56 protein-coding genes and 1 tRNA gene (2 of these 57 running past the window's edge) are annotated in these 57,671 nt (G+C 33.1%); 18 read left to right on the top strand and 39 right to left on the bottom strand.

Features of this window, described 5'->3' with window-relative positions; translation table 11 throughout:
* The 8 genes from ABD730_RS15915 to ABD730_RS15950 form a co-directional block, all read right to left on the bottom strand.
* Nucleotides 1–144 carry the 5' portion of an MmcQ/YjbR family DNA-binding protein gene (locus ABD730_RS15915; RefSeq protein ID WP_344715921.1) on the bottom strand. The gene continues 216 nt to the left of window position 1, outside the view, so the window shows 144 of its 360 coding nt (coding positions 1–144); its start codon is at nt 142–144; its stop codon lies off the left edge, out of view.
* A gap of 64 nt (nt 145–208) precedes the next feature.
* On the bottom strand, nt 209–904 hold the full coding sequence (locus ABD730_RS15920) for a hypothetical protein (protein ID WP_344715922.1): 696 nt from the start codon (nt 902–904) through the stop codon (nt 209–211).
* 5 nt (nt 905–909) lie between these two features.
* Entirely contained in the window at nt 910–2,388 is a 1,479-nt protein-coding gene (locus tag ABD730_RS15925; RefSeq protein ID WP_344715923.1) for a T9SS type A sorting domain-containing protein, read from the bottom strand.
* Nucleotides 2,389–2,399: 11 nt separating this feature from the next.
* Nucleotides 2,400–5,246: a T9SS type A sorting domain-containing protein gene (locus ABD730_RS15930; RefSeq protein WP_344715925.1), complete on the bottom strand. Its 2,847-nt coding sequence runs from the start codon at nt 5,244–5,246 to the stop codon at nt 2,400–2,402.
* Nucleotides 5,247–5,330: 84 nt separating this feature from the next.
* Nucleotides 5,331–5,684, bottom strand: a complete 354-nt coding sequence (locus tag ABD730_RS15935; protein ID WP_344715926.1) for a hypothetical protein — start codon at nt 5,682–5,684, stop codon at nt 5,331–5,333.
* Between the two features lie 79 nt (nt 5,685–5,763).
* Complete coding sequence (locus ABD730_RS15940) at nt 5,764–6,360, bottom strand: hypothetical protein (RefSeq protein ID WP_344715927.1); 597 nt, start codon at nt 6,358–6,360, stop codon at nt 5,764–5,766.
* A gap of 105 nt (nt 6,361–6,465) precedes the next feature.
* Complete coding sequence (locus tag ABD730_RS15945; protein ID WP_344715928.1) at nt 6,466–7,116, bottom strand: hypothetical protein; 651 nt, start codon at nt 7,114–7,116, stop codon at nt 6,466–6,468.
* 27 nt (nt 7,117–7,143) lie between these two features.
* Nucleotides 7,144–7,953 carry a DUF4412 domain-containing protein gene (locus ABD730_RS15950; RefSeq protein ID WP_344715929.1) on the bottom strand — a complete coding sequence of 270 codons (810 nt, stop codon included), beginning with the start codon at nt 7,951–7,953 and terminating at the stop codon, nt 7,144–7,146.
* Nucleotides 7,954–8,037: 84 nt separating this feature from the next.
* On the opposite strand from ABD730_RS15950, the gene ABD730_RS15955 reads away from it, so the two are divergent.
* Both ABD730_RS15955 and ABD730_RS15960 read left to right on the top strand, forming a co-directional pair.
* Nucleotides 8,038–8,595: an RNA polymerase sigma factor gene (locus tag ABD730_RS15955; protein WP_334465486.1), complete on the top strand. Its 558-nt coding sequence runs from the start codon at nt 8,038–8,040 to the stop codon at nt 8,593–8,595.
* Nucleotides 8,588–9,316, top strand: a complete 729-nt coding sequence (locus ABD730_RS15960) for a tetratricopeptide repeat protein (protein ID WP_344715930.1) — start codon at nt 8,588–8,590, stop codon at nt 9,314–9,316. Before ABD730_RS15955 ends, ABD730_RS15960 begins: the two co-directional genes overlap by 8 nt.
* Here the strand turns inward: ABD730_RS15960 and ABD730_RS15965 are convergent.
* From ABD730_RS15965 to ABD730_RS16000, 8 genes are all read right to left on the bottom strand, one after another.
* Entirely contained in the window at nt 9,293–12,352 is a 3,060-nt protein-coding gene (locus ABD730_RS15965) for a CHAT domain-containing protein (RefSeq protein ID WP_344715931.1), read from the bottom strand. The genes ABD730_RS15960 and ABD730_RS15965 overlap by 24 nt on opposite strands.
* 102 nt (nt 12,353–12,454) lie before the next feature.
* Nucleotides 12,455–13,066, bottom strand: coding sequence for a DUF4230 domain-containing protein (locus ABD730_RS15970; protein ID WP_344715932.1), 612 nt, complete (start codon nt 13,064–13,066; stop codon nt 12,455–12,457).
* Nucleotide 13,067: 1 nt separating this feature from the next.
* Entirely contained in the window at nt 13,068–13,418 is a 351-nt protein-coding gene (locus ABD730_RS15975; protein WP_334465494.1) for a DUF4260 domain-containing protein, read from the bottom strand.
* Nucleotides 13,419–13,420: 2 nt separating this feature from the next.
* Nucleotides 13,421–14,170: a cyclase family protein gene (locus tag ABD730_RS15980; protein ID WP_334465496.1), complete on the bottom strand. Its 750-nt coding sequence runs from the start codon at nt 14,168–14,170 to the stop codon at nt 13,421–13,423.
* A 2-nt stretch (nt 14,171–14,172) separates the two neighbouring features.
* Nucleotides 14,173–15,300, bottom strand: coding sequence for a radical SAM family heme chaperone HemW (gene hemW, locus ABD730_RS15985; RefSeq protein WP_344715933.1), 1,128 nt, complete (start codon nt 15,298–15,300; stop codon nt 14,173–14,175).
* Between the two features lie 61 nt (nt 15,301–15,361).
* A complete protein-coding gene (locus ABD730_RS15990) occupies nt 15,362–15,727 on the bottom strand; it encodes a hypothetical protein (protein WP_334465501.1) in 366 nt (121 codons plus the stop codon).
* A gap of 37 nt (nt 15,728–15,764) precedes the next feature.
* On the bottom strand, nt 15,765–16,319 hold the full coding sequence (gene ruvC / locus ABD730_RS15995) for a crossover junction endodeoxyribonuclease RuvC (RefSeq protein WP_115808405.1): 555 nt from the start codon (nt 16,317–16,319) through the stop codon (nt 15,765–15,767).
* A gap of 4 nt (nt 16,320–16,323) precedes the next feature.
* Nucleotides 16,324–16,962: an outer membrane beta-barrel protein gene (locus tag ABD730_RS16000; protein WP_215926983.1), complete on the bottom strand. Its 639-nt coding sequence runs from the start codon at nt 16,960–16,962 to the stop codon at nt 16,324–16,326.
* 63 nt (nt 16,963–17,025) lie between these two features.
* On the opposite strand from ABD730_RS16000, the gene ABD730_RS16005 reads away from it, so the two are divergent.
* The 3 genes from ABD730_RS16005 to ABD730_RS16015 are packed head-to-tail and all read left to right on the top strand — an operon-like array spanning nt 17,026 to nt 20,023.
* Complete coding sequence (locus tag ABD730_RS16005; RefSeq protein WP_344715934.1) at nt 17,026–17,958, top strand: lysylphosphatidylglycerol synthase domain-containing protein; 933 nt, start codon at nt 17,026–17,028, stop codon at nt 17,956–17,958.
* Nucleotides 17,958–19,106, top strand: a complete 1,149-nt coding sequence (locus ABD730_RS16010; protein WP_344715935.1) for a glycosyltransferase — start codon at nt 17,958–17,960, stop codon at nt 19,104–19,106. The genes ABD730_RS16005 and ABD730_RS16010 overlap by 1 nt, the downstream gene beginning before the upstream one ends.
* 53 nt (nt 19,107–19,159) lie before the next feature.
* A complete protein-coding gene (locus ABD730_RS16015) occupies nt 19,160–20,023 on the top strand; it encodes a hypothetical protein (RefSeq protein WP_344715936.1) in 864 nt (287 codons plus the stop codon).
* 91 nt (nt 20,024–20,114) lie between these two features.
* Here ABD730_RS16015 and ABD730_RS16020 read toward each other — a convergent pair whose 3' ends face one another.
* The 4 genes from ABD730_RS16020 to ABD730_RS16035 form a co-directional block, all read right to left on the bottom strand.
* Nucleotides 20,115–20,591, bottom strand: a complete 477-nt coding sequence (locus tag ABD730_RS16020; protein ID WP_334465515.1) for a hypothetical protein — start codon at nt 20,589–20,591, stop codon at nt 20,115–20,117.
* Between the two features lie 116 nt (nt 20,592–20,707).
* The gene (locus ABD730_RS16025) at nt 20,708–21,838 is read right to left on the bottom strand and encodes a tetratricopeptide repeat protein (RefSeq protein ID WP_344715939.1); all 1,131 of its coding nucleotides are present in this window, start codon (nt 21,836–21,838) and stop codon (nt 20,708–20,710) included.
* 15 nt (nt 21,839–21,853) lie between these two features.
* Nucleotides 21,854–24,136: a M56 family metallopeptidase gene (locus ABD730_RS16030; protein WP_344715941.1), complete on the bottom strand. Its 2,283-nt coding sequence runs from the start codon at nt 24,134–24,136 to the stop codon at nt 21,854–21,856.
* Nucleotides 24,137–24,223: 87 nt separating this feature from the next.
* The gene (locus ABD730_RS16035) at nt 24,224–24,589 is read right to left on the bottom strand and encodes a BlaI/MecI/CopY family transcriptional regulator (protein WP_334465522.1); all 366 of its coding nucleotides are present in this window, start codon (nt 24,587–24,589) and stop codon (nt 24,224–24,226) included.
* 216 nt (nt 24,590–24,805) lie between these two features.
* Here ABD730_RS16035 and ABD730_RS16040 point away from each other — a divergent pair, with 216 nt between their 5' ends.
* Nucleotides 24,806–25,303, top strand: a complete 498-nt coding sequence (locus tag ABD730_RS16040; protein ID WP_344715943.1) for a DUF456 domain-containing protein — start codon at nt 24,806–24,808, stop codon at nt 25,301–25,303.
* A gap of 254 nt (nt 25,304–25,557) precedes the next feature.
* Here the strand turns inward: ABD730_RS16040 and ABD730_RS16045 are convergent, their stop codons facing one another.
* The 3 genes from ABD730_RS16045 to ABD730_RS16055 all read right to left on the bottom strand — a co-directional run bounded on the left by ABD730_RS16045 (nt 25,558) and on the right by ABD730_RS16055 (nt 28,615).
* Nucleotides 25,558–26,226, bottom strand: a complete 669-nt coding sequence (locus ABD730_RS16045) for a response regulator (RefSeq protein ID WP_215926965.1) — start codon at nt 26,224–26,226, stop codon at nt 25,558–25,560.
* 79 nt (nt 26,227–26,305) lie between these two features.
* Nucleotides 26,306–28,336, bottom strand: coding sequence for a tetratricopeptide repeat-containing sensor histidine kinase (locus ABD730_RS16050; protein WP_334465529.1), 2,031 nt, complete (start codon nt 28,334–28,336; stop codon nt 26,306–26,308).
* A gap of 105 nt (nt 28,337–28,441) precedes the next feature.
* A complete protein-coding gene (locus ABD730_RS16055) occupies nt 28,442–28,615 on the bottom strand; it encodes a hypothetical protein (RefSeq protein ID WP_215926961.1) in 174 nt (57 codons plus the stop codon).
* A gap of 798 nt (nt 28,616–29,413) precedes the next feature.
* Between ABD730_RS16055 and ABD730_RS16060 the strand changes: the two genes are divergently transcribed.
* From ABD730_RS16060 to ABD730_RS16085, 7 genes are all read left to right on the top strand, one after another.
* On the top strand, nt 29,414–30,283 hold the full coding sequence (locus tag ABD730_RS16060; RefSeq protein ID WP_344715945.1) for a tetratricopeptide repeat protein: 870 nt from the start codon (nt 29,414–29,416) through the stop codon (nt 30,281–30,283).
* A gap of 161 nt (nt 30,284–30,444) precedes the next feature.
* Nucleotides 30,445–30,636 (top strand): response regulator transcription factor, encoded by a 192-nt coding sequence (locus tag ABD730_RS17485; protein ID WP_425583588.1) that lies wholly within the window; start codon nt 30,445–30,447, stop codon nt 30,634–30,636.
* Between the two features lie 750 nt (nt 30,637–31,386).
* Nucleotides 31,387–32,289, top strand: a complete 903-nt coding sequence (locus ABD730_RS16065) for a CsgG/HfaB family protein (protein WP_334465537.1) — start codon at nt 31,387–31,389, stop codon at nt 32,287–32,289.
* 53 nt (nt 32,290–32,342) lie between these two features.
* Nucleotides 32,343–32,834, top strand: coding sequence for a hypothetical protein (locus ABD730_RS16070; protein WP_334465540.1), 492 nt, complete (start codon nt 32,343–32,345; stop codon nt 32,832–32,834).
* Between the two features lie 2 nt (nt 32,835–32,836).
* A complete protein-coding gene (locus ABD730_RS16075) occupies nt 32,837–33,745 on the top strand; it encodes a DUF6175 family protein (protein ID WP_344715948.1) in 909 nt (302 codons plus the stop codon).
* Between the two features lie 5 nt (nt 33,746–33,750).
* A complete protein-coding gene (locus ABD730_RS16080) occupies nt 33,751–34,695 on the top strand; it encodes a hypothetical protein (RefSeq protein WP_344715950.1) in 945 nt (314 codons plus the stop codon).
* A gap of 218 nt (nt 34,696–34,913) precedes the next feature.
* Nucleotides 34,914–35,672 (top strand): hypothetical protein, encoded by a 759-nt coding sequence (locus tag ABD730_RS16085; RefSeq protein WP_344715951.1) that lies wholly within the window; start codon nt 34,914–34,916, stop codon nt 35,670–35,672.
* Between the two features lie 280 nt (nt 35,673–35,952).
* On the opposite strand, the gene ABD730_RS16090 is transcribed toward ABD730_RS16085, so the two are convergent.
* The 13 genes from ABD730_RS16090 to ABD730_RS16150 all read right to left on the bottom strand — a co-directional run bounded on the left by ABD730_RS16090 (nt 35,953) and on the right by ABD730_RS16150 (nt 51,291).
* A tRNA-Asp gene (locus ABD730_RS16090) sits at nt 35,953–36,026 on the bottom strand.
* Nucleotides 36,027–36,102: 76 nt separating this feature from the next.
* Nucleotides 36,103–37,032, bottom strand: coding sequence for a DUF58 domain-containing protein (locus ABD730_RS16095; RefSeq protein WP_334465551.1), 930 nt, complete (start codon nt 37,030–37,032; stop codon nt 36,103–36,105).
* A 36-nt stretch (nt 37,033–37,068) separates the two neighbouring features.
* Entirely contained in the window at nt 37,069–39,558 is a 2,490-nt protein-coding gene (locus tag ABD730_RS16100; protein ID WP_344715953.1) for a chondroitinase-B domain-containing protein, read from the bottom strand.
* 136 nt (nt 39,559–39,694) lie between these two features.
* Nucleotides 39,695–40,012: a thioredoxin gene (gene trxA, locus ABD730_RS16105; protein WP_020898224.1), complete on the bottom strand. Its 318-nt coding sequence runs from the start codon at nt 40,010–40,012 to the stop codon at nt 39,695–39,697.
* A 274-nt stretch (nt 40,013–40,286) separates the two neighbouring features.
* Nucleotides 40,287–41,255 (bottom strand): alpha/beta fold hydrolase, encoded by a 969-nt coding sequence (locus ABD730_RS16110; protein ID WP_344715956.1) that lies wholly within the window; start codon nt 41,253–41,255, stop codon nt 40,287–40,289.
* A 107-nt stretch (nt 41,256–41,362) separates the two neighbouring features.
* Complete coding sequence (locus ABD730_RS16115) at nt 41,363–42,109, bottom strand: SDR family NAD(P)-dependent oxidoreductase (protein WP_344715958.1); 747 nt, start codon at nt 42,107–42,109, stop codon at nt 41,363–41,365.
* A 62-nt stretch (nt 42,110–42,171) separates the two neighbouring features.
* The gene (locus tag ABD730_RS16120) at nt 42,172–42,735 is read right to left on the bottom strand and encodes a TetR/AcrR family transcriptional regulator (RefSeq protein WP_344715960.1); all 564 of its coding nucleotides are present in this window, start codon (nt 42,733–42,735) and stop codon (nt 42,172–42,174) included.
* A gap of 139 nt (nt 42,736–42,874) precedes the next feature.
* Nucleotides 42,875–43,228, bottom strand: a complete 354-nt coding sequence (locus ABD730_RS16125) for an SdpI family protein (protein ID WP_344715961.1) — start codon at nt 43,226–43,228, stop codon at nt 42,875–42,877.
* Between the two features lie 104 nt (nt 43,229–43,332).
* Nucleotides 43,333–43,686: a DoxX family protein gene (locus ABD730_RS16130; RefSeq protein WP_344715963.1), complete on the bottom strand. Its 354-nt coding sequence runs from the start codon at nt 43,684–43,686 to the stop codon at nt 43,333–43,335.
* A 9-nt stretch (nt 43,687–43,695) separates the two neighbouring features.
* Nucleotides 43,696–44,556: an SDR family oxidoreductase gene (locus ABD730_RS16135; protein WP_334465573.1), complete on the bottom strand. Its 861-nt coding sequence runs from the start codon at nt 44,554–44,556 to the stop codon at nt 43,696–43,698.
* A 52-nt stretch (nt 44,557–44,608) separates the two neighbouring features.
* The gene (locus ABD730_RS16140; protein WP_344715965.1) at nt 44,609–45,247 is read right to left on the bottom strand and encodes a TetR/AcrR family transcriptional regulator; all 639 of its coding nucleotides are present in this window, start codon (nt 45,245–45,247) and stop codon (nt 44,609–44,611) included.
* Between the two features lie 109 nt (nt 45,248–45,356).
* Nucleotides 45,357–49,736 (bottom strand): DNA polymerase III subunit alpha, encoded by a 4,380-nt coding sequence (gene dnaE / locus ABD730_RS16145; protein WP_334465579.1) that lies wholly within the window; start codon nt 49,734–49,736, stop codon nt 45,357–45,359.
* Nucleotides 49,737–49,962: 226 nt separating this feature from the next.
* Complete coding sequence (locus tag ABD730_RS16150) at nt 49,963–51,291, bottom strand: DUF6252 domain-containing protein (RefSeq protein WP_334465583.1); 1,329 nt, start codon at nt 51,289–51,291, stop codon at nt 49,963–49,965.
* 302 nt (nt 51,292–51,593) lie between these two features.
* Here ABD730_RS16150 and ABD730_RS16155 point away from each other — a divergent pair, with 302 nt between their 5' ends.
* From ABD730_RS16155 to ABD730_RS16175, 5 genes are all read left to right on the top strand, one after another.
* Nucleotides 51,594–52,106, top strand: a complete 513-nt coding sequence (locus ABD730_RS16155; protein WP_215926945.1) for a 30S ribosomal protein S16 — start codon at nt 51,594–51,596, stop codon at nt 52,104–52,106.
* A gap of 174 nt (nt 52,107–52,280) precedes the next feature.
* Entirely contained in the window at nt 52,281–52,811 is a 531-nt protein-coding gene (rimM, locus tag ABD730_RS16160; RefSeq protein ID WP_344715967.1) for a ribosome maturation factor RimM, read from the top strand.
* Complete coding sequence (locus ABD730_RS16165) at nt 52,811–53,527, top strand: tRNA1(Val) (adenine(37)-N6)-methyltransferase (protein ID WP_334465592.1); 717 nt, start codon at nt 52,811–52,813, stop codon at nt 53,525–53,527. Before rimM ends, ABD730_RS16165 begins: the two co-directional genes overlap by 1 nt.
* A 111-nt stretch (nt 53,528–53,638) precedes the next feature.
* Complete coding sequence (locus ABD730_RS16170) at nt 53,639–54,817, top strand: acyl-CoA dehydrogenase family protein (RefSeq protein ID WP_215926939.1); 1,179 nt, start codon at nt 53,639–53,641, stop codon at nt 54,815–54,817.
* 122 nt (nt 54,818–54,939) lie between these two features.
* The gene (locus tag ABD730_RS16175; protein ID WP_344715970.1) at nt 54,940–55,836 is read left to right on the top strand and encodes a metallophosphoesterase family protein; all 897 of its coding nucleotides are present in this window, start codon (nt 54,940–54,942) and stop codon (nt 55,834–55,836) included.
* 230 nt (nt 55,837–56,066) lie between these two features.
* On the opposite strand, the gene ABD730_RS16180 is transcribed toward ABD730_RS16175, so the two are convergent.
* From ABD730_RS16180 to ABD730_RS16190, 3 genes are all read right to left on the bottom strand, one after another.
* Nucleotides 56,067–56,402 carry a 2Fe-2S iron-sulfur cluster-binding family protein gene (locus tag ABD730_RS16180; protein WP_334465599.1) on the bottom strand — a complete coding sequence of 112 codons (336 nt, stop codon included), beginning with the start codon at nt 56,400–56,402 and terminating at the stop codon, nt 56,067–56,069.
* Nucleotides 56,402–57,457 carry an NAD(P)/FAD-dependent oxidoreductase gene (locus tag ABD730_RS16185; protein ID WP_334465601.1) on the bottom strand — a complete coding sequence of 352 codons (1,056 nt, stop codon included), beginning with the start codon at nt 57,455–57,457 and terminating at the stop codon, nt 56,402–56,404. Before ABD730_RS16185 ends, ABD730_RS16180 begins: the two co-directional genes overlap by 1 nt.
* Before the next feature lie 65 nt (nt 57,458–57,522).
* Nucleotides 57,523–57,671, bottom strand: partial view of a NifU family protein gene (locus ABD730_RS16190; protein WP_215926929.1) — the 3' portion only. Its footprint extends 91 nt past the window's final position; only the last 149 of its 240 coding nucleotides appear in the window; the start codon falls outside the window, past its right edge — the gene reads right to left on this strand; it ends in the stop codon at nt 57,523–57,525.

Here is a 57,671-nt window from a genome sequence, read left to right on the forward strand (position 1 = left end):
TTCTCCATTTTCCCAACGCTTTAGTGATGCTAAAGCAAACATCTTTCCTAAAACTTTAAACACTAGGGTATCTTCATCAAAAGGAAAATGTTCGGTGACTTCTTTTTTACTTAGACAATAATTTCTGTAATCCTCTATATTCATAACAAAAACACGTTCAAAAATTTAGCCTTTGAACGTGTTTAAAATTACTGAATTTTATAGCATCTTAAAAATACTTTCCTAACCATTTACAATTTGGAATGTCTTCGACGTTGCTTACCAAAATTTTATCTGGGAAAGAGGCCATGACGTTTGGGTCGGTTTTATAAATATGATTTATTTTATATTCAATGAAGTTAAAACCGGGTTTTAAATCGATATCATAGCTAAATCGTATTTCTGCATCACCATCGTCTAGCATTCGTGTTTGCGTACATTCTCCTTTGTACTTAAAGGAAGAGGCTACATAAATCAATTCGAAATACGATCCTAAAATAGGCTCATTATAACCTGGGTCTTCTATCCAAGGCAAAAGTTCCTCATCCGAAACTGTAAAAATAACACCGACATAACGCTTGTCGGTAGTCCAAAGTGAAAGCGCTCCGGTTTCAACCGATTTAATGTTTTCATTTCCAGCAACCATATTAGTATCACAAACATCAAAAAGCGTATAAGCCACATCGTTCATAAAATTGTCTTCCATTTCTTTTGATAGTTGAGGAAGCTCCTTGGGAATATCAAACTTTATGTCTCCAGATTTTGACATGTGTCCTATTTTTATAGGATGTTCCATACCAAAAGGCAGTACCATAACAGCAACATCTAAACTTCCAAAAGGATAGTCTTCAATTTTCGGCTGGTTTTGAGCTTGTGCAAAATTGCATACCAAAATGCTAATGATACATAAGAATGCGTTTTTCATGAGATTTAGTTTTTAATGAATTTGATGGTTTGTAGTCCACCTTTCTCTGAATTAATACTTAAAAAATAAAGTCCTTTAATTAACCCTGAAACGTCCAACGTGGTCAAAGGTGTATTATTAAATTTCTCAGATACTACTTGACCTAACTGATTGACTATTTTGAACTGATAATTATCTATAAGTTGAGTTTTAATAGTTAAACTGTTTGTTGCTGGGTTTGGGTATATTTCATAATTTTTATGGATAAAATGATTCATTCCCAAAACATCCGATAAATCAAAAATCCTGACATGACCAGCATCAGTCCCGTTTCCGCTATTATATTGAGCACCAATGGCAAGGGTACTTCCATCACCCGAAAGAGAGAGGCCTACGCCACTTTGATCATATATTGCTTCACCATTGATATTGACACCTATTTGTGTCCAAACATTTGAAACATTTTGATAAACTCGTACTTGACCAGAGTTTGCACCATTCACACTACCAAAAATACTACTAATAGCTACTATACTCCCGTCCGCTGAAATAGATAATCCATGACCAGTACCATTAGCATTGCCACTATTGATACTAGATCCTATCTGTTGCCACGTTCCAGCATTGTACTGAAAAATACGAACATGTGCATGACTTGGTCCAGAATAAGCAGGAGCGCTAACTGCCACGATATTACCATCGGCAGAAAGAGAAACATTTTTGCCACATTGTCCATCACCTATGCCTTTTATATTAGGTCCTAGTTGTTCCCAACCTCCTTCTATATATCTATATATTTTAACATAACCATGATAAATTCCATTAGTTGCTGCATATGGTGAGCCAATAGCTACAGTATTACCGTCCGCAGAAATAGAAACTTTAAATCCACTATAATGACCAGATCCAGTGCCATCAATGTCAATTCCCTTTTGCTGCCAAACTCCTGAAATATTTTCATATACTCTTACATGTCCTGCATTAGTTGCAAATCCGTCATTAAGATAAGCACCAATTGCAACGGTATTACCATCATCTGAAAGCGCTACACTATTTCCTGATCCATTGTGCAGTGCTTCTCCATCAATATCACTACCTACTTGTATCCAATCATCAGATATATACTTATATACTCGCACATGACCAGAACTTTCTCCATTGTCACTATTATTAGTAGCACCAATAGCAACGACACTGCCATCTGCAGAGAGAGAAACACTAGCTCCACTAAAGTCACCTATGGCTTCACCCAGTATATTATTACCCATTTGTGTCCTTACACCATCTACATTTTGAAACACCTGAACCACCCCTCTAAAATTAGAAGCTCCGCGAGAACTAATTGCAACAACACTGCCATCATTAGACAACGCTACACTATAACCACTTAAAAGATTACTTGTATATCCATCTATGTCATCTCCTATTTGAGTTTGCCCTAAACCGATTATGGGAATTAACCCAATTAGCAAAAAAATTCTAAAATTTGTAATTATTTTTTTCATGGCTAGTGTATTTATTTTTTAATAATTTTTATGGTTTCAGAATTGCCGCTTTCAGATGAAATATTTATAAAATAAAGTCCATTAGTTAAATTTGAAACCTCTAACTCTATTGAAGCATTATTATCTTTTTTACTTAAAACAACCTGACCTAAAGTGTTTACTATTTCTAAATGATAGGCTTCTGAACTTGGTGATTGAATAAACAACCTGTCAGATACTGGGTTTGGATATAGTTTGAATGTATCATTTACCAACTGCTCTATAGACAATGTAGAGTCTGTGGAAATTCCAAATTCTGACGTGTTTCCGTTCGCATCAGTAGCGGTTGCTACAATGGTGAGATAATCATCCACATCATATCCGGTAGGAAGGTTTAATGTAACGGTTTTATTTCCTGGTTCAAGATAGTTGTCTGCCTCAATGAAAAATTTCCCCTGACCATTTGTTGCTCCAAAAAATTCAATCACCATAGGATAAACAGAATTCGTTATAGAACTCGGAACTGAATAAGTCACCTCTAAAGCATCGTCACCTAAATCTACAATCGCACTGATTTCTGGTGTGTTTTGAAGATTGTTAACTCCGGTATCTGCATCCTCCACATCATTTTCTGTGGTGCCGATTAAATCAATTCCTAAAACCGAATTGTTAAAAATACTATTCTCAGAAATTGTTACTTGAGTAGAAACACCTAAATTAGGACTTAGCTCAACTCCTTTTTGGTTGTTTGTTATGATATTATTTGTAATTGTATTACCTGTATTTGCACCTGTAATTGAAATCCCATGAAGACCGTTTCCAATATTGGTAATTCCATCTAAACCTACACCAATATGATTATAACCAAAAGTGTTGTTGTTTGAGGCAAAGAATACATTTATTCCACTCAAATTATGACCTCCAATAGTATTCCCTTCATTAGATGTACTTCCTCCAATAATGTTGTTACTACTGTTATTCAATAAAATGCCAACCCCAATATTTGCGACTTCGGTATTTCCATCTGGTAAAGTCCCTACCTTATTACTCATAAAGTGAACGTCATTGGCTCCATGGAAGTTGACATTCTTAGATTGACTTGAAATTGTGCCATTACCAGAAATTGTGTTTTCTAATACTAGGGTTCCTGTTAAAGTCCCAGACAATCTTAATCCTTCCGTTGCATTTTTTATGACTCCATTTCCTGCAGGATTTAAGCTTATATAATTATTCTGAATGGTGTGTGATGTTCCTGAAAGAGACATTCCGATATTGCTGTTTCCTGAGATGATATTTCCATCTAAAAGGTCTGTTCCACCAATAACACTATTGGTTGATGACGTTGATAAAGATATCCCTGTAACATTGCCAATGGCATCATCACCTGAGGCGTTTAAACCTATATAATTCCCTTGCACTATAGACCCACTCGATGTGCTTTCAGAAATCTCTATTCCAATAGAGTTACCAGAAATGATATTTCGAGAACCCACTTCTGATCCACCAATGCTATTATTACTATCTTGTAGATAAACCCCTGCATAATTAGCTATTGCTGATGTGCCTGAAGCGTTTGTACCAATATAATTCCCAAGTATTTGATTGCCTTTACCGCTAATAATAGTAATTCCATCAACAGTATTTCCTGAGATAACATTTTTAGCATTGGCTGTTGTACCTCCAATAGTATTGTTGTTATTCTCACCTGTAAGCATCATAATGCCTATTTGATTTGGTATAGCAACATTACCTGTAACATCTACACCTATATAATTGCCTTTTACACTATTAGAAACCACAGGTCCCACTGTGTTTCCTTGAAAATAAATGCCGTATTGTCCATTGCCTGAGATTAAATTTCCCTCACCTACTTCGTCTGTTCCAATACTATTATTATTTGCTCCAAATAATACCATAACACCAGCTCTAACATTAGAAATAGTTTCCGTTCCTGTAATATCTGTACCTATATAATTTCCTATAATTAAATTACCATAAGACTCAGCCCCTGAAAGCGCTACTCCCGTTCCTACAGTATTATCATCAGATGCACTACTGCCAGAAATAATATTACGAGCTCCCGCAGAATTTCCTCCTAATATATTATTCGGTGCATCTAAAAACTGAACATTAAAACGATTTCCTTTATTTAAGGTTCCGGTGGCATCCGTACCTATTAAATTGCCTTGAACAAGATTATTTGTAGCAGCCGAATTTATTTCAGATCCTTCAAAAGTAAGTCCGCCTACTCCATTGCCTGAAATGACATTGCCTTGATTAGGCTGCGTGCCGCCAATCACATTTCCTCCCGTATTATTAAAATACAATCCACCCCCTGTATTAGAATTGATAGTGATGCCATCAGGTTTGATTCCTATATAATTAGATTGAAAAATATGATTTCCTGTATTTGAATAAACGCCAAAACCAAAACTATAAGGATAAGTATCCATTCGTTTAAAACCACCAATACTCAATCCATAAATTTCACTTCCTTCAGAACTCCCTATAAGTTGTATACCATTATGCGTACCTGCTAAAGCAGAGCCATCGATTTCTATTATTGGTGAGTTGATATAATCTAATTGTGTTCTACCGTCTATAATAAGCGGTTGTTCTATAGGAGGTAATACATCTGTAACCGTAATAACAAATGGTGCATTACCAGAGATATCAAATTCTATACTATCCTTATCACTTGTTTTATTAGCATTTTGAATAGCTGCACGTAATGTACAATTACCTTGTGCATCTCCACAAAAAGAATCGTTGAGATTAATATCTGGCAAATCTGCTGGACTGTTAACCGTATAAGTTGTTTGTGAAAAGGATATAAATGTAAGCTGAATAAAAGCCAGAATTAGTAGTTGTTTTTTCATGATAAAAGATTGTATTTGTTATGTAATTCTTTTTTTAAACTGTCTGGTTTATTTAGAAAAACCAGACAGTTGGAAAGCCTTTATTTAATTGCAGTCCGTTGCATTAATTTGTTCTTTATACTGATCTATATCATCTAAAAAACCTTGTTTATTTGCATTTGGAACACAATCGATAACATCTTCTAAGGCCTCTATAAAATTTAAGCCAGCCGTTTTATAATTTTGACAATTGGCTAAGGTTGGATCGGTAGCATAAGCGTTAGATGCTGCCGAATACGCATTGGCTTGAGCCAAATATTGTTCTGACCAATTATTACAATCTGTATTGTTAAAATCTCCATCATCGTCTGAGCCACCGCAACCCGTTACTCCCATAAAAGTTATGAGTAAACTGATTAATAAAGTAGTTGAGCGTGTCATGTGTTTTTGAGTTTTCATTTTGTTTATGGTTTTAATTGTTTTTCTAAAACTTGAAGGTGATATTGTTATTTTATAAATTGATTTCTATTATTTATTTCTAGATTTTTCCAATAATAAGTTGCGCAACCGCTATGGCTTTTTGTTTGTTATCATGGTCGTCATTAGATACTTTAACATGTACATGAAACATATAATTGCTTGATAGAAACGTCAACTGAGACATCCTAGAATCCCAAACAGCCACAGCTCCTAAATTGGAAATTTCTTGAGGCTGTTTGTAAACTGATGTGGATTGCTTAAACATGGCTTCGTTAGCTTTTTTTACCATCACAATTAAAACTTCACTAGGCTTCGCCGTTTTAAATTCCTGACCACCAAATGATCTTGATGTCGTCACCTTTCCGTCTTCCCATTTATAAATACAAGTTGGATAGGTATAAACTACATCCTTCAGTTCTATAGGATATTCTTCAACCACAAACATGTTTTTTATTTCATGTAACGAAACCAATTCACAAGGAGAATCAACAACAGACCTTTTTATCGGGTTTTCATTTTTTGCTGCTATCTTATCTTGAGAGCTATCCGCTTTGTTTCCCTGGTTATTACAGGCTAATACCATCATAGAAAACAATAGAATTAGTAAATTGATCTTTATAATTTTTATTTTAAGCTTCTTTAGAAATTTGACCATGAGATAATTTTAAAAGTTGTGTTTTTATTATTGACTGCATTCTATCCTTCTTTCTTCTATTTTTAAACCAACTGAATGACTATAAATAAAAGGTTTCACGTATTGCTATAAATTTTTAAACTTCTGTAGGTTTTCAATTCCCATGGCATCCCAAAGTGCGTTAGTATCCATTGCTTTACCTTCTACCGTTACATAAAACCGGTTGTTGTAGAGAAATCTCAATTCAGATTGAAAATCTGCTTTAGTATTTTCATCGCGATCAGTACCAAAAGTTAATAGGTCGTTTCGCTCTTTTTTTGAATACCTTATAGTATTGTTGCTCTCTGAAGTTATGGTATTAAGCTCTAACATTTTTAAAGGTATAATCGCACCAACAGCTTTCTGGCCAGCTGCGTCTAAAATTTCAATTCTTATAGTATCATTTCCAAAATGTCCTGCAACGTTTTGACTTCCAATAATTTTAGGTTCAAGCTTATGTTCTTCTGACTTATCTATACTTAGATTTTTTAATCGTTTGGGAAATGCTTCAATAAGTTGCTCATTAGTTAATGGTGTTTTTGTACCTAGTTCTTTACGTAGTTCTGCATATTTATCATTTATATTTTCATTTTTACCAGTCACTTCATTCAACACCTCCTCAACAACCTTAGATTTAGTCGTGCCAGAAGATTTTGAATCTTCCTTACAAGACGTCATAAAAACGATCATAAGCATAAGTGGCAATAATGTTTTCAATATATTAGGACTTGTTCTCATAGATGATGTTTTAAATTTTTCTCTTTTTTACATGAATTTATAATCCGATTTTTCTATGTTCCGTTTCACCTCCTCCAAGCCAATACACTCCATCGTTGCGCTTTCTTTTTTCTTTTTTAAATTTTGCATATCCATAGAAATCATGAGTGTTTTCTCATTAGGATCAAAATAATCTTTAAGCTGTGTTGGTATTTTAGTGGTTTTATTTTTGAAGATATCATCAAAACTCACTTCGGTTTCGTTAGTAAAATACATGACCATTTCATACTCCGCATTAGTGGCTTTAACTCCTTTGCAGTTAAAACCATTTATTGTTTTTTCTGGTAACACTTCAAATTTAAATTGGTCCGATTCGTTATTTGCCTCGTCAATATCTAACTCTGGCATTTGGTTTACCATACCTATATTATTACCTTCAGATTCCATAAACATTACAGTTACCTTGTTTTCATTATCCATAACCGTAAACATACTTTCCATGACAGCGGTAGTAAATCCAAAATAAGAAGCATCTGGTTTTAAATAATAATCAAAAACCATTTCGCCTTCTTTGGTGGTCATTTTTAAAGAATATTTCCAAGTAAAATCATAAGAATCGGCAACTAAAGAGGCTTCGGCTTTTTCTTTGCTACCCCCAAATGGATTAGTATCAAAAGCCTTATCCATGGATTTAGTAGCTTTTTCAGACGCTCTATCAGCGGCTTTTTCAATGACAGCGTTTTCCACCTTTTGCTCTACTCGTTTTTTAAGTTTATTTAAAAACTGAGCTTGAGATGTTGAGATAGAAAACAAGCAAAAAACAATAGATACAATAACACAAGTATTTTTACTTTTCATGTTGATTTGATTTAGAATGATTTATCTTTAGTGAAGGAAAAATCACAGATGTTAACATCTTCTAAAAAAAAATTCTAAATTTCTATGGAACAACATTTTGTTGATGCTCTAAAAAACGATGACACCAAGCTCATCAAAGTGATTTATGGCGATTATAGAAATGAATTTATTTTCTTTTCTAAAAAATATAATATTGCAGAAGCTGATAGCTTAGACATCTATCAAGAAGCGTTTTTAGCGATTAGAAAACACGCCATATCAGGAAAACTACAGGACGTCAATAGCAGCTTTAAAACCTATCTTTTTGGTATTGGAAAACATCTTATTTACAATAAATTAAAAGAGTATTCCTCCAAGCAATCTTATGATCTTATACTACATAAAGCAGATGCTGATTATGAAGAAATTACTATAGATACCTCAGAAAAGCTTACTAAAGAGCAAGAATTACTTCGTCATTATTTTAAGCAATTAGGAAAAAGTTGCCAGCAAATGTTAACATTGAGTTTTTACAGAGGACTAACTAATGATGAAATAGCAACTTTAGAAGGTTATGAAAATGAAGGCGTAGTGCGAAGTCAAAAATCGCGTTGCCTGAAAACATTGAAAAACCTGATAAAAAACCCCTTAAATAATGACTAACGAAACACTAATAGAAAAGTATTTTTCTAAGAGGTTGACAACAGACGAATCTCTAGAATTCCAAAAACTTTACGATACTAATCCAAATTTTAAACAAGAAGTAGATTTCCTTAAAACTGTGAGAACAGTTACTGAAACAGAAGATGACGCACAATTTAAAAAGCAATTAGAGTCTTATGAGTCTGAATATATTCCGGAAGAAAAAAGCACTACAAAAACATGGTTAAAGCCTCTAATAGCAGCTGCAGGACTTATATTGATAATGTTTAGTATTAATTTTTTTATGACTTCAAATAGTAATGAAGAAAAATTATTTTCAACCTATTTTGAACCTTCAAAAAATGTAACATCACCTATTGTACGATCAGCAGATCATGAAACCATTTTAAATAACGCATTTATAGCTTATGATGAACAAAATTATAAACAAGCTATAGCTTTATTTGAATCCTCCTATCAAACTTCAAAACAATCTGAGCTCTTATTTTATGAAGGCAATAGTCTTTTGGCTTTAGGAGACACCAATTTGGCTATTGAAAAATTCAAGGAACATTTAAAATATTCAGATATATTAACCCATCGCTCGCATTGGTATTTAGCCTTATCCTATTTAAAAATAAAACAAACAGACAAAGCGAAACACGAGCTAAACGCGTTACTAGATTCTGGTGAAACGTTCAAAAAAGCGGAAGCAACATCACTTCTTAAAAAACTGAATTAATCGTTTTCTAAAAAAGAGAACACCTACAAAAAGCCCAATAAGCACATATACCCAATAGTATTGCGTCTCTACAAGAGCATCGGTATTACCACTAATAACAAAACCAGACCAATAATAAGGATGTTTTAGCAAGTCGTCATCTGTGTGTTTTAAATAGTCTAATTTGGCATTTTTAAGTGCTTCATCTTTAAATTCACCTTGCTTTAAATGCGTATAGAAATACGACATTATTTTAGCAGTAGCTTCATCTTCTACTTTCCATAAACTCATCACTGTACTTGGAACTCCTGCATAATTAAAAGCGCGAGACAAACTAATAACACCTTCGCCATTTTCATAAAAACCATTTCCGGTATCACAGGCACTTAAAACCGCCATATTAGCCTTTAAAGTTTCGTTATACAATTCTGAAATGAACAGCAGATTATCTTCTTCACCATAAAAATTAAGTGATGAAAATTCAGGGTGAACCTCATCAATATTTGAATGCATGGCCAAATGCAACACATTAAAATTATTGGCCTGGTCCATAAAATTTAACTTAGAAGCATTCAAAAAGGCATCTCCATTAAAAATGTTCAGAATAGCATTTAATTCACTGGACGCTTTAGGTAATTTTGACTCCAAATTAGACGCTGAAAACGCTCCTATTTTCACCTTTTCAAAGCTTGATTTAATTTTTTTCTGTTCCTGATAAAGCAATAATGAAGACCCATAGCTTATCAAAGGCATATTCTCCTCCAAAAGAAACGCTTCAAAAGGCAAATAATGTATTGCACCATCAGGAATAATAGTGAGCTTCTCATAGTCTCCATAATTTAGTTGAGGCAATAACAAAGTTGATAACCTCTTAAATGATTCTTGATAATTTGGTGTTCTTTCTTTTAAAGTCGACAAACATGTTTTTAAAGCACTTATCACAATGGTTTTATCACTTTGTGGCAAGATTTTAATCTGACTTTTAGTTATTAAAAAGGGATATAATTTATCCTCCGTAAAAATATATTTTACTACGCCTTCGTTATCTTTTAAATCCTCTTGCAAAGTTTTGATATCGAAGTGTTGTACATTAAACTGATAGTAGGTTTGATTTTGTTGCTTTATTGAATCTTGCACCTTGTCTAAATCGTTCTTTAGTTTGAAAATCTTATTCTGCCAAAGTGATTTTTTTTCGTCTGAATCTTGTTTCAAATCAATTAAAGCCTTCTGATAAAAGTTAAGTTGGGCTTTAATATTCTCTTCTTGATTAATTAAGTTTTGTGGAATATTTAACTGCTGTCTTTGGTTGTTAAACACAAATTTAGACCATGTTAATTTTGAACCGTTATTCTCAATACTATTTAAAATTTCGGATAACAAACTTGTATCATCAGGTTGTACCGAAGCCACTTTTAATAAGCCTTTATTTATAGCATTATAGTTTAAAAACAAACTTTCGTTATAGCGCTGCCCTAAATACAATTGATTGTAAATTTCAGAGGCCAAAACATAACGCTGTGTCGCTTTTTCTAAATTTATTTTAGAATGGTCTTCGTTATAACGTTCAAAATAAAAATCGCCCATAGCCAAGAATCCAGCAATCGTTTCAAATGAAATTAAAGGTTTTAAATCTTCAAGTTTTAAATCTTCAATTGTTTTATTAGAGTTATTCACTACTCTAAAAGCTTCATCAAAATAGTGCTTTGATGCTTCCTTTTGGTCTAGCCCTTGTGCTGTTTTCGCATTTAGAATCGCCAACTTAAATTGGCTTGAAGTCGCTTCATCCTCTTTAAAATCCTTTAATTGATCTAACAAAATTGAAGCTTCATCAAAGTTTCTTCCTTCTATGAGTAATTCTGCTTTATATAATTTAGTACTGAACGCTTTGGTGTAATACTCCGTTTTATAATCTTCTGTTATGGCAATGGTTTTATTTAACAATTGCAACGCTTTTTCAGGCTGTTTAGTTGCGATAATTGACGCGTAAAATTTTAATGTAGCACTTAAAGTGTTGACTTCAAACCTGGATAATTTTTTACGTGTATCAATAGTTTTTATTATCGCATCTGTATAATAAACGGTTTTAAGCGTGTCTTTCTTTCGAGAATAATGCAACATTAAATCGTACCAATTAGACAATTGATCTTCGTAAATTTCCTCCTTATTCCTTAATAGAAGATTGTTTTTAGTGGTTTTAGCAATGGTTCTTAATTTATCTTTTTTTAGAATATACTCTTCTGCTTTATCAAAATCTCCATAGTAGGAATACCAATAAAATAAATTTCCATAACAACTGTAAAGGAACTGTTGATTATCGTTTTCATCAAGGGCTTCCCAAATGGTTTTTGCTTTTAAAAGGGATTCTAATTCCTTTGTCTTCAATCCTAAATACCTATACTCTACAGCAATATTATTGTAGGCTTGCGCCACATCGGTGTTATATTCACCAATTATACTTTTATATAAATCGAGCGAGGTTTGGTAATGCTCTACGGCTTTAGAATAATCACCTAGTGCGCTGTAGATAAACCCAATATCATAAATTAAATCTACAAAGGATTTATCTTTATTAGAGAGTGTATCTTTTAAAACTTCATAACCCAATTGGGCCTGTTCTAAAGCGTGTTCCCAATTCCCTAAATAAGCCGTTTGATGATATATACGATTTTGAATTTGGTACTGAAATATTCTATCTGGATGTTTCTCTCTACTATATAAATCCCTGGCGCTTATAGCCGATTGCAAAGCACTATCTAAATACTGTTCACGAACCTTTTTAGTTATAGTTTTATCTACATTATGGTAGTCATAACTTTTAAACTCCATACTTGCAGAATTGGTATGAAAAAGCTTGGCTTTAAGATACGTTTGATAATCTACAGAAGAATTATTTAAGGTTTGTATCGCTTGCTTCCTAAAAATTAGTGCTTGGTCGTACTCCCCTTTTAGTTGCAAAGAATCGGCAAGAATAGTTAAGGTATCTTTTTGATAAATATTTTGAGAATACCCAAAAGACAAGGATATAATAAACAAGTAAATGAAAGGATAGGGCTTCATTGTATTGGTTAATTACATTAAAATTAAACAATTAACCTGTCGCAGCTAAGAATTAAGTTGACTTTTGTTATAATTTCAAAATAAATCATAAATAACATAGCATCACTTCAACATTTTTTTAGTCTCTTCTCCTTCAATTTTTAATGCCGTATAATCTAATTTCCAACCAATAGTCTCTACTAAATTTTCAATAAGATGAATGGCTTCTAAAGCCTCTTGTTTTGCGATATTATACAAGCCACTTTCTGGAATTTTTTCCATAATATGCGTTTTAGCTCTAGTCTGTAACTCCGTTAAATCGGCAGCTTCAAACTTATTAAACATACCATCGCGCTTATCATAATAATTTATATTGCTTTCAATAGATAGCACTTCTGGCTGTGGAAAATGTGTTAAATGAACTGTTTTTGTTTTAGCGTTTGAAGACATTTGCACTTTACCCAAATCGAAGCCAACATGCGCTTTAGCATTAATGACGACTAAAGCTTTTTTTCGACTAGAAATTAATTTTAAGAACTTTTCTTTTACGTCTTCATAATGATAGATCTCTGCAAAATCACCTTCAACGGTAACAAATTTACAGACGCGTTTTATTTTGTCTAATATTAAAATGGACTGTTCATTAGTGATTTTTTTAGTCTTCCATTGTTTATATATGGTTACCAAACCTAAAGTCACTAAAATGCTAATAATGATTATAAAAAATGTTTCCATGCTATTTACCTATTTCTCCTAAATGCGTGTTTTTAAATGCGTCATCAAATTTTAATCCATAGCCAAAGATTCTATCCATAGATGCATGAGCAAATAAAATAATACCCACTAATTTCAGCCATTCAATTTCAAAATACATGCCAAGAAAATAAATAAGTATCGCTAAACCTTTATGATGAAACATATTGTAGACTGTTGCTCCTATTTTAGTATTAAAAATATAACCTAACATACCAATATCTGGCACTAAAATTAAAGCTAAAAACCACCACCAAGCATAACTAAGTTGGTTAAACAAGAAAATACCAAAAACAAACATTCCTAATTCTTCTAGCTTTAAAACAAATTTCATAATTACACTATTACCTTATACAATATAGGTTTACTTGGACTTGCATCGTTTTCAAATGGTGCAATTTGAAGATTAAGCATATAACAACCATCTGATATTTTATTAGACACATAAATAAATTCTGTAATTGTAGCATCTAATCGTAATTTCCCTTTAGTATTCCAAAACGCATTGTGCGCTAAGAGTTCGCCTCCATCTTGCTCTTTGTCTACACTAGGCAAATCAATAAGAAGATGTTTTACTCCTTTGTTTTTTAGATACTCTGCGGCATCTTCTAACAAATACGTTGGGTTGGTATTAGAATATTGCTTGGTGAATTTATCACGTGTATTGGGCATGGTTCTAATCACAATGGCTTCGCGTTTTTTATTGCCTAAGGCAAACTGTAATTGTTTTCTAGAAATCACATAATCGTCGCCTTGCTTTTCTGGAGCAACCGTTACCACTTCCGCTAAAAAGAAAAACTGTTTTAAATGTTGGTTTATAGAATAGACTTTTTCTGTAATATGACCAACCGTTTCTGTATGTGTACCATGCGAATGCGGATTAAAAGTAATGGTATTAAAATTTACCACAGCGCCATTAGCCACACTTACAATTTCACCATCTATAATTTCAGGTTCAATTTTAGGGGGATCTAAATACCATGCATTTACATTATTAGGTTTTCCTGTTAGAGGTATTGAAATATCTAAAGGTTGTGATAAATCTATAGTTCTTTTTTTCGATTTGAATTGTATTGTTGCTAACACGTTTAATTGATTTTAAATAATTCGCTGGCAATACCATCACACAAAAACTGTCCTTTTTTTGTGACGCGTAAATGTCCATCATCAATATACAATAATTGTTGATTTATAAAAACTTCTGATTGCTCAATTAAGTAATCTTTAAAAACGATACCAAAGTCTTCTTCTACTTTACGAAATGAAACTCCCCAAATGGTACGCAAACCTGTCATTATATATTCATTGTACTGATCGGTTTGTGTTAACGTTTCAATCTCAATGGGCAACTCATGTTGTGCTATAGCATTTATGTATTTGGAATTATTTTTTACATTCCATCCACGTTGTTTTCCATTGAACGAATGTGCCGACGGTCCAATTCCGAGATAAGATTTCCCTTGCCAATAGGCCGAATTGTTTTTACTAAAATACCCGTCTTTTCCAAAATTAGAGAGTTCGTAATGTACAAACCCGGAAGCTTCTAACTTATCTTTCAACATATGAAATTGTTCATGCGCTTGCTCGTCATCCACATTATCTATAATGCCTTTTTTAATAAAAGACGCCAAAGCCGTTTTAGGCTCAACGGTTAATGCATAGCTTGAAATATGAGGCACTCCAAAACTTAAAGCCCTTTCTATATTTGCCAACCATTGCACGTTTGAGGCTCCTGGAATGCCATAAATTAAATCTAAAGAAATATTATCGAAGTGCTTAGTGGCTTCTTCTAAACACGATTTAGCTTCGTTGGCATTATGTGCACGATTCATCAGTTTTAAATCCGCTTCAAAAAAGGATTGAATACCTATAGACAACCTATTGATTGGACTCTTAGAGAGTGCTATGATACGTTCTTTAGATAAATCATCTGGATTGGCTTCAAGTGTAATTTCTGGGTGGTCTGAAACCTTGTAATTTTTATAAACTGAATCTATTATAAATTGTAATTCATCATTCGTTAATAAGCTCGGTGTTCCACCTCCAAAATAAATAGTTTCTACGCTGGAATTTTTAAATTCACCTTTACGAAGTTCTAATTCTTGACACAACGCATTTATAAGTTCATCTTTTTTCTTCAAAGAGGTTGAAAAATGAAAGTCGCAATAATGACACGCTTGCTTGCAAAATGGTATGTGGATGTAGATGCCGCTCATATTAGTTTTCAGTATTCAGTATTTAGTCGCAGTTTGCAGTCGGTTGCAATCAAATTTTTTCTTATTCTTCAAATAAGTCATACAAGGTTGAAATTCTTAAATCACAATACATTTTCATGAAATTAAAATAAAGCATATCAAATTGACTGCCATAAATTTCTCGTCTCGTTTCCCAAGATTCATATTCTGGAAATTTCAATTGAAACTGGCCTTCAACAAAAGTTTCCCAAAGTTTTTCTGAAGCTTCAAAAGCTGTTATAAATGTAGAATCCTTACTATTTATACGCTTCAATTCAATAACTAATGAATCTTTAATTTTTTGAGATTGGTAATAGTTTTCATGAGCAATATCATTCATTTCAACTTGCCCTTGACTGAATCCTACTAAAGATTGAAGTAATACAACAAATAAAATGATGATTCTCATGTTCTGTTTTTAACTGAATAATCCGATTGCAATTGGCTTATTTTTTAACGCGGCCTTCATTCTGCTTTACAAAAGCAGACCATCCTGAATAACTTTTACCAACCTCAACACGTCCTTCGTTATAAAAATGACAAACTGCTGCTGCCAAACCATCCATTGAATCCAGATTTTTAGGGATCGTTTTAAGTCCTAACATACTTTGTAGCATTTTAGCGACTTGCTCTTTACTGGCATTTCCATTTCCGGTAATCGCCATTTTAATTTTTTTAGGAGCATATTCGGTAATAGGCACTTCGCGCGACAAACCTGCAGCCATAGCAACACCTTGTGCACGACCTAATTTAAGCATACTCTGTACGTTTTTACCAAAAAACGGAGCTTCAATTGCTATTTCATCGGGATGATAGGTATCTATGAGCTCTACCGTACGTTCAAAAATAAGTTTGAGTTTTAAATAATGGTCGTCATACTTTTTGAGCATCAGTTCATTAAGTTGCAGAAATTCCATTTTTTTACCTACAATTTTTATGAGTCCAAAGCCCATAATTGTTGTACCTGGATCTATGCCTAAAATAATTTTTTCTTTGCTCATATAATTAATCGCAATACTGGCAACCACTTAATGAAACTGCCAAGCCAAAGGTAAGGTTAAAAACGCTTCCATTAAAAGCTCCCAAACCACTTAACACCGGATTGTAATCATCTAAAGACGTTACTCCATATAAATAAGCCATATCTGCGTAAATAGCTACTTTTTCGTTTATGGCATAATGCACTTCTAATCCTGCATTAAGGTTTAAATACGTCTGTTTATTATCGCGTAATGTACCTAACGGTTTTACCATTGCTATACCTGGCCCTGCATGTGCAACTGTGCGTAATCGCATTGGCAAAAAAGTAAAATATTCTGTAGGATCATATACAAATTGCGCATTAATACGTGAATAGTTGATTTTAAATTCTGGCGTACTATCATCATTAGAGAACCGATTAAATCCGTAATCTAATTTTACACCATAGCGTTTAGTCAACATATGCTGAAGTCCTAAATTTATCGTTGGAAAATTTACGGATTTAGCATAAGAGCCTTTTACAAAACCATCGGTTGTTGGGTAATTAACACCCACTGCAAAAAGTGCTTTCCACTTGGCTGTATCTTTAAATTGTGCCTGACTCTTAAAGCTTATAAAAACGACAATAAAAAAGAAAAGGTAATGTTTAAAATAATGTTGCATCTGTAAGTTTTTGGTTTTATTTGTAATATGTACTCTAATGCGCCTTACAAAACTAAACAATTCTTGTTTGTACTTATTAAATTGAGTATTGTCTTTGGTGCATTTTATTTTATCTATTCTAAACTTTCTGAAAATGAGAATTTACAACTCAATGAATTTATTGCATTTTTAAAGAAAAATGATTCATTTTCACTTAAAAACATTAGTTTTTTAATCCTTTTAAGTAGTTTTAATTGGTTTTTTGAAATTTTAAAATGGCAAAATTTAGTCAAAACAATAAAACACATTTCATTTAAAGCTGCATTAGAACAAAGTTTAGGAGGCCATACAGCATCGCTAATTACACCAAATCGCATTGGAGATTATGGAGCAAAAGCAATGTACTTTACAAAAACCCTTAGAACTAGAATTGTATTACTTAACCTCTTGGGTAATATGACACAAATGATAGTAACGACCATCTTTGGTCTTATGGGTTGTATACTATTTGTGAGCCACTATCAGATTGATGTTAATTATTATAATGCGGTGAGGTTTGTGGCAATACTTATAATACTAGGCTCTCTTATAACTTTAGGAGTAAAACAAAAACGCTTTAAAATTAAAGGCTATTCTCTTGTAGCTGTAATCGATTTTATAAAATCAATAACCTTAAAAATACATGCTATAACCCTTTGCTTATCCTCTATTAGATATCTTATATTTTCATTTCAGTTTTACTATTTATTAACTGTTTTTGGTATTGATGTTGATTATACCAAAGCAATGGTTGTAATTACAAGTATGTATTTTTTAGCATCTATTATACCATCTATTTCAATTTTTGATGTGATTATTAAAGGTAGCATTGCGGTCTTTTTATTTGGTTATCTTGAAGTCAACGAACTTACCATTCTTTCAATTACAACCCTTATGTGGCTATTTAATTTTGTAATTCCGAGTATATTTGGAAGTTATTATGTATTAAATTTTAAACTGCCAAAACCTGTAGAATAATGATTGCGCTATTAGCCATTATCACAATAATTATATACCTCTTTGTTATAGGTGTACTTATTTATGGTTTTGATAAAACTAAAGACTTTAAGCTACAAGATTTACCTCCTAAAACAAAATTTTCTATTGTAATCCCATTTCGGAATGAAGCCGAAAACCTTCCAAGATTACTAAATTCAATAACAAAATTAAATTATCCCAACGGGTTCTTTGAAGTTATTTTAGTAGATGACGATTCTGAAGATGATTCGGTTTTAATTATTGAAAAAATTCTCAAAACCTTAAGTAAACAAAAAAATACTCTAGCTAGCACTATTCGGATAATTAAAAATGAAAGAACCTCTAATTCACCAAAAAAAGATGCCATAACCTCTGCCATTAAACAATCTAAACACCATTGGATAATTACGACTGACGCAGATTGTGTTTTACCAAAGTATTGGCTTGACACGTTAGATGAATGTATTCAAATTAACCAACCCAACTGCATTGTTGCTCCAGTAACCTATCATGGTAAGACCTCATTTTTTAATCGCTTTCAAACTTTAGACATTTTGAGTTTGCAAGGCGCTACTATTGGTGGCTTTGGTATTCAAAAACCATTAATGTGTAATGGTGCTAATTTTGCTTACCTAAAATCTGAATTTATTTCTGTTAACGGTTTTCAAGGTAACGATACCATATCAAGTGGAGACGATATATTTATACTTGAAAAAATATGGAAAAAAGCGCCAAAAAAGGTGCACTATCTAAAATCTAAGAAGACAATTGTAACAACTTATCCTGTAAAAAATATAGACCAATTAATACAGCAACGTTTACGTTGGGCTTCAAAAACGAGTAATTACAATAATTGGTTTGCAAAATGTGTTGGCTTAATTGTTTTACTGGGAAATTTAACCTGTTTATTACTTATGCCGGCTGCTTTTCTTAATTATATAACTCCTAAAATAGCCATAGCTTTATTTGTGATTAAATTTAGCATTGACTTCTTACTATTATTTAAAGCAGCACGCTTTTTTAAACAAGAAAACCTATTGCTTTCTTATATGTTTTCTAGTCTCATTTATCCCTTCTTTAGTGTCTATATTGCATTCCTATCATTCTTTAAATCTTATCATTGGAAAGGCAGAAGCGTTAAGAAATAGTGCTCTTTTAAAAAAAATTAGGTAGCTTTACTTAAACCAACTCCAAACTTCAAATGAAAAACATACTATTATCAATGCTTTTGTTTTTGACTTTTCAATTTAATCATAGTCAAGAAAACTATACAATTAATGGAGAAACGCTTGAGCTTAAAACAGAAGTAGATGGAACGTTAGATTTACTTTGGACGAGTGATGACGGTAACTATCGCTATTTTGTTAAATCTGAAAATGGCACTATTACCGAATTAAAGAACACAAAAGAAAGCAAACGAAATTTCCTTGAAGAATACAAAACCACACTAAGTAATCTTACAAATGGCACGGCAACAGATAAGCTAAAATTTACACTTTACGACCTTAAAGCTTTTATTAACACTTATAATATGTCTGCAGACTCAACTTATACCTCAGTAGCAACATCTCGAAAAGTAGGCTTTAGATTAGGTGTTTTTGGCGGATTGACGAACAGTCCTTTTGTTAATAATCCTGAAAACACAAAAGTACTGCTCATTGGTGGAGAATTAGAAATTTTTGAAGCTAATTCTTCTCAGCGTCATTCTGGATTTATTCAAGGGCGTCATACATTTGATGATGAAGATTTTAACTATAGCACAAACGAAGCTGCATTAGGGTATCGTTATAGAATAATAAACAAACCTACATTTTCTATTTATGGTCAAGTAAAATTAGCGACTGTAAATATTGCCAGTTCTTCTTTTCAAGATGCTAGCGGAAAACAAGAAAGCCAAAGTGAGACGTCGTTTGATATTCCTTTCATTTTTGGAATAGGATCTGACATCAAAGTTGGCTCTAGTGGTTATATTACAATTACTTATGGAGAATTATTCGCTATTTTTTTAGACAATCAAGGTAATTTTTCAACCGATATTGCTGTAGGTTATAAATTTAATTTGTAATAATACGATTCTTTTGTCGCGCTATTTTTAAAGCCTGTTTGACAGTTTGATAAAAAATACTTCGTTAGGCTAAAATAGACCTAATAACGTTTTAATCAATCCTTACTATTACAGGTAATTCAAACGCAGTAGTCACTTGTTGTCCCCTTTTTATTGCTGGAAATATTTTTGGAACATGTTGTAAGCTTTGTCTTAGCAGACTATCTATTTCCGGGATTTCCTGTATAGTTTCTGGCTGAATATTAATGGATTCTATTTCTAATAATCCCAAATTATCAATCTTAATTTTAAGTGTAATAGTATCATTAACATCATTAGAAACTACTAAATTTTGAGCTTCTAAATACCGATTAACATTAGTGATTAATGTATTTTGAAAACACATTTTACTATCCTCTTTAGAAGTCATGTATTCACAATCAGTAAACGTTGGGTAAGTATCTACTTCATTCCAATTAAAGGTTTGCAGTTCTTCCTCAAGCAAATCTTCAGGATAAACTTTCTTCTTTTCAAAATAATTGCAAGAGGTTGCAAAAAGCAAGATTAAAAGACAAACAATTCGATTCATTACTAGTGTTCTGATAGCGAAAAGTACGATATTTTATTCAAAAAGCGGCTAGACAACTTCGCTTTTAGATTGAAGCCTTAGCTCTATGCGTTGATTTCATTTTTTATGAGGAATTATTATTCTTCTTCTAAAAATTTTTCTTGCTTTAATTCTTTAAGCCGACCTTTAGCATAGCTCAAAAATGGGCTTTTTGCCTTCTTCTCAATAAATTGCTCATACAGCTTAATTTTACTATCTGTATCAGCATAATATTCATCTTTAGTTCTAAGGATATAAAACTCGGCCATGATATTGGAAGGATCTTCTTTTAACGATTTCTGAAAGGCTTTAATAGCTTGGTCATACTTTTTCTGTCGATTATAAAGCGTTCCCAATCGTTGATACTCGTCTGCTAACGATCGATCTTGAAGTTTTATGGCTTTAGAAATATACGCTTCTGCGTTTTCAAAATCACTTAACCTCTCGTAATACGTACCAATAACAAATATTGCACTAGCATCGTTTGGGTTATATTTTAAGGCTTGCTTCCTGTGATAAATGGCGTCTTCGTAATCTGAATTTTGCGCGTAACTCAAGCTTAGCTTTTCATGTATGAACTCAGATTTTTCGCCCAAATCCAACAATTTATTAAACCAAACAACAGCATGTGTATAATAGTCTTGATGGTAATAGGTTTGGGCTTTTAAACTGATCAACTCTATATTGTTTTTATAGCTTTCTAATCCTTTATCTATATAACGATGTGCCTCTATAAAATTTCGTTTTATTAAATGATGTTTGGCTATTTTAAAAATGGCTTTTTGATGTGTTGCATCCAGCTTAAATGTTTTTTGAAATTGCTGTAATGCCGTAGTGTCTTTTTGCTTTTCTAAAACCACACCTAATTCATAATAGTAATTAGGGTTTAAACTATCGGATGCAATTAAGTTTGAAAATCGCTGATTAGCGTCTTTATATTGTTTTGTTCTTGCTAACAATTTTGCGTATTCATACTGCAACAAAAGGTCATCTTCATTTGCTTGTATGGCTTTTTCATAATTATTTAAAGCTTCTCCATAATTCCCTATAGCCATATACGCTTTTGCAATATCATCGTAAACCTCCTCTAAATTTTCTAAAGATTTATAAACCTCTATAGCTTTGGAAAAGTTGCCATTACTATAGAGATGATCTGCTTTCGTCTTAGAGTTTTGTGCATTTAAATTTAAGGTAAACACGACCGTTAATAGCCCCAAAAATAGTTTCATACGCAATTACAATTATTATTTTTTAGAGCCGTGAATTTGGTATTCAATTGGTAAAGAAAACGGCACATTTACAAGTTCACCATTTTGTTGCCCAGGTATAAATTGTGGTAATAATTTTATAACTCTAACGGCTTCTTCTTCTAATTTAGGATGTGGCCCTCTAGCTCTAATAGTTTTAGCATCCCCATTTTTATCTATTGTAAATTGCACAAAAATTCGTTTTTTACCAGAAGACAATCCCAATGATTGCGCTAAATTGAGATTAAAATTTTTATTTACAAATGAATTAATAGTACTCACCGTACATGCTCTTTTGTCTGCCTCTGAAGACCGATCTACGCAACTCGAGTAAGCTGGTGCTATTTCAACGACACTAAAAGGCACATTTTCTTTATCGTTTAAACGCTTTACAGCACGTTTCCTTAAGCTTTCTAGTACTTGTAAGCTATCTTTTTTAAGATCTATTACGTTTTTAGAATCTCCATGAATCTGAAAAACAATAGGAATAGAAAAAGGCACAACCACAACGTCACCCTTTTGTTTGCCTGGAATAAACTGCGGTAAGGTTGCTATAACACGCTTAGCTTCAATCTCTAGTTCTGGACTTGGACCTCTAGCTTTAATGTCTTTAACAGAACCATCTTTATCAATTTTAAATTGTACAAAGATTCGTTTTTTTCCTGGACTTAAATTATCACCTATATCTGTATTAAAGTTTTTACCGATGTGCTTGGTTACAAAGTTACTAAAACAGTCTTTTCGTTCTTTATTAGATTCTAAATCTTTACATTCAAATGTCGTTGGCGTTTCTTCTATAACTGAAAAAGGAACTTCTATGTTTTCATCAATCTCTATAACTGTTTCTGTAGTTTGGTTTGAAGTATAAGAATCTATTGCAAACGTCTGTATACCGTCTGTAACTACAAGTTTTTTAAAATATGAATCACTTTCTAACTGCTTTAGCAAGCCATTAAACCTAGCTTCTTCTTCTTTTGTTTTATTTGCTAAATCTTCTACAAATAATTTAAGAATACCATCTTGAGTACTTAACTCCCAATGTTCTTTTGCTGCTTTTGTATTTTTGTACGTTTTATATTCTGCATAGTTTTTATACCTGCTTTCTTTCATAAATTCAGAATAATCGAGATCCTCTTGATTAAGCGTCCCATCTTCTGATTTTTTTTGAACATAACTATCCGACATATACAATCTAAAAGCATGCATTTTAAAAAACTCTTCTTTAGACAGCAGATACTTTTCTAAACTATTATCACTAAATCCTGCATATTCAAAAAGCTCATTAAAATCAGCTCCGGCTTTTTTCATAGCAACCAACTCATTGTAATATTTAACAATCAAGGCTTCATCAGTAATTTCCTGATCAACAACTTGTTCGTTTTGCTCTTTATTTTTCTGCGCTCTAACTTCTGTAGACGTATAAATTAACATCCCAAAAACCATAGGAATTAACAAGGCGTATTTTATGAGATGAAGCTGTTTTGATTTTGATTTTTGTAACATAGCGATTCGTTTTTTGATTAATGATTTATTAAAAAAAGTATTGGTAAAAGACACCTGATTAACATCTAAAACCTGATTGAGTAAACTTGTATAATAATCTGCCTTACCACTTTGCTTTACCGCTTTGGCATCGGCAATATATTCGTGTAATTCTTTTATTCTATTTTGATAGATATAGACTAAAGGATTAAACCAGAATACGATTCTAAGCCATTCAAAAAACAACAAATCTACGGTGTGATATTCTTCAATATGCACTAGTTCGTGCTTATAAATCGTTGGTTTTTCGGACTCTGAAATATGTTCTCCTAAAAATATGGTGTTGAAAAACGAAAATGCCGCACTACTTTTTATGAGCTTAACAATAAGGATATTACCTTTCCAACGTTTTGGATTTTTATGTTTTAGCCAATATAATTTGGTGATTTTAGCTAGAAAAATCAATGAGGCTATCACAATGCCTATTACTGCAATTATTTGCCAAAGTGGAGTTTCTGGATCCTCTAAAATAATACCAGCTAGTTCTGCCGTTTGAATGTCGTAAACCGTAGGCGTTTTTGTTCCAATAAACACTTCTGGTAAATGAATGACCATATCTTTTGTGGCCATCGTTTTTAGTTGAGGAAACTTAAGAAATGGTAACACAAGCGCTAATACAGGTGTAATTATTAAATACGCTCTATTGTAATTAAAGAAGGTTTCGCGCTTTAAAAACAAATCGTATATCAATAAAAACAACGCTTGAAAAGCTATAATTTGAAGAATAGAATACAGCATAATTTTTTAATTTGTTACTATTTAATTGTTTAGTGCTCTTATTGAACTTTGTATACTAGATAGCGTTCAATTTTTATAATAAAAGAACTACTGCGGTTTGTTTTTATTGATTTCGTCTAGTAAGGTTTCAATGTCTTTGACATCCACATCATTTTTCTGAACAAAAAACGACACCATACTTTTAAAAGAACCTTGAAAATAATTGTCTACTAATTTATTAATAGACTGATTACTATAAGATTCCTTAGCAACTATAGGAAAGTAAACATGTCCTTTTCCTTTTTTCTCATAGTTTACAAAACCTTTACTTTCTAAAATTCTTACGATTGTAGACACCGTATTATATGCAGGCTTAGGCTCTGGTAAAATTTCAATTATAGATTTTACATTGGCTTTTTTAAGCTGCCATAAAGCTTGCATAATTTCCTCTTCTGCTTTTGTTAACTGTTTCATCTTGTGCTATACTTTATTCACAATCCCACAACTATCATATTGATTTTCAATGAGATTATATTTATAATTACTCTTAAATCTTGAAATACATTTTTATGATTTTTTCTAAATCACACTGCTAATATAACTAAAAAATTAGTTTAAACTAATTTTTTAGTTAATAAATGTAACTTTGGTCTGCTTATTGCGACGTATAGATGAATTCAAATTATATATATGGAAATTTTTCTAGTGCTCTTAGCACTACTTTTAATGATCTTAGGTATTCTAGGTAGTTTTCTTCCTGTTTTACCCGGACCACTAACCAGTTGGGTTGGTCTTTTAGTGCTTCATTTTACAGATGGCATAGAATTAAGTACAACCTTTTTAATTGTCACTCTAGTATTTGCCGTTTTTATTTATATACTAGATTATATTATTCCTGCCATTGGCACCAAACGTTTTGGTGGTAGTAAAGCTGGAATGATTGGCACCACTTTAGGTTTAATTATTGGTTTATTTTCTCCTATTCCATTTGGCATTATAATTGGCCCTTTTGTTGGTGCGCTTATTGGAGAAATGATGCATCGCAATGATTTTAATAAAGCATTAAAAGCTGCTTTTGGATCGTTCTTAGGATTTATAGCATCTACTTTTTTAAAATTTATTGTTGCTATAATTTACTTAGGCTTTTTTATTGTCAAATTATCGGAACACAACACAAGTTGGTATTAAATCTTAAAAACATTATAATAAGAAAAAAACCTAGCCGCATACTATGTGACTAGGTTTCAATTCTTGCTATTAATTCAACAATTACTTAACGAGGGATTAATTAATTCTTGCTGATGGCGTAAAGATAAGACAGCGCTTTCACTTTTTACTGTGGAAAAACCGTAAACTTACTGTGGAGAAACCGTAGTTTATAGCATTAACAATGCTTTCAAGAGTATTTTTTAATCAAAAACAAGCCATATTTTATCTCTTTTTTATAAAAACCCTTTTTCTCGGGCCTCTTTTAGTAATGTTTCGTCTTTTCCATCTTCTACAGAAAACAAAAGTTTAAGTTGTTTTTTTCGCTTTTCTATCGCACTTGTAGAAATATCTACATACTCATTTAAGCTTCTTGTCTTAATACCTTGTGATAGCAAATGCAGAATTTTTCGATTAATATCATCAACATAAATATCACTAGAAATTGTTTTCTTTAAATAATTATTAACCGTACTACTATAATAAGGTGGAGATTTTAATATTTGCTGAAAACCATCTGCCAATTCCATAGATGTTAAATCACTTTTTATAAGAAAGCCATCTGGATTTATTTCTTTAATTATATTATGAATTCTAAACGTTTCATTAAACATGGTAAGAATGACAATCTTAGCTCTAGGCATTAATTTTTTTGCCAGTAAAGCCAAGTCTTCACCTGAGGCATATTGGCCATCTTCTGATCCAGGTAAACTGATATCAAAAAAACAAACATGATATGGGTATTTTTTTGATGCACGCTCTATCATAATAACTGCTTCGTCACAATTATGCGCTGTATCTATATGTAAAGTTTGATCATTTTGCTTTGTTGCCATTAACACATTTTGATAGCCCTCAATAATAATTGGGTGGTCATCTACCATTAAAATGTTGATATGATTCATGTGGTTATTTTTTTTGGTCACATGTTATTCTCACACTAAACGTATTACAATAAATATTGAAATTCGTTTTGCGCTCGGGTCATGCTGATTGGTTTATATAGGGAATCTGAACATTAACTTGTGTTCCATTGTATGGCTGGGACGAAAATGAAATCTCACCTTCAATATCTTCAACACGAGATCTCATGTTTTTTAACCCAATACCTTTTCTACTTTTAGAAGTATCAAAGCCTTTGCCATCGTCAATAATATCTATGCAAATTAAGTGTTTTTCTAATGAAATACTAATTTTTATCGTTTTTGCATTAGCATGCTTATAGATATTTTGCATGGACTCTTGAATGATTCTGTAAATATTAATTTTGGTTTTATTGGACACCAAATCCCAACTAATATCATCCGTATAACTAAATTGATGTTCTAAGTTATAAGCTTCAGCTTGGTTTTCAATAAGTTCAGTAAGAATATCCATAAACCCAGATCCTGCTACAAAATCAGTATTTAATTCGTGAGATATTTTACGTATATCTTGTTCAACAGTTTGAAGCTGACTAATATATTTAGCCCTAGTCATCATAGCTTCTTTTCCTTCTTTAAAATTAATACTATCCAAACTTAAGCGCACACCAAAGAGTCCTCCCAATACACCATCGTGCAATTCTTTTGATATTCTTATTTTCTCCTTGGCTCTAGCTTCATCCACTTTATCTTGCTGCACTAACATTAAGTTATAAATATCTTCATTTGCTTTTTGCTGTACCTGTATAAGCTTTAACTTTCTATTTTTTGCACGTTGAGAAACGAATAGATAAGTTAAAATTGCTGTTACCAATAAACCAATAGATAAGATAAGTAAGTATAAATTTTCTTTAGAAATTTTTTCGTTTTCTGCAACTAACTGATCAGTTTCATATTCTATTCTTGCGAATTTATTCCTAACGTTACGTTCTATATTTATTAAACTATCGCTTAACTTAATATACTCATATAAATAACGTTTACCTTCTTCGCCTTTTTTAATTTTTGAAAGCAGCATTAATGCTTCTAATGTATAATTGTTAGCATATAACTTTTTGGATATGTTATAAGCTTCCTCAGCATATATATAAGCTGAATCATTTTCCTCGAATTCGAGATAAAATTTAGACAAATCAATATCTACAGCAATCCTGATTAAATCATCATCATACTGTACAGCTAAATCATGTGCTTCATGAAAAGCTTTTGAAAGCTCGGAGTAATTTCTATTGCCATTAAGCAGTTGGGTATGCCCAAGATTACTCATAATTAAAGCATAAAAAGTAGGATCCTCTTCATGATACTTTGATCGCAACGGCAACAAACTACTATACAACTCAATAGCCTTATCGTAATCTCCAATTTTCTTATAAACAAATGCCTTATTATGGATAGAGAAAACTCTATTAAGAAAACCGTCGTTCATTTTGTTAGCTATATCTATAGCCTTATCATGGTATTGGATAGATTTATCAAACTGATTAAGCTCCGAAAATATACCGGCAATTCTATTATGTAAGATCCATAAATCGTCTAAATTATCTTCATTTTCTGGTAAATCATTCAAAAGTTTTATAGCCCGAATGGCATTGGTTTCACTCGAGGTATAATCTTTCTCATTATACTGTAAATCTGCAATACTCATTAAAGAATACGCCTCTTCCTTATAATTTTTTAATGTCGAATAATATTTTAGAGATTTAGAAAAATAGAAAAAAGAACTATCATAGACTTTAACAAACTTATAGTAACTCGCCAGATTCCCTGCAGATACAGCAAGAGCCGAAGTGTCTTTAAGTTTTTTAGCTAATTTATAATTGAATTGATTTACAGAGATGTATTTGTCATAATCTTCTGCATAAAAATATTTTAAAGATAGATTTCGATTTGCTTTTAATACTAAAGAATCAATTTTTGAAGTTTTAGCAATCTCAACGGATTGAAGACTGATAGCAATGCGTTCCTCTTGCGAATAATTAGACTTCTTAGATTCTTCTATAAGTGAATCTACCTGAATCGCTATCGTATTACGGCCAGAGTTCTGACCATAAATTTTTGTACATAAAAATAATATTAAAAATAAAGCCCTCAACAATTTAATTATAAGTATTTACTCAAAGGTATATTAAATATATGGAAGGCAAAAAGCCCTAATCGTAATTAGGGCTAATTATTAATATATTTTTTTGACGAAGGTTTAACCGTTAGTCTTTAACTTAACTTTATTTTTTGTGTGCGCAATTAAATCATAATTCTCATGCGTGTTATAAGTAGGTTCATCATTATTAGCTACAACAGCTTCAGACTGTACTCCAGATACAGTTAATAATAATACAGCGGCTAGGGCAATAGTAATTTTTAGGGTTTTCATATGTATATATAAATTTAGGGTTTACAAAATAGTCAACATTAAACTGCGCAACGCATAACGTTACATTGAGGGAAGGGAATGGATTATTAACTATTTTAGGCGCTACCTAAAATTGCACTATAAATTAAAACGAGGGACGTTTTTCTAGACAAGCAAATGCCTAATAGTAAAATGGATTAAAATTTTCCTTTACAAGCGATTTGAGGGCTTATTGAGGACTACAAAGATACATATCTTTACGAAATTTCCAAACGATATGTCGACGAAAGGTAGATATTGTCCGACCAAAAACACATTTCATGTTCATAACCTGTTGATAACTTGAGCTTTATACCTCTAAAAAATATTCGTATTCTCTATTTTTTTATTATAATAAATGAATGCTTAATTCAAAAACTTGACAATACCAGAAGCCAATGACTCATAAAACAAAAAAAGATCTCAGCATAACACTTACAAAACAATATTAAAAACGTAGTAGAAAAAAATATAGGCCCTTTTGGTGTTTTTAGATTTGTTTTTTTAGTTCGTCAGTCAAAATTAAAAAAGCTAAAAATCTCCTAAGCAAGTCTATTAAACAACAAGCAAAATACAGTCAAACAAAGAGAAAAGTCACCCAAAACTAAAGCGCAAGGTGAATCTTTATTGACATAATGAAAATGGCATATGAAAATTAATTTTAAGTAAAATTATTATATATATTTAAGGTTTGTCAAATAAAATCTTACAGAACATTAAACTCCATTTATAAGTGTATAATTAAAACTTTATTCACTATTTAAAATATCCTATCCACTAATGCTGCTCCACTATTTAAAAATTATCTTTTACTGCTTTCCCGCTCTAATCATTGCACAACATATTGATCCCATTACCTTAGAGGATGAAATCTCTAAACTCAACGACCAACAACAGTACGAGACCTCTTTATTAAAATTAGACAAGATTGTTCAAGATCCTAAATCCGATCCATTTGACAAAACTCACGCTTACATTCAAATGGCCTATACATTTAAGCGTGTCTACAATTATGTAATGACCATTAATAAGCTTGAACAAGCTGAATTAGAAGCCAAAAAATCTACCCATAGAGAAGAGTTAGAATCAAAAATTTTAGCCGAAAAAATGTTTGTTTATTTCGACATGCAAGATCAATCAACAGTAGTAATGCTTCTCGAAAAGTTTGACGACAATACTGTTAAACACCTAACTAGAGAAACTCTTGCCCACTACTATACCGTATTAGGAGCTGTGGCATTCTGGGATGAGGATTACAAAAAAGTAGAAGAGAATTACGACTTAGCCATATCAATTTTAGAAAAAGACAACCCTAAACACTTACCTAATATATATAGAGCAAAGCTAACACTATACTCAACTCTTGGAGATTACAACAAAGCCATGCAAGCTTTTGAAAAGGGTCTATATTATGCCGAAAAACATGATGTACCAATCTATAATATTATAATGCACGAAGGCTTAACCCAACATTATAAACGCATTCACGACTATGAAAACGCCTTAAAGACACAGCAATTAGTTTCAGAAAAAAGAGAACAGTACAATTTTACCAACCATAGCGAGAAGCTCTTAGCTTTACAAAACCGACTTAAAGAAGAAAGACTTAAAATTCAGCAAGAAGCTAAAAAAAACAGCAGATTTACTTAGTTGTTATTTCTGCAATTATAATCACATTAATCATTGTACTCTTAATATTATTACGTGTTTATAAACAAAAGAATAAATTAATATTACGGGAAAATCAATATATACGTAACGAAGTTGAACGTTTATCTGCTAAAATTGACACTAAAACAAACACTAAAAATATTTTAGAATCACATAATTTAACCGAGAGACAGCTCGAAGTCATTAAATTAGTTAAAGAAGGAAAAACGAATAAAGAAATTGGAGTTGAACTTTATATTTCTGAAAATACTGTTAAATATCATCTAAAAGCTATCTACGAACTTTTAGGTGTAAAAAATCGCATCATACTCCGAGAAACCTACGAACTATAATTCAATTTACAGTGGTTTAAAATATTAGACACAAGAAAACCGTCAAAAGCGTTTTTTATTATGATAACAATGTCATAATAAAAAGTTACCCTGGAAACCACCGTAGATTCCTCCCTATTTACATCATTATTTTTAAAATATTTAAGGGCAATAAAGAATAGCACCACCAAAATAACGTATCATTTTTGTAATCAATAACTATCAAAAATGATGATTTCAACCTATTTTTTACAGCTTTCATCGATATAATTACATCAAAAAAGCTGAGTTTTTCATAAAATAAAAACACAAAACACGACACACAAAAGAATCCCCAGCACAACCAAACTAAGCCTAAACGCCTAAAAATCAACACATAATAACACACTACCCCATGGGTAGTTTCCAAAACTACACGCTTACTACCCGTCATTTTTTCCGTTTTATTGAAAAATCAAATCATATTTGCCTCAACCAAATTAAATCACAATGAACCTATATCTTTTAAAACATGAAAGCACTTCCAGACTTATAAAAAGCTATTTCAGCTTAAAAAGACCCATTAACAACTTAAAGATTTGAAATCTCGGGTCAATTAAAACAATTATTCAAAAACAAGAAATCTATACGCAAACTTTCAAGATCTGATAGCTCTTGACAAGGAATAAGTGGCGTCTTACAGATAAAGACACCTAGTTTAGCCTAAAGAATAAAGCTAAATCATTAATGCAAAAATTTTAAAAAATACACCAATTCTAACATAATATAAATATGAAAAATACAATTACCTTTTTATGTCTTCTGTTTGCTGCTTTAGCTATTAAAGCTCAAAACAAAACCACTATTGCATTTCTTCCGATGTCTTATGACGAACAATCCATTAGTAGCAATGAAGCCAAAATAATTCAAGAAACAGTTATCAATGGCTTTGTTTCTTCTAAAAGATTCACGGTGGTGGATAGAGAAAAATTAGAAGAAATTGAAAAAGAAAAGAAACTTCAAAGAACAGAAGCTTTTATGGATAGCGAAAATACCGTTGCAGAAGGGCTTGGTAAAGGAGCTAGTTATTTAGTTGACGGAAGCATTATTGCTATTAGTAATTCTGAGATTAAGAAAAATAAATGGACATCCACCATTAATATTCAAATTAGAATGCTAGACGTTTCTACTGGCGAAATCTTGCACACAGAAACTGTGAATTCTGTATTTACACCTTTTAACAAGGACATTAAAAAAGTAATAAAGCCTTACTATTCTAAAGACGAATACAAAAGATTAGAAGAAAAAGAAAAGCTATTATTAGATTCTTCTAGCACAAGCTCAGAAGCTTTTAATCTTGCTTTAATACCATTAAGTGATAATATCATTAAAGCCACAAGAGCTCTTTTTCCGTTACCAGCTAACATCATTGGTTGGAAAAAGAAAGAAAAGCATGAATTTACATTTGGAGCAGGAACTGCCGCAGGAGTGCAAGCTGGTCAGATTATAGATGTGGTAAAAACCTCTACAATCACTATGGGCGATAAGGAAATAGAAAGAAATGAAGTCGTTGGTTCTGCTTGGGTCATTAGAGTAGATGACCAAAACTTTTCTGTAGCCACTTTAATAAACAACCAAAAAGACATTAAAAAGGCCGTTAAAAATGGACAACCCCTAGGAGTCTTAGTGAGATAAATAACAAATCAATAACCATTATAACAAACCAATAACCTTTAAATCTTAACATTATGAAAAACATTTACTTATTATCAATTCTTGTAACCATCCTAGTAACAAGCTGCCGTTCAGGCTTACAATCGTCGGAATTACCAGAATTGTCGGTTAACCCATATTCAACATCTCAACTTATTGAGCATGACACCCAAGGCATTGTAACCTTACTAGGATCTAGTGATGAATTTAGAGTAAAGCAAGACGCCATAGACAACGCACAAAAAAAAGCAATACGACATTTATTATACATAGGCTTTCCAGGAACAGATATGAAAAACCCAATGATTAAAAAAGGAAAACGCGTTGAAACGGAGAACAAAGCATTTTTTGATCAGTTTTACAAATCAGGCTACAAACAATACATCACAAGTAACCAAGTAGAATACTTTGATTGTGAAGATGCAACTAAACAATGTATAACTGCAGCATCTACGTTTAAACTTAACTACAATCTTTTAAGAAGAGACTTAGAACGCAACAAAATTTTAAATAAAATAGGATTTTAATTATGACTAAAACAACATATCTTTTAAGAACAATAGTAATAGTGATCTGCTGTTTTCAAACCTTTTCAACGTTTGCTCAAATTGAAGCAACTAAAAGTGATGAAGTCGCAAGAGCACAAGCCAAATTAATGGTTGTACCTTATACTAAAGAAGGTGAAGACATTAGAAAAATCTTAGACGACAATCCATACATTCGCTCTGCAATGTCCATGGTTAAACAATCCTTTGACCAACGTGGATGGACGACTGTAGATTTTGTTGCAAATCTAAGAGCTGCCGAGTCTAATCGTGCTTTTCAAATGGATAGGCAAGCAGACTTTAAAGCCGATTTAATCGCTGGGTCTGGTACTGATATTTATGTGCAGGTAGACACACAACTTACAACCGATGATTCTGGATCCGCAAGTGTAACCTTAGTACTTCAAGCATTTGAAACCCACACAGGAGCTAGTTTCTCTAATCAATCAGAAAATAGCGGTCGTTTTAACACTAAAGATTATGATAAATTAATCGAAAAAGCCTACGACCGCATTAGAGAAGAGTTTTTAAATATGCTTCTTGAAAAAACAGATGAAATTAGAGAAATAGGACGTGCTATTAAAATTGAGCTCAATTTGCATGAAGATGCTGAAATTGATTTTGATAGTGAAGTAGGCGACGGCGACTTCTTAAATGAAGCTATTGAAGACTGGATTTATACAAACGCCTATAAAGGAAGAGCTAACTTAGCTGGAATCTCAGAGAAATCCATGGCTTTTAATGAGGTAAGAATACCACTTTTTAATCAAGAAACAGGTAGACCGTATAACCCAAATAGATTTGCAAGTGAACTCATTAGATTCCTAAAAGCTAATAACGTTTCTGCCTCTAGAAATATAAAAGGACAGAACTTGTTTATTACAATTAAATAGTATTTATGCAGCGTACAACATATACTTTGTTTTTGTTTTTGGCTTTTGCTTTCTCAAGCACTTTAGGATTTGGTCAAGATTACAGTGCCATTAACTTTAGTTATAAAATGCCAGATACAAAAACCAAAAGCAGTGTCACTAAAGCACATTACAGATTGCTGGAACAAAAAATCGAAGGGAGCTACAAGCAGGGAGGCATACTTAACGAAGGGAACCACTTCCTCTCTAGCCAGGCTCCCTTTGATATTGTTCCTTACATCGAAGTGGTAGACATAAGAAATGCTGGAGATATTGAAACAGTCAAAGTCGTTAAAATCGCAATGCATTTATCAATTACAAATGCAGAAAGTCAAACTCCATTTAATCAGTTTAAAACAACGATAATAGTTACCGATAAGGACACAGAAAAAGCAATAACAAAAGCAATCAAGCAAATAAAAACTTCAGGCCAAAAATTCCAAAACTTTTTCACAAAGGCTAAAGCGAATATTTTAGCTTATTACGAAAAAAATTGTGCTAAAATTCTTAAATCAGCTAACACTCATATTCAAAGGAAAGAATACAAAAAGGCTTATGGGTTGCTAAAGTACATTCCAGAAAATATGAGTTGTTTTGCTGATGCAGAACGCTTAATCACCAATATTTATACAGATAACAGAGATTCAAATTGTAAAAAAATACTTGAACATGCACGTATTCAAAAATCATATAAGGATTATTCTTCAACCTTATTTAGTTTAATATACATTGATTCGGAAAGCTCGTGTTATCCTGAAGCGATAAAAATGGCTCAAGAAGTAAAGGAGCTAATAAACAAAGAGGATGCTAAAGCATTTATACCTTCTCACGAGGAAGATAAAGAGAAGTTCTCTAAAATGTCATATATAGAAAAGACTAGAATGTTAGCCTCATTAGCCAACATTTTAAATCTCGATTTCATTCAAAAATAATTTAAGTAAGTCTATTAATTCAACGCAAAGCCGGCTCAATTCATATTTAGAGTCGGCTTTGCTTATTTACAAATTCACTAGTGCTTATCACTCAAATTTGTATTGATTTTAACCTCTCAAACAGCAGCAATCTTAAATACTATTATTGATATAAAACCACAACTGCAACCATAAACCATCTATACGTATAAGTTTAATATTTTTAAAAATTCCAAATTATGAAGTTCAAATTCTTAGCGCTATTAATATGTATTACCTCAATAGGTTTTACGCAGAGCAAACCCCTTGACACACAAAAAAACGCCCACATAAACACTATAATAAGCTTGTTTAAAACCAAAAACACAGACCAATTAGCCAAGCTCATAAATTATCCCTTAGAAAGAACATATCCCATACCAAGCATTAAAAGCGAAGCCGATTTTAAACTGCGCTTCTCTGAAGTTTTTGACGATACACTTGTAGCACTAATTACAAACTCAACACTAGATCAGTGGGAAGAAATTGGTTGGAGAGGTATAATGTTAGATGATGGTATAATTTGGATTGATAGCGCTAACGGAAAAATAAAAGCTGTAAACCACCAAAGCGAGCTTGAAAAAAAGAAAAGAGCAGCACTAATAGCCGAAGAAAAAGAAAACCTACACAACTCCTTAAAAACATTTGAAAACCCAATCTTTAAACTAAAGACTAAAAACTACCTCATTAGAATAGACCAACTCGCTAATCACACCTACAGATATGCATCCTGGAAAGTTACTGAGAACCAAGCTTCAAAACCCGATTTAATATTGAATGACGGAGACTATGAATTCCAAGGCAATGGTGGTAATTACGCTATTACGTTTATAAACGGAATATACACCTACAACATTTACAGAAATAGTATATCTAAAGACGATGCTCCCGAAGTTACACTTGAGGTTCTAAAAAACGACCAGGTCGTCCTAACAGAGCACGGTAAATTGATAGATTAAAACTAAAGGTACAAGCTCGTCAAAATTTTAAGAAGAGACTTAAATGTTTTAGGTCTCTTCTTGCATCTGTATCAAAAGAGAATTGTATTAGAACGACTTTAAAACCTTCCTAAAACAAAAAAGCATCCCAATCTTCTTATTCAGAAAAAAGGAAAGCCTTTCATTGGAATACCAAATTGCTTTGGTAAACTACTTCCAAGATCTCTCTTGGAACAACACAACGTCTTTTAATCGCTAAAAAAAAGCCTCAATTTCTTGAAGCTTCTTTTTGCAATTTTAGCGGTCTGGACGGGACTCGAACCCGCGACCTTCGCCGTGACAGGGCGACATTCTAACCAGCTGAACTACCAGACCGTTGCTTAATTGCGAGGGCAAATATACATCGCATTTTTAATTTGACAAACAAAAAACTAAAAAAATAAAAAATATTTTAAATAAATTTTTGACGCTCTATCATATAAGTCGTCAATATGTTGTCAAATCCAGCATTAATATTAGCTTCTACATACTTAATTCTGTACTGACCACACCTTAGTTTCAAGTTCGTAAAGTATTCTTTTACAGCTTTTTCATAAGTATGTTTAATATTATCTGCATACAAATTAATATGATCTCCAGTCTCCACATCGATAAATCGTTTGGGCCTGTTATCAAAATCAAAAGACAATTCTTTTTCTTTATCAAAAACATGAAATAAGACTACTTCATGCTTATTATGCTTTAAATGTCGTAATGCTTCAAACAGTTTTTCGTCATCTTCTGACGTTTGAAACATATCTGTAAACACAAAAATTAAGGAACGACGATGAATTTTTTCGGCAATCTGATGCAAATATCTGTACGTTTCTGTTGTTTTAGTCTCAGGTTTAGAAACTACAGCGTCACTTAATTTATGTAATAACATTTGATGATGACGCTCACTCCCCTTTTCTGGAGCATAAAAATCGTAGTTGTCACTGTAAATACTCAAACCAACAGCATCACGCTGCTTTTTCAGAATATGCATTAAAGACGCACTTGCTAAAGCTGAGAATGCAATTTTATTAAGATGGTCTATATGCGTTCCTGCCGTTTCCGGATAATGCATAGAACTACTATTATCTAATATAATATGACAGCGTAAATTGGTTTCCTCATCATAACGTTTAGTATACAAACGGTCTGTTTTCGCATAGAGTTTCCAATCTATATGTTTAGTGCTCTCTCCTGGATTGTAAATTTTATGCTCAGCAAACTCAGCAGAGAATCCATGAAACGGACTTTTATGCATTCCAGCAATAAAGCCTTCAACGACTTGTTTTGCTAGCAATTCAAGATTTTTAAATCCTCCTGCCTTATTGAGTTCTTCTTGTAAATTCATTTAATTAATTTAAAATATCATGCTTCATTTTCTGAATTAATACTTCACAAATTTTATAGTACCAATTCCTTCTAGAACGACAAAATACACTCCTTGTTTTAAGTAGGCGACATTTACGGTAACATTTTTTGAATTACCCGCGTTACGCACTATCACTTTTTGCCCTAAACTATTAAATATTTGAAAAACTCCTATTTCAATTTTAGAAGATGTAATCGTCAATTCTTCTTTTCCTACTGGAACAGGAAACACCTGAATTTGATTACTCAAATCGTATTCTAATTCAGAAGTACTTAAACTATCATTACAAACAGTTTCTCCATAAATATTGACCTCTATAATACTTACCCAATCTGAAGTTGCAGAACTATTACCATTGCCGGTTATTTTTACGTAGCGTGCCACTGTATCTTCTAAGCTAAACAATTGTTCTGTAGTTATAGGCGCAATACTACTATTTTGATTGGTTAAAACAGGTGTAAATGTACCACTGCCATCAACAGCAATAGATAGATCAAAATTTGTTGTTCTCTCATCCGATTTTAAAAAGTAGACACCTATTTCGGTTAACGTATGATTACATGATAAATCAAACGTTATGGACGCTTCTCCAACTGCAGGATTTGCAGACCAGTAATAACCACTTGTAATGGGGTACACATTGTCATAAGCAAACTCGGTTGCGACATTATCTTTTCCTGTTTCTGTTCCCACTCCAAGAGCTGAACCCACAACTATTTCTTCTGGAATAAAGGATTCTGCAGATTGTGTTACTGTGATTACAACAGGGTTTGCTCCATTATTTCCAACTAATGTAATCGTTCCTACTCTATCCGTTCCGTTAACATTGTCTAAAGCTGTTATCGTAATACTTCCTTCTCCTGTACCAGCATTAGCACTTAAAGTAATCCAAGATAGATTCTCTGTTAGTGTCCAGTTGGTATCAGATTCTGTAAAAATATCTACTGTAATATCACCTCCAACTCCCGCATAAACTAACAATGACTCAGAAGCCATTAAAAGCGAGCCTTCAGATGCACCAAAACCTACGCTTACACCAACATCACTTTGATTAAAAGGTCTGTGAGTTATTGAAGCCCCATATTCCTGAGCACCAACATCATAAACATCAGATCTTAGACCTCCAAAAACGTCATTTGAAAAAAGTGTTTCGCCATAAGTTCCTATAGAGCCATTAATGGCAGGACTTGCAGCTACTATTGAATATACTCCGTTAACATTTAAATTGGTATCTAAAAAACCTGAACCTATTGTAAAACCTTCAGTCGTATCTCCTGTTCCTGAATCATACATATTCCCTTCAAAAACAGAATTGGTTGCAGATCTTTCGGTTTCAATATATACCTCACAATCTACAATAAGATTATTTGCTACGGTAATATCATTTGGTGCGACATTTTGACCAGAGCCTCCTGAATCTACTCCTATACGAAGTCCTAAATCACAATCTACAATTGTATTATTAACCACCATTAGATTATGAATAGGACCATAACCATTCAGCTGATCGTTATTGGCTTGTGTAGCCGAAATGTTTATAGCTCCAAGCGCTCCACTTTTACTCGATGAATTTTGTTTGGTAGCGTTTGTGCCTTGTATGTAATTGTTATAAATACGATGATCTTCGCCAATAACACGAATTCCTCCATTAAAATAAGACGCGGTTTTACCATCATTTAAAAAGAAGTTATTATAAACCGAACAGCCATTACCATGTCTTAGTGATAATGCTCCTAAATAATTTTCAAATGTATTTCTGTAATATTGGTTATTTCCGCTTTTATTAGCAATAATTTCAGGTTCACCACCTTTGACTTCATAAAAATAATTATCATAAACTTCAGACGACGAATCGGATAAGGACTGACTACTATCACCAATTCTAATTACATCCACATCGTTATATTCATCTGCTAGGCCCACTTGATTTCTATAGGCAAAATAGTTATGATGAATTTTCATTCGGTCTTCAATACCAGTTGTTCTTTGATTAAAAATCATAGAACCCAAACAATCTTTATTGATTAAAGTGTTATAACTAATTTCATTGTCTTGGCCATAAACTCTAATCCATCTAAAATCACTGGTATTTGATGGTGGATTATAATCATCTATTTTAACCTGTGAGACTTTACAATGAGAACATTCGGAAACATTTTTAAACGAAATTACATACGAATTGGCACCAAATTGGCTAAACGTGTACGTTCCTGTAAAAATAATTCCTGTTAAAGTAATATAAGAACCACCCATTTTAATACGGCAGTTATCAAATATAACTCCGCCTGGTGTTTCTGCTTGTATAATTATACGGTTGGAAAAAGATCCATTGGCTTCAATAGAAAAATCACCATTACTATAGGTTCCATTTTCAATGGTAATAACAGAGCCTTCTACGGCAGAATCTAGAGCGTTTTGAATAGCTTCAACTGAAGCAATTTGAGCATTCCCAAACCAACAAGCCAGAAAACATAAAATATTAAAAAGAGTGATTTTAGAAATCATGGTATAGGATTAAGAATAATTTTTATAAAAATAAATCAATTATAAAAAACCCTACTAAAAAGAAGAAAGAATTTAATGTTTAATCCTAAAAATGATATGGTCTATTTTTAGGATTAAACATCTTATTTGGTATCGATTACAAAAGGGCGTCGATAGCGTCTGAATAAGCTTTTTTAGGTGCAACTCCAACTTGGCGACCAACAACTTCACCTCCTTGAAAAACCAATACTGTAGGTATGTTTCTAACACCATACTTAGCAGCAAATTCTTGGTTTGCATCAACATCTACTTTACCAACTACAGCTTTACCTTCGTATTCTGTGCTAATTTCATCAATGATTGGTCCAACCATACGACAAGGTCCACACCAAGCAGCCCAAAAATCAACTACTACTGGTTTATCACTTTTTAATACTGTCTCTTCAAAATTTGCATCTGTTATTTCTAATGCCATAATATTTATTTTTAATTGTTTTGTAATTCGTTTTTGAAGCACCTTTCTATTGGTGCAACTGCAAAATTAGTCAAAATATTTGGCAAACCTTACAATGGCTGTATATGTTTTGGTTATAGCCACATAGACGACTTATATATGCACTTTTTTGGGCGCATAAACCAGGCTGTCCGCTATATCTTTTTTGCTTTTAATGGCAAAAAAGGATGCCGCTACCATCCTTTGCGCAAATTCTGCGTATTTATTAAGCTTTAAGTCAAATCTATATAAATTGTTATTCTATAGCATTCTTAGACAAAAATTCTAAAATCAGCTTTGCGATATCTCTTGTTTTTTCTTCTGCAGCAAAATGCCCAGCATCCAATAGGTGTAACTCCGCATTGGGTAAATCTCTTAAATAAGCCTTCGCACCATCCGCGTTAAATTTCAAATCCTTTTTTCCCCAAACAATTAGGGTTTTTGGTTGCTGTTCGCTTAACATGGTTTGCCATTTCGGATACCGAATTAAATTGGTATTGTAATCTTGAAAGAGCTGTACCTGAATTTCTCTATCACTTTCAGATTTTAGAAATGCCAAATCATGTGTCCACGCATCCGGACTTTGTATATTGCTATTTGAAGCCTCTAAATCAAACAAATACTGCTGGTTTATTATAGCATCTTTACCTGTTAAACGATATAAAAATTTGTATTTGGCTTCTGACGTATCTGTTTGTGCCGTTCTAAAAAAATCTTGTCGTTGAGGCGTTAAACCGTCTAAATACGCATTCGCATTCTGAACAATTAAAGCTTGAATGCGTTTTGGATTTTTCATCATCATGCGATAGCCCACAGGAGCTCCAAAATCTTGCATATACATCACATAGCTTTTAATTTGAAGCGTATCCATTAACTGCTGCGTATAATCTGCCAATAGATCAAAAGTGTATGTTGTCGTTGTGGGATCTAAATGGGTACTGTAACCCGACCCTAAATTGTCTGGTGCTACAACATGGTAATGTGTTGCCAACATAGGAATAAGGTTTCTATACGAATGTGAGGACGAGGGATAACCATGCAATAAAACTATGGTTGGGTTATTTTTGTCTCCTGCTTCTCTATAAAACAGTTTTACACTATCAATGGTTACATAATTATAAGTCGTCGCTGGTGGTAAAAAGAACTGTTTTTTAGTGTCGCCTGATTTAGTCTCACAGCCCAATGAGGCTAATGATACTAATAAAATTATTACAAATTGCTTCATGTTATATTTCGTCTAATTTAAGCATCAAAAGTATTTTGAGACTTAAGGAATAGAAAAGTCATAACCTAAATAGAAATAAGTTATGACTTAGTAATTATTGTATGCTTTTAATTTCTACCAGCCATAACACCACCATCGGTATCCCAAATCGCACCTGTTACCCAAGCCGCTTTGTCTGACAATAAGAATACAATACTATTGGCAACATCTTCCGATTCACCAAAACGACCTATAGGATGAAACCCATTAAAGCCAACCAATGCTTCTTTAGCTGCGTCTTCACCTCCAAAAACACCGTGATACACAGGAGTATTTACTAAAGCCGGAGACACGGCATTGACGCGAATATTATCTTCTGCTAATTCCATCGCTAAATGTTGTGTTAGCGAATGTAAACCTGCTTTTTGCATAGAATAGGCTGTAGATGGTGTTGCTTTAACAGCTTGTTTTGCCCACATAGAACCTACATTGACGATAGCACCACCTTGAGTTGCTTTCATCTTTTTAGCAGCACTTTGTGTGATAAAAAAGAAGCCTCTGTTTAAATCTAAATACGAATTATAATCTTCCATCGTATGATCTAAAAAAGGTTTAGGACCAAAAATTCCTGAGGCGTTTACCAAATAGTCTAAGTTATCTAAACCATCTATTTTTGCGATTAAAGCGTCTACTTCAGTCGTGTTAGAGATGTTTGCCGTGTGTTTAACCAAATTTGGTGCATCGGCAATTTTGTCGGTATTTCTCCCTACAACATGTACTGTTGCTCCTCCTTCTAATAAGGCATTTGCAGTTGCATTACCTATTCCACTTGTGCCGCCAACAACTAAGGCTACTTTGTTTTCAAATTCTTTCATTGCATTTTTATTTAATTACTGATTACAGACAGACAAGTCTGTCTTTTTATATTCAAATTTTTTTAAACGATTATTTTTTTACATAAATTTTTAGACTCAAGAATAGGCCAGTCTTCTTGATGTAGGTGGCTTTCTCCAACAGCACTTTCATAGAGTAAGTAAATTTGTCTTGCTAGTGAATTTACTTCTTCACTTTTAATATCTTCTAAATTGTTTGTGATTAGTGTTGCGATACGTGTAATAAAATCATTTTTTTGAGATTGAATTTCATTTCGAATGATCTCATTCTCTTTTGGAATTTCTGAAACCGTTTTTATACACCAACAGCCATTAAAATCTTTGTCCTGATAAAACAGTTGAAGGAAATCGAATAGGGCTAAAATCTGTCCTTTTCCTTTGGGTTTTGACCTTGTGAAATTTTTTAAATTCTCTAGAAAATGGCTATTCTTATATTGAAGATATGCCAGACAAATCGCTTCTTTAGATTTAAAATGATTGTAAAGGGTTGCCTTAGCAATGCCTGCTTCGGCAATAATTTGATTAATACCTGTAGAATTATACCCATTCTTATAAAATAAAAATGAGGCCGTTTCTATAATTCTATGTTTTACTTCGGCATGTTTCATGATGCAAATATATCAATTATTTTTAAAAACAGACAAGTCTGTCTATTTTATTTATTACAATCAAAAAAACACATGCATTAGAGAACTATCTTCGTTTTAAAACGCCATCAAATGGCTTTTAAATGTATTGGGATGTCATTCATTCTGTATCTTGAAACCTTTCTTTTATCTTATTCTCAACTCTAAAAATCAATAGAATAACCATTACAATCATTAAACCCAGACCTAAAATTGTAGAAATCCCTTCAGTGGGTTGATATACCAGACCTATGAGTCCAACCACTGAAAGTAGCAGTCCGTACTTTATCATTTGTTTGGAGGCATATAGTTGTGCAAAATCCCATCTCAGTTGATTTTTCATAGAGCTTGCTGTTCTATAGCCATAGATGCTATTGATCTTCTTTGGTGGAAATTTGTACATAAAACATCCTACGATACAAAAGATGAGACCACTACTAAATGGAATTAAAAATAATGGGTTTTCGAATAACATATGATGCACTAATTTTTAGGCTTGGCCCTGACCATAAATGTATAAAATTTAATATCGTTTGAATAGCTCAACCGTTATTTTTGTATGCATTATTACCATCGTATTTATTTTAGATATTTATGCATATAAATATTTGAAACTATTAAAATCCCCATTAAAACAAAGAGCAATAACATTATAAAGATGGAATCCTTATGCTTAACATGTGCAACTAATGCCGTTACTAGGAATAATCCAACGCCAGCATAAGTCCATTCTTTTAACTGCGAGGATACAAATGGCAGTACTAATATAATGGCTGCTATACTTTTTAGTACTGCCAACTCTATCCTAAAATAGTCAGGAAAACCCAATGCTTTAATACCATCTATAGTACTTTTACTAAATAGATAAGAATACGAACTTAACAATAGAAATGCAGAAATGATGCCTGTAGATATCCAGTATATTGTTTTCATACGAATTGCTTATAAAAAACTTGCCTTTAACTGATTAACAATCTTAGTGCCATCTGGATCGGCTTGCGTTTTTAGTTCACAAAAATCTTCAGCCCATTTTGAGGTTCTAATTCGCAGTGGTGGCTGTTCATGCTGTGCGACATTTAAAACCACTTCTGCAACCTCAGCTCCTGTTTGATACACTTGATTTTCACTTTCATTTGCTCGTTTTTGATTTCCTGCCATATATCGTTCAAAGATTGGTTGGTATTCTCCTGTTGCAAATTGACCTTCAACAGCGGTTTTTTCGATGGCAGACGTCATAAATTCTGTAGCAATTCCTCCTGGTTCTACACAAGTGATTTTAATATTGAAAGCATCACTGACATAAGTTGCTAAACCTTCCATAAAACCTTCTACGGCAAACTTTGCTCCACAATACAATTCGTTAAATGGCTGTCCTACTAAACCACCAACAGACGTAATACTTATGATTTGACCACTCTTTTGTTTTCTCATATAAGGCAGCACTGCTTGTGTACAGAATACCACTCCGTGATAATTCACTTCAGTCACCCATCTAATTTCATCTTCTGTAGATTGTTCAGTTGTTTTGGCAAATCCGGCTCCTGCATTATTAACCAGCACATCTATTTTACCATCTTTTTCTATAATGGTCTCAACCGCAGAAGTAATGGAGTCAATTTTAGTGACATCTAAAGGAAGTAACTCAATATCCAAATTTTCTTCTTCTATTTTCTTTTTGAGTTGGTCAGCTTTTTTTAGGTTTCGCATTGTAGCATAAACCTTATAATTATTCTTAGCAAATAGCATTGAAGCTTCAAACCCTACTCCTGTTGATGTTCCTGTAATTAATACATTTTTTTTCATAATTATTATTTTATGGAATGAATATTCATTCCAATTATTAGATAAATTTTTTTTATTCTTTAATGGCGTCCCAAACCATTTGTGTTTGATTTTTAAGGGATGTCGTTTTTGTTTCTGATTGGTGAAAATACCATCTTAAATAAGCCAAAACAGCACCACCAATAAACATTAATATTTCGTCTAATTCTATAGCTTTAATAATGCGCTCTTGTTGACCTTTAACTAATAGTTCATGAACTGGAGCAACAGATTTCCCTCCTTCTTCTCTACTTTCTTTAGTAATAATTGGAGACGCTTGTAATTGCTCCATAAATTTAAAATAAGTAGGATTTGCAATAAAAAAATCAATAATAGACCTTAGATAATTTTCAAATTGTGTTTTTATTGGTTGCTCTACATCAAAATCTAAAAACACTGATTTTTCTTTGGCCTTTATATTTACATAAATCTCATTGATTAAGGACTCTTTGTTAGGGAAATAGTTATAAATTGTTCCCATTCCTGTCCCGGCAGCTTTTGCAATAGCAGACATTGGTGTATTATGAACTCCTTTCTCTGTAAGCAGTATAAGTGCAGATGATAATATAGCCTCTTTTTTATTCACGTTGCAAATATAAATATATTGGAATGAATATTCCAAATAATACTGTAGATTTCTTAAATTTAATGTATTAATCGAAAATGGAATCATGAAAAACGAAATTTAGATTTATAGATAAAACCTTTTCGTCAAATAATCTTTTATAGTTTATTGATTTAATAATAAAAAGATTCTTCCATTTTCGTGTTCATTTCAAATACTAATTCAACTTATACATTATATCATGCTCCTTCAAACTATTTAACAGCTGTTGTGAAATTTTGACTTTATTTTTTCGGCTTGGCATCTGCACTTTTATCTTTTCAGCATTATCATAGACTACAAAATTTAGAGTTTGATTGCCTTCATGGAATTTTATTAAGTCATATAACACAGAAACTGTTTCCTTTTCTAAATCTCTAATATTTAATTGAATGGATAATTTTTTAGCATAAGTATCCATCACATCATGCAGCAACTGAAAATTATTAAACTGAATTCGTGGTTCTCCTTTTTTACCAGTATCTCTATTGACCCAACCTTCACGTACAAAAGCTCTGACATAAACAAAAGAATTGATAACAAAGAAGTGTCTAAACTTTAAATAGTCTTCTCCAAAAATTCTGAATTCAAAACTGTCGGTATAATCTTCAATCGTAAAAATAGCCCAACCTTTACCTTGTTTACTTACACGATGCTGTACATCTGTAACAACACCTCCAAAAGTAACTTCCTTATTTACAATAGCTTCCAAATCATTAAAATGCGCCACCACTCCGTTACAAAAAGTCTTCATTTCAATAGCAAAATCATCTAAGGGATGGCCTGAAATATAAATACCAACCACTTCGCGTTCTCGCGATAATTTCTCCATCGTTCCCCAATCTTCACACGGTGGTACAACGGGTTCTGCAATTTGCACATCACTAGCTTCACCAAACAAACTGACCTGAGCTGAGTTTTCATTCTCCTGATGTTTGGCACCATATTTAACCGCTTTTTCTAAAAAGGTAATTCCATCACCATCGTCTGCAAAATATTGTGCTCTATGTGTATCTGACCAACAATCAAATCCGCCAGCATTAGCAAGGCCTTCAAATGCTTTTTTGTTGGCTGCTCGCAAATCGATACGCTTAGCTAAATCGAAAATAGATTTATAAGGTCCTCCTTCTTTTCTGTTTTCTACAATAGTCTGAACCGCTCCATGACCAACCCCTTTTATGGCTCCCATTCCAAAACGAACGGCATTATCTTTATTTACCGAGAACTTATAAAAACTCTCATTAACATCTGGACCTAAAACCGGTAATCGCATCCGTTTACACTCTTCCATAAAGAAGGTTACAGATTTAATATCGTTCATATTATTAGACAGTACAGCAGCCATGTATTCTGCTGGATAATGCGCTTTTAAATAGGCGGTTTGGTACGCAATCCAAGCATAACATGTAGAGTGCGACTTGTTAAAGGCGTAACTCGCAAAGGCTTCCCAATCCTTCCAGATTTTCTCTAGTTTTGTTTTGTCTAAACCTTTAGCACCAGCTTGCTCAATGAATTTTGGTTTCATTTTATCCAAAACCGCAATCTGCTTTTTACCCATGGCTTTCCTCAAGACATCGGCTTCACCTTTAGTAAAATCGGCCAATTTTTGAGACAGTAGCATTACTTGCTCTTGGTAAACTGTAATTCCGTAAGTTTCTTTAAGGTACTCTTCCATTTCTGGTAAATCGTACACAATCTCTTCATCACCATGTTTACGTGCAATGAAACTTGGAATATATTCCATTGGACCAGGACGATACAAGGCGTTCATGGCAATTAAATCATCAAAAACCGTTGGCTTTAGATTCTTCATGTGTTTTTGCATGCCAGGCGATTCATACTGGAATACACCAACTGTTTCACCGCGTTGGAATAATTCGTATGTTTTGACGTCATCCAAAGGAAAATTCTCTGGATCGAGCAAGATACCATGCTTGGCTTTTACAATTTTTACCGTGTCCTTAATTAAGGTCAAGGTTTTTAATCCCAAGAAATCCATCTTCAACAATCCGGCATCCTCAACAACAGAGTTATCAAATTGGGTCACATACAAATCAGAATCCTTTGCTAAGGATACTGGTACATAATTGGTAATATCACTTGGTGTTATAATTACACCACAAGCGTGAATTCCGGTATTACGAACCGAGCCTTCTAAGATTCTAGCTTGGTTAATGGTTTCGGCTTGTAGGTCGTCACCATCAGAAATATTAAGCAGTTCATTAATTTTTTCTAAATCTTCAGCCCTAAATTTACTTGCTAATTCCTTTTCCGAAAGTCCAAAAATCTTTCCGAGTTTAGACATCAACGGAATTAGTTTGGCAATATGATCGGCTTCATTTAGTGGTAAATCTAAAACTCTGGCTGTATCTCTAATCGACGATTTTGCCGCCATGGTACCGTAAGTAATAATTTGCGCAACTTGATTGGCGCCATATTTATCAATTACATATTGCATAACACGACCTCGACCTTCATCATCAAAATCGATATCAATATCAGGCATACTTACACGATCTGGATTTAAGAAACGCTCAAAAAGTAAATCGTACTTAATCGGATCAATATTGGTAATCCACAAACAATAGGCAACCACCGAACCTGCTGCAGATCCACGACCAGGTCCTACGGAAACGTCCATTTTTCTAGCTTCGCGAATAAAATCTTCTACAATTAAGAAATATCCTGGATACCCTGTTTTTTCAATAACGCTTAACTCAAAATCGAGACGTTCTTCAATTTTTGGTGTAATTTCACCATAACGAATTTTGGCTCCTTTATACGTTAAATGTCGTAAAAAGGCATTTTCACCGCGTTTGCCATTATCGACTAAATCTTCTTCAAATTTAAATTCATCAGGTATATCGAAAGCAGGTAATAATACATCTCGCGCTAATTCGTAAGGCTCAATCTTATCGACTACTTCCTGAATATTCACAATCGCCTCAGGCACATCTCTAAAGAGTGCTTTCATCTCTTCTGTAGACTTAAAGTAATATTCCTGATTTGGCAAACCGTAACGATAACCACGACCACGACCAATTGGCGTCGCCTGTTTTTCTCCATCTTTTACACACAATAAAATATCGTGGGCATTGGCATTTTCTTGATCGACATAATAGGTATTATTGGTTGCTACCAATTTAACATCATGCTTTTTTGCCAATTTAATCAATACCGGATTTACACGGTTTTCGTCTTCTTGATTGTGACGCATTATTTCAACATACAAATCATCTTGAAACGTTTCTTTCCACCATAACAAGGCTTCTTCTGCCTGATTTTCTCCAACATTTAAAACCTTACTTGGCACTTCACCATAGAGGTTTCCTGTTAAACAGATTAAATCTTCTTTGTACTGTTCTATCAGTTTTTTATCAATTCTTGGGACGTAATAAAACCCGTCTGTAAAGGCAGCCGAAGACAATTTTGCTAAATTGTGATAGCCTTTTTTATTTTTTGCCATCAATACAATTTGATAGCCATTATCTTTTCTGGTTTTGTCTGCATGATTTTCACATACAAAAAACTCACAACCAATAATTGGTTTTATAATTTTACCTTTCTTTTCTAATCCGGCTTCTTCTGCTTGTTTGTGTTGTGCTTTTACTCCTTTATTATGATTGGAAACAGCCGTTACAAAGTGAAAGGCGCCCATCATGTTTCCGTGATCGGTTAAAGCTACGGCTGGCATGCCTTCTCTAGCTGCTGCAGCCACGAGATCTTTCACACTAATTGTTGATTGAAGAATGGAATACTGCGAATGGTTATGCAAATGCGCAAAATCGACATCCTTAATTTGTGATGCCGCTTCTTTATCAATGGTTACAGGTGTGGCTTGTTCTTTTTGCAGACGTGCATTAATCTTTGCACTTTCCCGCTTAAGATTGATATGTTTTAAGCCAATAAGTTGAATCTCTGCAGGATTTTCTTGCGTAAACTTCTCAAAATATTCTGGCTCGACATCGAGCTCTTCCTTGGTATATTGTTTACGTCGTATTAATTCTAAAAAACAACGTGTAGTAGCTTCAACATCGGCTGTGGCGTTGTGTGCTTCAGAAAAAGGCTTATTAAACAAATACTCATGTAACTCCGTTAAGGTTGGTAATTTAAACTTTCCGTAACGTCCACCTGGCAATTGACATAAGCTTGCTGTATGTTCTGTACAGGTATCTAAAACAGGTAATTCTTGAAGTGGATTTGTAACGTTTTCACGTACAAATTCTGCACCCATAATATTTAAATCGAACTTTACATTCTGACCAACAACAAATTTCGTTTTAGATAAAGCAGCATTAAACTTTTCTAAAACTTCAGCTAGTGGCACCCCTTGTTCTTGTGCTAATTCCGTTGAAATGCCGTGAATTTTTTCGGCATCATAAGGAATATTAAACCCGTCTGGTTGTACCAAATAATCTTGATGCTCGATACAATTCCCCATACCATCATGCAATTGCCAAGCAATTTGAATACATCTTGGCCAATTATCGGTATCAGTAATTGGTGCATCCCAGCGTTTTGGTAATCCTGTGGTTTCTGTATCGAATATTAAGTACATGCGTTGTTCTGTCGTTTATTATTAAATCGTGTGTTTTTACTGCAAGGACACTAAAGCATAAAACGCTTATAATCAGCAAAAATTACAATTATAGTTTTCAAAAAGTTAGCTTATAAAATTACATAGAATTTGTACTTTTCTGAAATGAAATTACAAAGAGTTTTGAACATAAAAAAAGCGTCACTCGTAACGAGTAACGCTTATCTATTTTTATATCAGAATTAATTTATGGTTGTAAATAATCTGGTATTCCATTGCCATCGGTATCAACCGCATCATCAGGATTACCATCACCATTTGGATCTGCATTTTCGTTTAAAGTTAATATAGAATCACCATCATCGTCATTATCCAGATAATCTGGTACACCATCTCCGTCTGTATCTCCAGTTTCGTAGTTTGAGAATAAGCCATCGCCATCATCATCATTATCTAAATAATTCACATCACCATCTCCGTCTGTATCAATAGGATTTCCATCTTCATCTTTAGCTTCATCGATAGTTAAAACACCATCACCATCATCGTCATCATCTAAATAGTTAGGAATACCATCTCCATCTGTATCATCGTTTGTTAAATCACCATCTCCGTTAAAATCTTCAAACACATTTGGTACTCCATCATTATCATCATCTGCACAATCTAAAGCATCAATTTCTTCCTGAATACTTCCATCGGCATCTCCACATATTTCAATTTGCTCTTGAAGGTAGAATAAATACTGTGCACACTTTTCATTAAAGTTACCAATAGTTGCAGTAATATATTGCGACTCTGCTTCAGTAACATTATGAATAGCATCTTCACAAGACATCACACAGTTTCCTAAATTATCTATCATTTCTTGTATAGAACCATCTGGATCACCACAATAATTACGTTGAACATTTAATGCTGCTATGTAATTATTACAAGCGGCTTCAAAATCTGCTTTAATTATAAATTCTAAATCACTTGAAGTTGCTGCTTCGTATGCTCCTTCAGCTTCATTTGCCAAATCTTCAACATCTGCACAAACGATAGGGTTTGTAGGAATAGAACCCGATAACAAAGGTACTTTATAGAATATTCCACCATAGATAGGATCTCCCGTAGATTGTTCTACATCATGAGTAGATCCTGTAAAATTGACAACATCACCAGAAGCACTATAGGCATTAAAACGAAATGTACCTGTAAAGGTATTATTTAATATTTCTGTAAGCCTTATTTCACCATAATCCTCATAATCAGGAGATGTTCCATTAGAATTGTTAGTAGAATATACAGTTCCATCTGCTTTCGTAAATCTCGCTTCAATTGATTCTACATCACCTAAAATATATCCATCTACATTAATTGATGCAGAAGGCAAAAACAATTCTAAGGTTTCAGCATTATTTATTCCTTTAATCGTTAAGGCACCTGTTGCATCTATGCTAGCACCGAAAGATTTTGCTCTCCAAAATTGATTATCATAAGAGCCCTGAATTGCAGGTGAATTAAACTGCACTTCGTCTCCACAGCCAAATAATGTTAAAAAAACAAGAGTTATAAGGGTAAATTTTTTCATCTTTTAAAGAGTAATTTTTTTAATCTTTGCTTCAAATATAACGAAACAGAATTATCAAAAGTATAATTTTTTTTCATACTATGCCCAACTTAGTTTTTCTTTTAGCTAAAGTGGAGTTCTTTTAGTTAAAATGAATTGTCCTGCATTTAATCTTTAAACTTATTAACTCCATAATTTTGATGATCTTATCTCTAAAGGACACCTCAATAAACACTTAAATTAAAGTATTGATTATTAAAAAAATATATTATCTTTGCGCCCTCATTAATAACAGAGGTCGAGAACCTCACTAATTAATTATTATGCCTGTAAAAATTAGATTACAAAGACACGGTAAGAAAGGAAAACCTTATTACTGGATCGTAGCAGCGGATTCTCGCGCTAAAAGAGATGGTAAATACCTTGAGAAATTAGGGGCTTACAATCCAAACACCAATCCTGCAACTATCGAATTAGATGTTGACGGAGCTGTAACATGGTTACAAAATGGTGCACAACCAACTGACACTGCAAAAGCAATTTTATCTTATAAAGGTGCTATGCTAAAAAATCATTTAGCTGGTGGTGTTAGAAAAGGAGCATTAACTGAAGAGCAAGCTGAAGCAAAATTCAACGCTTGGTTAGAAGAAAAAGCTTCTAAAGTACAAGCTAAATCTGATGGTTTATCTAAAGCAGATGCTGATGCTAAAGCTAAAGCACTTGAAGCTGAAAAAGCAGTAAATGAAGCACGTATCGCTGCAGCTGCACCAGTTGTTGAAGAAGTAGCAGAAGATGTTGCAACCGAAGAAACAACAGCTTCTAACGAAGAAGAGTAAAAAATTTATTTTATACTTTTAAACCCAGACTATAATAGTCTGGGTTTTTTTGTTCAATTATGTATTTTATACCGAATAAATACTCAATTGAATAAATCCTGTTAAAAAAACCAGATATTTACTAATATTAATTGAGATCCTGAAACTAATTCAGGATGACAAATAAAATTTGTCATGAAAAAAGAAGATTGTTTTTATTTAGGTAAAATTGTAAAAAAATACAGCTTTAAAGGTGAACTTTTAGCTAAACTTGATACAGACGAACCTGACTTATACGATAATTTAGATGCTGTTTTTATAGATTTAAGAGGTAATCTAGTACCTTTTTTTATTGAAGCTTCACAATTACACAAATCAGATTTATTACGCTTAAAATTTGAAGATGTAGATACAGAAGCAGATGCAGATGCATTAATAAAAACAGAATTATACCTACCACTAGATCTGCTCCCAAAACTCGATGGAGATAAGTTTTATTTTCATGAAGTAATTGGTTTTACCGTTAAGGATAAAAACTTTGGGGATGTTGGTATCTTAAAAGGTATTAATGATTCTACGGCACAGGCTTTATTTGAAATTGATAGAGATGGTGTTGAAATCTTAATCCCTATGAACGATGAGTTTATTGGTAAAGTAGATCGAAAACACAAAACGATAGAAGTTAATACACCTGAAGGACTCATTGATTTATATCTTGAAGACTAATGAGTTCGCTGCCTTTTAAATTTAAAGAATTCACAGTCCATCAAGATCGTTGTGCCATGAAAATTGGCACAGATGGAGTATTGCTTGGCGCTTGGGCTTCTATTGATCATAATCCGTTTTCTGTCTTAGATATTGGAGCAGGAACAGGTATTTTATCTCTAATGATAGCGCAAAGAAGTCATGCTGAAAATATTGAAGCTTTAGAAATTGATGCTGAAGCCTATGAGCAGTGTTCTGAAAATTTTGAAAATTCTGCTTGGGCAGACCGTCTATTTTGTTACCATGCTTCGCTTTTAGAATTTGTAGAAGAAATTGAGGACGAATTTGATTTAATTATTTGCAATCCTCCCTTCTATTCCGAAGACTACAAAACCGACAATAAAACAAGAGATTTAGCCCGCTTTAACGATGCTATGCCTTTTGAACATTTAATATTTGCTGCTGTAAACTTATTATCAGAAACAGGTGTTTTTTCTGTTATCATTCCGTATAAAGAAGAAGCAAATATTATTGATTTAGCCTCAAACGCAGGTTTATTCCTGAATCGATCTCTTCATGTAAAAGGCAATCCGGATACAGAAATTAAACGCAGTTTGTTAGAATTTTCTTTTCAAAATACAGCGAAACAAACTTCAAATTTAATTATAGAAACATCACGACACCAATACACAGAAGACTATATTAATCTCACTAAAGATTTTTATCTGAAAATGTAAATCTATTGTTGGGCAATGCTATCGTTTTCGTTACTTTTGTTAAACTTATAAAATAACACCTTCTATTTTGGTAAATTCTCAAAATTAGAAGTTATAAATATCAAAATTAGAATGAAACCAGATTTATTCGAAGCACCAGATTATTACAATCTTGATGAATTACTTACAGAAGAGCACAAGTTAGTACGCGATGCAGCCAGAGAATGGGTAAAACGCGATGTGTCTCCAATTATAGAAGACTACGCTCAAAAAGCAGAGTTTCCTACACAAATCGTTAAAGGACTAGCTGAAATAGGTGCCTTTGGCCCTTACATCCCTGAAGAGTATGGAGGAGCTGGTTTAGACCAAATTTCTTATGGCTTAATAATGCAAGAAATTGAACGTGGAGATTCAGGTGTACGTAGTACAGCATCTGTGCAATCGTCTTTAGTAATGTATCCTATTTGGAAATATGGTAACGAAGAACAACGTCAAAAATACTTACCAAAGTTAGCTTCTGGTGAATGGATTGGTTCTTTTGGACTTACCGAACCAGATCATGGCTCTAACCCAGGAGGTATGGTGACTAATTTTAAAGATATGGGAGACCATTACCTTTTAAATGGTGCTAAAATGTGGATTAGTAATTCGCCTTTTTGTAATGTAGCCGTAGTTTGGGCTAAAAATGAAGAAGGACGAATTCATGGACTTATTGTAGAACGTGGTATGGAAGGTTTTTCTACACCAGAAACACATAATAAATGGTCACTTAGAGCTTCTGCCACTGGAGAACTTATTTTTGATAATGTAAAAGTGCCTAAAGAAAATTTATTACCTAACAAATCTGGATTGGGAGCACCATTAGGTTGTTTAGATTCGGCACGTTTTGGTATTGCTTGGGGAGCCATTGGAGCTGCTATGGATTGCTACGATACAGCCTTACGTTACAGTAAAGAACGTATGCAATTTGGAAAGCCTATAGGACAATTTCAATTACAACAAAAGAAATTAGCTGAGATGATTACCGAAATCACCAAAGCCCAATTATTAGCATGGCGTTTAGGTGTGATGCGTGAAAACGGAACAGCGACATCTGCTCAAATTTCTATGGCAAAACGTAACAATGTAGATATGGCGCTTACCATAGCTCGTGATGCTAGACAAATGTTAGGTGGTATGGGAATCTCTGGCGAATACAGTATTATGCGTCATATGATGAACCTTGAAAGTGTTGTTACTTATGAAGGTACTCACGATATACACCTATTAATTACAGGTTTAGATGTCACAGGTTTAAATGCTTTTAAATAGAATTTAAAACCTATAATTTCAGGTCTTTTTAAAGGCCTAATGGCTATAAACTAGAATTCATAAAAATGCTTCTCATTATTGGGAAGCATTTTTTGTTTAAATTAGTCGAACAAAGAATATACATGTCTTCAAAATCGAGATTAGATCGCGCTTTCAAAAATGCTAAAATTATCAACTTTGATGATTCTAGTAAGCTTATACTATTTAGCGATTGCCACAGAGGTGATAATAGTTTTGCGGATGATTTCGCCAACAATCGCAACATTTATTTTCATGCCCTAAAGCATTATTATAATGAAGGATTTCAGTATTGTGAAATTGGAGATGGAGATGAGTTGTGGGAAAATCTGTCCTTTGAATCTATCTTTTATGCACACAAGAATGTGTATATGTTGATGAAGCAATTTCACGATGAAAATCGTCTACACATGATTTGGGGCAACCACGATATGGTGTATCGTGACCCTAAATATGTTGAAAAGCATTTATCTACTTTTTTTGATCCTAAAACAGGAAATGATGAAGATTTATTTTGTGGTATTCAATATCATGAAGCCATCATTTTAAACCATACAGAAACCAACCAAAACTTATTTTTAACCCATGGTCATCAAGCCGATTGGTGGAATTATACGTTTTGGAAATGGAGTCGTTTTTTAGTTCGTATCTTATGGAAGCCACTAAATGTTATGGGTATTGCCGATCCAACAACACCAGCTAAAAACTACAAAGAGCTTATTAAAGTAGAACGACGCACAAAAAAATGGATTATTGAAAACAACAATCAAATTACCATTGTTGGACACACGCACAGACCGCGTTTTCCTGAGCCAGGTGACATTGCTTTTTTTAATGATGGTAGTTGTGTCCACCCAAGAAGTATTACAGGTCTAGAAATTGAAAATGGAGCTATTTCACTTATAAAATGGCAAATTGTAACCACCGACAACGGCACATTAAAAATAGATCGCTTTTTATTAGAAGGACCGACAAACTTGGCCGATTATAAAACGACATAATTTTTTATGGAACTTTTATAAATGTACTTCTGAATGGTAATTATAATTTCTAGAGTTCTGAATATATGCGCCATAATTACTACCAAAGATTTAAAAGATGAAAAATACTATACTTGGTACACCGGCTTGATAACCGTAACATCAATTACCATTTCCTTTTCACTTCTTATTCTTCTTAAGGCATAGACTTATTGATATAATTATGAGATTCCTGCCTTCATATGAAATTATTAAGACTCAGGAGCCAACTCCACTTCCAAGCCTTCCATTTCTGGCGTTATTTGTATTTGGCAACCTAAACGTGAATTATCTTTAACGTAAAACGCTTCGGAGAGCATAGCTTCTTCGTCGTCCTGCATTTCTGGCAATTCCGTATCACTTAACACATAACATTGACAAGATGCACACATAGCCATACCACCGCAAATTCCAATGGTGCCTTCTGGAGCTAGCTCATAAGAACGAACAACTTCCATTAAGTTCATAGCCATATCTGTTGGAGCTTCAATTTGATGCTTTACACCATCTCTATCAATGATTGTAATATTTATATCTAAATTGTCCATTATTGTATCGCTTTAACCACTGCTTTTGGTGCTTCTTTTCGTGTACCATCAAATCCATCAACACCTGCAACTGTCGTATATTTTAAAACATAGCGTTTCCCAGGGTTTATAATTTGATAAGCCGATTGACACATTAATGTCGCTTCATGAAACCCGCAAAGAATCAATTTTAATTTTCCAGGATACGTATTGACATCTCCAATAGCGTAAATACCTGGTATATTGGTTTGGTAATCTAAAGCATTATTAACTTTTATGGCATTTTTTTCTATCTCTAGTCCCCAATTTGCAATTGGACCTAATTTAGGAGATAATCCAAAAAGCGGAATAAAATGATCGGTGTCTACCAAAATAGGTGCTTCGCCTTTTTTAGTTACCTCTACATTTTCAACCTTACCGTTTCCATTAATTGCAGTGATTTCAGCTGGAGTGATTAGATTTATTTTACCACTATTTTTTAATTCTTGAACTTTCTCTACAGAGTCTAGATGTCCTCTAAATTCGTTTCGTCTATGAATTAATGTTACACTCGAAGCAATATCACTTAAAAAGATACTCCAATCTAAAGCCGAATCTCCACCACCTGCAATAACCACTTTTTTATCGCGATAAAGCTCTGGTTCTTTAATCATATACTCTACTCCACAATCTTCATAATCTGTAATATTATCTAATAGTGGTTTACGAGGTTCAAAACTTCCTAATCCACCTGCAATAGCGATTACAGGCGCCTTATGTTTTGTCCCTTTATTGGTAGTTACAATAAAACTTCCATCCTCTTGTTTTTCTATGGTTTCTGCACGCTCACCTAAGGTAAATCCAGGTTCAAATTGCTTGCATTGCTCTAAGAGTTTCTCTGTTAAATCGCCTGCTAAAATTTCAGGATAAGCTGGAATATCATAAATTGGTTTTTTAGGATACAGCTCAGAACATTGGCCGCCTGGTTGTGGTAATGCGTCAATTAAATGGCAATTTAGTTTTAAAAGTCCGGCCTCAAAAACCGTAAAAAGTCCGGTTGGGCCAGCTCCAATAATAAGTATATCTGTTGTAATCATGAATGTAATATTGAATACAAAATTACTAATGTCATTTTATTCAGAATGTGATAAATGTCACATTACTATTCTACATTAATAACTTTTTCGATTTGTGGAGCATATTTTTTAATGGTCATCTCTACACCAGATTTTAAAGTCATCTGATTAACACTACACGATGTACAAGCACCTACAAGTTGTACTTTTACAAATTTATCATCGTCAATAGATA

Source organism: Winogradskyella damuponensis (genome assembly GCF_039538385.1).
GTDB classification, from domain to species: Bacteria; Bacteroidota; Bacteroidia; order Flavobacteriales; family Flavobacteriaceae; genus Winogradskyella; species Winogradskyella damuponensis.

What these genes read in the sequence shown, in the direction of transcription:
- ABD730_RS15920 (WP_344715922.1), bottom strand. Translation starts at nt 904, where the DNA reads ATGAAAAACGCATTCTTATGTATCATTAGCATTTTGGTATGCAATTTT.
- ABD730_RS15925 (WP_344715923.1), bottom strand. Translation starts at nt 2,388, where the DNA reads ATGAAAAAAATAATTACAAATTTTAGAATTTTTTTGCTAATTGGGTTA.
- ABD730_RS15930 (WP_344715925.1), bottom strand. Translation starts at nt 5,246, where the DNA reads ATGAAAAAACAACTACTAATTCTGGCTTTTATTCAGCTTACATTTATA.
- ABD730_RS15935 (WP_344715926.1), bottom strand. Translation starts at nt 5,684, where the DNA reads ATGAAAACTCAAAAACACATGACACGCTCAACTACTTTATTAATCAGT.
- ABD730_RS15940 (WP_344715927.1), bottom strand. Translation starts at nt 6,360, where the DNA reads ATGGTCAAATTTCTAAAGAAGCTTAAAATAAAAATTATAAAGATCAAT.
- ABD730_RS15945 (WP_344715928.1), bottom strand. Translation starts at nt 7,116, where the DNA reads ATGAGAACAAGTCCTAATATATTGAAAACATTATTGCCACTTATGCTT.
- ABD730_RS15950 (WP_344715929.1), bottom strand. Translation starts at nt 7,953, where the DNA reads ATGAAAAGTAAAAATACTTGTGTTATTGTATCTATTGTTTTTTGCTTG.
- ABD730_RS15955 (WP_334465486.1), top strand. Translation starts at nt 8,038, where the DNA reads ATGGAACAACATTTTGTTGATGCTCTAAAAAACGATGACACCAAGCTC.
- ABD730_RS15960 (WP_344715930.1), top strand. Translation starts at nt 8,588, where the DNA reads ATGACTAACGAAACACTAATAGAAAAGTATTTTTCTAAGAGGTTGACA.
- ABD730_RS15965 (WP_344715931.1), bottom strand. Translation starts at nt 12,352, where the DNA reads ATGAAGCCCTATCCTTTCATTTACTTGTTTATTATATCCTTGTCTTTT.
- ABD730_RS15970 (WP_344715932.1), bottom strand. Translation starts at nt 13,066, where the DNA reads ATGGAAACATTTTTTATAATCATTATTAGCATTTTAGTGACTTTAGGT.
- ABD730_RS15975 (WP_334465494.1), bottom strand. Translation starts at nt 13,418, where the DNA reads ATGAAATTTGTTTTAAAGCTAGAAGAATTAGGAATGTTTGTTTTTGGT.
- hemW (WP_344715933.1), bottom strand. Translation starts at nt 15,300, where the DNA reads ATGAGCGGCATCTACATCCACATACCATTTTGCAAGCAAGCGTGTCAT.
- ABD730_RS15990 (WP_334465501.1), bottom strand. Translation starts at nt 15,727, where the DNA reads ATGAGAATCATCATTTTATTTGTTGTATTACTTCAATCTTTAGTAGGA.
- ruvC (WP_115808405.1), bottom strand. Translation starts at nt 16,319, where the DNA reads ATGAGCAAAGAAAAAATTATTTTAGGCATAGATCCAGGTACAACAATT.
- ABD730_RS16000 (WP_215926983.1), bottom strand. Translation starts at nt 16,962, where the DNA reads ATGCAACATTATTTTAAACATTACCTTTTCTTTTTTATTGTCGTTTTT.
- ABD730_RS16010 (WP_344715935.1), top strand. Translation starts at nt 17,958, where the DNA reads ATGATTGCGCTATTAGCCATTATCACAATAATTATATACCTCTTTGTT.
- ABD730_RS16015 (WP_344715936.1), top strand. Translation starts at nt 19,160, where the DNA reads ATGAAAAACATACTATTATCAATGCTTTTGTTTTTGACTTTTCAATTT.
- ABD730_RS16020 (WP_334465515.1), bottom strand. Translation starts at nt 20,591, where the DNA reads ATGAATCGAATTGTTTGTCTTTTAATCTTGCTTTTTGCAACCTCTTGC.
- ABD730_RS16025 (WP_344715939.1), bottom strand. Translation starts at nt 21,838, where the DNA reads ATGAAACTATTTTTGGGGCTATTAACGGTCGTGTTTACCTTAAATTTA.
- ABD730_RS16030 (WP_344715941.1), bottom strand. Translation starts at nt 24,136, where the DNA reads ATGCTGTATTCTATTCTTCAAATTATAGCTTTTCAAGCGTTGTTTTTA.
- ABD730_RS16035 (WP_334465522.1), bottom strand. Translation starts at nt 24,589, where the DNA reads ATGAAACAGTTAACAAAAGCAGAAGAGGAAATTATGCAAGCTTTATGG.
- ABD730_RS16040 (WP_344715943.1), top strand. Translation starts at nt 24,806, where the DNA reads ATGGAAATTTTTCTAGTGCTCTTAGCACTACTTTTAATGATCTTAGGT.
- ABD730_RS16045 (WP_215926965.1), bottom strand. Translation starts at nt 26,226, where the DNA reads ATGAATCATATCAACATTTTAATGGTAGATGACCACCCAATTATTATT.
- ABD730_RS16055 (WP_215926961.1), bottom strand. Translation starts at nt 28,615, where the DNA reads ATGAAAACCCTAAAAATTACTATTGCCCTAGCCGCTGTATTATTATTA.
- ABD730_RS16060 (WP_344715945.1), top strand. Translation starts at nt 29,414, where the DNA reads ATGCTGCTCCACTATTTAAAAATTATCTTTTACTGCTTTCCCGCTCTA.
- ABD730_RS16065 (WP_334465537.1), top strand. Translation starts at nt 31,387, where the DNA reads ATGAAAAATACAATTACCTTTTTATGTCTTCTGTTTGCTGCTTTAGCT.
- ABD730_RS16070 (WP_334465540.1), top strand. Translation starts at nt 32,343, where the DNA reads ATGAAAAACATTTACTTATTATCAATTCTTGTAACCATCCTAGTAACA.
- ABD730_RS16075 (WP_344715948.1), top strand. Translation starts at nt 32,837, where the DNA reads ATGACTAAAACAACATATCTTTTAAGAACAATAGTAATAGTGATCTGC.
- ABD730_RS16080 (WP_344715950.1), top strand. Translation starts at nt 33,751, where the DNA reads ATGCAGCGTACAACATATACTTTGTTTTTGTTTTTGGCTTTTGCTTTC.
- ABD730_RS16085 (WP_344715951.1), top strand. Translation starts at nt 34,914, where the DNA reads ATGAAGTTCAAATTCTTAGCGCTATTAATATGTATTACCTCAATAGGT.
- ABD730_RS16095 (WP_334465551.1), bottom strand. Translation starts at nt 37,032, where the DNA reads ATGAATTTACAAGAAGAACTCAATAAGGCAGGAGGATTTAAAAATCTT.
- ABD730_RS16100 (WP_344715953.1), bottom strand. Translation starts at nt 39,558, where the DNA reads ATGATTTCTAAAATCACTCTTTTTAATATTTTATGTTTTCTGGCTTGT.
- trxA (WP_020898224.1), bottom strand. Translation starts at nt 40,012, where the DNA reads ATGGCATTAGAAATAACAGATGCAAATTTTGAAGAGACAGTATTAAAA.
- ABD730_RS16110 (WP_344715956.1), bottom strand. Translation starts at nt 41,255, where the DNA reads ATGAAGCAATTTGTAATAATTTTATTAGTATCATTAGCCTCATTGGGC.
- ABD730_RS16115 (WP_344715958.1), bottom strand. Translation starts at nt 42,109, where the DNA reads ATGAAAGAATTTGAAAACAAAGTAGCCTTAGTTGTTGGCGGCACAAGT.
- ABD730_RS16120 (WP_344715960.1), bottom strand. Translation starts at nt 42,735, where the DNA reads ATGAAACATGCCGAAGTAAAACATAGAATTATAGAAACGGCCTCATTT.
- ABD730_RS16125 (WP_344715961.1), bottom strand. Translation starts at nt 43,228, where the DNA reads ATGTTATTCGAAAACCCATTATTTTTAATTCCATTTAGTAGTGGTCTC.
- ABD730_RS16130 (WP_344715963.1), bottom strand. Translation starts at nt 43,686, where the DNA reads ATGAAAACAATATACTGGATATCTACAGGCATCATTTCTGCATTTCTA.
- ABD730_RS16135 (WP_334465573.1), bottom strand. Translation starts at nt 44,556, where the DNA reads ATGAAAAAAAATGTATTAATTACAGGAACATCAACAGGAGTAGGGTTT.
- ABD730_RS16140 (WP_344715965.1), bottom strand. Translation starts at nt 45,247, where the DNA reads ATGATTCCATTTTCGATTAATACATTAAATTTAAGAAATCTACAGTAT.
- dnaE (WP_334465579.1), bottom strand. Translation starts at nt 49,736, where the DNA reads ATGTACTTAATATTCGATACAGAAACCACAGGATTACCAAAACGCTGG.
- ABD730_RS16150 (WP_334465583.1), bottom strand. Translation starts at nt 51,291, where the DNA reads ATGAAAAAATTTACCCTTATAACTCTTGTTTTTTTAACATTATTTGGC.
- ABD730_RS16155 (WP_215926945.1), top strand. Translation starts at nt 51,594, where the DNA reads ATGCCTGTAAAAATTAGATTACAAAGACACGGTAAGAAAGGAAAACCT.
- rimM (WP_344715967.1), top strand. Translation starts at nt 52,281, where the DNA reads ATGAAAAAAGAAGATTGTTTTTATTTAGGTAAAATTGTAAAAAAATAC.
- ABD730_RS16165 (WP_334465592.1), top strand. Translation starts at nt 52,811, where the DNA reads ATGAGTTCGCTGCCTTTTAAATTTAAAGAATTCACAGTCCATCAAGAT.
- ABD730_RS16170 (WP_215926939.1), top strand. Translation starts at nt 53,639, where the DNA reads ATGAAACCAGATTTATTCGAAGCACCAGATTATTACAATCTTGATGAA.
- ABD730_RS16175 (WP_344715970.1), top strand. Translation starts at nt 54,940, where the DNA reads ATGTCTTCAAAATCGAGATTAGATCGCGCTTTCAAAAATGCTAAAATT.
- ABD730_RS16180 (WP_334465599.1), bottom strand. Translation starts at nt 56,402, where the DNA reads ATGGACAATTTAGATATAAATATTACAATCATTGATAGAGATGGTGTA.
- ABD730_RS16185 (WP_334465601.1), bottom strand. Translation starts at nt 57,457, where the DNA reads ATGATTACAACAGATATACTTATTATTGGAGCTGGCCCAACCGGACTT.